This is a genomic window from Cellulosimicrobium cellulans (assembly GCF_001722485.1).
Lineage (GTDB): Bacteria > Actinomycetota > Actinomycetes > Actinomycetales > Cellulomonadaceae > Cellulosimicrobium > Cellulosimicrobium cellulans_A.
Window position 1 is genome coordinate 1 of record NZ_LWGL01000009.1, and the last position, 47,457, is coordinate 47,457.

At 70.8% G+C, this 47,457-nt stretch carries 37 protein-coding genes and 1 pseudogene; 26 read left to right on the top strand and 12 right to left on the bottom strand.

Annotation, left to right across the window (positions count from 1 at the left end):
• Window positions 1-463 precede the first annotated feature (463 nt).
• Complete coding sequence (locus JZ5iCDA_RS02195) at window positions 464-2,455, top strand: FG-GAP-like repeat-containing protein (protein WP_069385632.1); 1,992 nt, start codon at window positions 464-466, stop codon at window positions 2,453-2,455.
• 353 nt (window positions 2,456-2,808) lie between these two features.
• Here JZ5iCDA_RS02195 and JZ5iCDA_RS02200 read toward each other — a convergent pair whose 3' ends face one another.
• Window positions 2,809-4,812, bottom strand: coding sequence for a SpoIID/LytB domain-containing protein (locus JZ5iCDA_RS02200; protein WP_171905269.1), 2,004 nt, complete (start codon window positions 4,810-4,812; stop codon window positions 2,809-2,811).
• Window positions 4,813-4,958: 146 nt separating this feature from the next.
• On the opposite strand from JZ5iCDA_RS02200, the gene JZ5iCDA_RS02205 reads away from it, so the two are divergent.
• From JZ5iCDA_RS02205 to JZ5iCDA_RS02245, 9 genes are all read left to right on the top strand, one after another.
• On the top strand, window positions 4,959-5,411 hold the full coding sequence (locus tag JZ5iCDA_RS02205) for a GtrA family protein (protein WP_171905270.1): 453 nt from the start codon (window positions 4,959-4,961) through the stop codon (window positions 5,409-5,411).
• Between the two features lie 2 nt (window positions 5,412-5,413).
• On the top strand, window positions 5,414-6,376 hold the full coding sequence (locus tag JZ5iCDA_RS02210) for a glycosyltransferase family 2 protein (RefSeq protein ID WP_069385635.1): 963 nt from the start codon (window positions 5,414-5,416) through the stop codon (window positions 6,374-6,376).
• Window positions 6,377-6,384: 8 nt separating this feature from the next.
• The gene (locus JZ5iCDA_RS02215) at window positions 6,385-7,536 is read left to right on the top strand and encodes a glycosyltransferase family 4 protein (protein ID WP_139122919.1); all 1,152 of its coding nucleotides are present in this window, start codon (window positions 6,385-6,387) and stop codon (window positions 7,534-7,536) included.
• A gap of 86 nt (window positions 7,537-7,622) precedes the next feature.
• Window positions 7,623-8,789 (top strand): glycosyltransferase, encoded by a 1,167-nt coding sequence (locus tag JZ5iCDA_RS02220; protein ID WP_139122920.1) that lies wholly within the window; start codon window positions 7,623-7,625, stop codon window positions 8,787-8,789.
• 95 nt (window positions 8,790-8,884) lie between these two features.
• Window positions 8,885-10,060 carry a glycosyltransferase gene (locus JZ5iCDA_RS02225; RefSeq protein WP_139122921.1) on the top strand — a complete coding sequence of 392 codons (1,176 nt, stop codon included), beginning with the start codon at window positions 8,885-8,887 and terminating at the stop codon, window positions 10,058-10,060.
• Window positions 10,061-10,316: 256 nt separating this feature from the next.
• Window positions 10,317-12,122 carry an ABC transporter ATP-binding protein gene (locus JZ5iCDA_RS02230; protein ID WP_069385639.1) on the top strand — a complete coding sequence of 602 codons (1,806 nt, stop codon included), beginning with the start codon at window positions 10,317-10,319 and terminating at the stop codon, window positions 12,120-12,122.
• Window positions 12,119-13,174 carry a glycosyltransferase family 2 protein gene (locus JZ5iCDA_RS02235; RefSeq protein ID WP_069385640.1) on the top strand — a complete coding sequence of 352 codons (1,056 nt, stop codon included), beginning with the start codon at window positions 12,119-12,121 and terminating at the stop codon, window positions 13,172-13,174. The genes JZ5iCDA_RS02230 and JZ5iCDA_RS02235 overlap by 4 nt, the downstream gene beginning before the upstream one ends.
• Window positions 13,175-13,193: 19 nt before the next feature.
• A complete protein-coding gene (locus tag JZ5iCDA_RS02240; protein ID WP_083259568.1) occupies window positions 13,194-14,327 on the top strand; it encodes a glycosyltransferase in 1,134 nt (377 codons plus the stop codon).
• On the top strand, window positions 14,324-15,457 hold the full coding sequence (locus JZ5iCDA_RS02245; RefSeq protein ID WP_069385642.1) for a glycosyltransferase: 1,134 nt from the start codon (window positions 14,324-14,326) through the stop codon (window positions 15,455-15,457). Before JZ5iCDA_RS02240 ends, JZ5iCDA_RS02245 begins: the two co-directional genes overlap by 4 nt.
• 43 nt (window positions 15,458-15,500) lie before the next feature.
• On the opposite strand, the gene wecB is transcribed toward JZ5iCDA_RS02245, so the two are convergent.
• Window positions 15,501-16,565 carry a non-hydrolyzing UDP-N-acetylglucosamine 2-epimerase gene (gene wecB, locus JZ5iCDA_RS02250; RefSeq protein ID WP_069385643.1) on the bottom strand — a complete coding sequence of 355 codons (1,065 nt, stop codon included), beginning with the start codon at window positions 16,563-16,565 and terminating at the stop codon, window positions 15,501-15,503.
• A gap of 40 nt (window positions 16,566-16,605) precedes the next feature.
• Here wecB and JZ5iCDA_RS02255 point away from each other — a divergent pair, with 40 nt between their 5' ends.
• The gene (locus JZ5iCDA_RS02255) at window positions 16,606-17,721 is read left to right on the top strand and encodes a glycosyltransferase (protein ID WP_083259569.1); all 1,116 of its coding nucleotides are present in this window, start codon (window positions 16,606-16,608) and stop codon (window positions 17,719-17,721) included.
• Window positions 17,718-18,833: a glycosyltransferase family A protein gene (locus JZ5iCDA_RS02260; RefSeq protein WP_069385644.1), complete on the top strand. Its 1,116-nt coding sequence runs from the start codon at window positions 17,718-17,720 to the stop codon at window positions 18,831-18,833. Before JZ5iCDA_RS02255 ends, JZ5iCDA_RS02260 begins: the two co-directional genes overlap by 4 nt.
• 34 nt (window positions 18,834-18,867) lie before the next feature.
• Here the strand turns inward: JZ5iCDA_RS02260 and JZ5iCDA_RS18700 are convergent, their stop codons facing one another.
• Window positions 18,868-19,065 carry a hypothetical protein gene (locus tag JZ5iCDA_RS18700; protein WP_069385645.1) on the bottom strand — a complete coding sequence of 66 codons (198 nt, stop codon included), beginning with the start codon at window positions 19,063-19,065 and terminating at the stop codon, window positions 18,868-18,870.
• 902 nt (window positions 19,066-19,967) lie between these two features.
• Between JZ5iCDA_RS18700 and JZ5iCDA_RS02275 the strand changes: the two genes are divergently transcribed.
• From JZ5iCDA_RS02275 to JZ5iCDA_RS02315, 9 genes are all read left to right on the top strand, one after another.
• On the top strand, window positions 19,968-21,269 hold the full coding sequence (locus JZ5iCDA_RS02275) for a nucleotide sugar dehydrogenase (RefSeq protein ID WP_069385647.1): 1,302 nt from the start codon (window positions 19,968-19,970) through the stop codon (window positions 21,267-21,269).
• On the top strand, window positions 21,266-22,246 hold the full coding sequence (locus JZ5iCDA_RS02280; RefSeq protein ID WP_083259570.1) for a glycosyltransferase family 2 protein: 981 nt from the start codon (window positions 21,266-21,268) through the stop codon (window positions 22,244-22,246). Before JZ5iCDA_RS02275 ends, JZ5iCDA_RS02280 begins: the two co-directional genes overlap by 4 nt.
• On the top strand, window positions 22,243-23,088 hold the full coding sequence (locus JZ5iCDA_RS02285) for a glycosyltransferase (RefSeq protein WP_083259571.1): 846 nt from the start codon (window positions 22,243-22,245) through the stop codon (window positions 23,086-23,088). The genes JZ5iCDA_RS02280 and JZ5iCDA_RS02285 overlap by 4 nt, the downstream gene beginning before the upstream one ends.
• Entirely contained in the window at window positions 23,081-25,102 is a 2,022-nt protein-coding gene (locus tag JZ5iCDA_RS02290) for a DUF6541 family protein (protein ID WP_069385649.1), read from the top strand. Before JZ5iCDA_RS02285 ends, JZ5iCDA_RS02290 begins: the two co-directional genes overlap by 8 nt.
• A gap of 121 nt (window positions 25,103-25,223) precedes the next feature.
• Window positions 25,224-26,411 carry a UDP-galactopyranose mutase gene (gene glf, locus JZ5iCDA_RS02295; protein WP_069385650.1) on the top strand — a complete coding sequence of 396 codons (1,188 nt, stop codon included), beginning with the start codon at window positions 25,224-25,226 and terminating at the stop codon, window positions 26,409-26,411.
• The gene (locus JZ5iCDA_RS02300) at window positions 26,408-28,423 is read left to right on the top strand and encodes a glycosyltransferase (RefSeq protein WP_069385651.1); all 2,016 of its coding nucleotides are present in this window, start codon (window positions 26,408-26,410) and stop codon (window positions 28,421-28,423) included. Before glf ends, JZ5iCDA_RS02300 begins: the two co-directional genes overlap by 4 nt.
• A complete protein-coding gene (locus JZ5iCDA_RS02305; RefSeq protein WP_069385652.1) occupies window positions 28,420-29,286 on the top strand; it encodes an ABC transporter permease in 867 nt (288 codons plus the stop codon). Before JZ5iCDA_RS02300 ends, JZ5iCDA_RS02305 begins: the two co-directional genes overlap by 4 nt.
• A gap of 1 nt (window position 29,287) precedes the next feature.
• Complete coding sequence (locus JZ5iCDA_RS02310; RefSeq protein WP_069385653.1) at window positions 29,288-30,019, top strand: ABC transporter ATP-binding protein; 732 nt, start codon at window positions 29,288-29,290, stop codon at window positions 30,017-30,019.
• The gene (locus JZ5iCDA_RS02315) at window positions 30,016-32,232 is read left to right on the top strand and encodes a hypothetical protein (protein WP_069385654.1); all 2,217 of its coding nucleotides are present in this window, start codon (window positions 30,016-30,018) and stop codon (window positions 32,230-32,232) included. The genes JZ5iCDA_RS02310 and JZ5iCDA_RS02315 overlap by 4 nt, the downstream gene beginning before the upstream one ends.
• 159 nt (window positions 32,233-32,391) lie before the next feature.
• On the opposite strand, the pseudogene JZ5iCDA_RS17825 reads toward JZ5iCDA_RS02315, so the two are convergent.
• From JZ5iCDA_RS17825 to JZ5iCDA_RS02330, 3 genes and pseudogenes are all read right to left on the bottom strand, one after another.
• Window positions 32,392-33,272 (bottom strand): annotated as a pseudogene (locus JZ5iCDA_RS17825) (IS481 family transposase); the annotation flags it as partial.
• 100 nt (window positions 33,273-33,372) lie between these two features.
• The gene (locus JZ5iCDA_RS02325; RefSeq protein WP_069385656.1) at window positions 33,373-34,260 is read right to left on the bottom strand and encodes a glycosyltransferase family 2 protein; all 888 of its coding nucleotides are present in this window, start codon (window positions 34,258-34,260) and stop codon (window positions 33,373-33,375) included.
• Window positions 34,257-35,216 (bottom strand): glycosyltransferase family 2 protein, encoded by a 960-nt coding sequence (locus JZ5iCDA_RS02330; RefSeq protein ID WP_069385657.1) that lies wholly within the window; start codon window positions 35,214-35,216, stop codon window positions 34,257-34,259. The genes JZ5iCDA_RS02325 and JZ5iCDA_RS02330 overlap by 4 nt, the downstream gene beginning before the upstream one ends.
• A gap of 121 nt (window positions 35,217-35,337) precedes the next feature.
• Here JZ5iCDA_RS02330 and rfbB point away from each other — a divergent pair, with 121 nt between their 5' ends.
• Both rfbB and JZ5iCDA_RS02340 read left to right on the top strand, forming a co-directional pair.
• Complete coding sequence (gene rfbB / locus JZ5iCDA_RS02335) at window positions 35,338-36,333, top strand: dTDP-glucose 4,6-dehydratase (protein WP_069385658.1); 996 nt, start codon at window positions 35,338-35,340, stop codon at window positions 36,331-36,333.
• 115 nt (window positions 36,334-36,448) lie between these two features.
• The gene (locus JZ5iCDA_RS02340) at window positions 36,449-37,663 is read left to right on the top strand and encodes a polysaccharide biosynthesis protein (protein ID WP_139122922.1); all 1,215 of its coding nucleotides are present in this window, start codon (window positions 36,449-36,451) and stop codon (window positions 37,661-37,663) included.
• 24 nt (window positions 37,664-37,687) lie between these two features.
• Here the strand turns inward: JZ5iCDA_RS02340 and JZ5iCDA_RS02345 are convergent, their stop codons facing one another.
• Both JZ5iCDA_RS02345 and JZ5iCDA_RS02350 read right to left on the bottom strand, forming a co-directional pair.
• The gene (locus tag JZ5iCDA_RS02345) at window positions 37,688-38,305 is read right to left on the bottom strand and encodes a dTDP-4-dehydrorhamnose 3,5-epimerase family protein (RefSeq protein ID WP_069385667.1); all 618 of its coding nucleotides are present in this window, start codon (window positions 38,303-38,305) and stop codon (window positions 37,688-37,690) included.
• Between the two features lie 2 nt (window positions 38,306-38,307).
• A complete protein-coding gene (locus JZ5iCDA_RS02350; RefSeq protein ID WP_069385660.1) occupies window positions 38,308-39,768 on the bottom strand; it encodes a DUF2142 domain-containing protein in 1,461 nt (486 codons plus the stop codon).
• 125 nt (window positions 39,769-39,893) lie between these two features.
• Between JZ5iCDA_RS02350 and rfbD the strand changes: the two genes are divergently transcribed.
• Complete coding sequence (gene rfbD / locus JZ5iCDA_RS02355) at window positions 39,894-40,742, top strand: dTDP-4-dehydrorhamnose reductase (RefSeq protein WP_069385661.1); 849 nt, start codon at window positions 39,894-39,896, stop codon at window positions 40,740-40,742.
• Window positions 40,743-40,749: 7 nt separating this feature from the next.
• Here rfbD and rfbA read toward each other — a convergent pair whose 3' ends face one another.
• From rfbA to JZ5iCDA_RS02370, 3 genes are all read right to left on the bottom strand, one after another.
• Complete coding sequence (gene rfbA / locus JZ5iCDA_RS02360) at window positions 40,750-41,613, bottom strand: glucose-1-phosphate thymidylyltransferase RfbA (protein WP_069385668.1); 864 nt, start codon at window positions 41,611-41,613, stop codon at window positions 40,750-40,752.
• Between the two features lie 75 nt (window positions 41,614-41,688).
• Entirely contained in the window at window positions 41,689-42,366 is a 678-nt protein-coding gene (locus tag JZ5iCDA_RS02365) for a class I SAM-dependent methyltransferase (RefSeq protein ID WP_083259573.1), read from the bottom strand.
• A gap of 77 nt (window positions 42,367-42,443) precedes the next feature.
• Window positions 42,444-43,259, bottom strand: a complete 816-nt coding sequence (locus tag JZ5iCDA_RS02370; protein ID WP_083259574.1) for a TIGR03089 family protein — start codon at window positions 43,257-43,259, stop codon at window positions 42,444-42,446.
• Between the two features lie 257 nt (window positions 43,260-43,516).
• Here JZ5iCDA_RS02370 and JZ5iCDA_RS02375 point away from each other — a divergent pair, with 257 nt between their 5' ends.
• On the top strand, window positions 43,517-43,747 hold the full coding sequence (locus tag JZ5iCDA_RS02375; protein WP_171905272.1) for a WhiB family transcriptional regulator: 231 nt from the start codon (window positions 43,517-43,519) through the stop codon (window positions 43,745-43,747).
• A gap of 100 nt (window positions 43,748-43,847) precedes the next feature.
• On the top strand, window positions 43,848-45,062 hold the full coding sequence (locus tag JZ5iCDA_RS02380; RefSeq protein WP_083259576.1) for a glycosyltransferase family 2 protein: 1,215 nt from the start codon (window positions 43,848-43,850) through the stop codon (window positions 45,060-45,062).
• A 41-nt stretch (window positions 45,063-45,103) separates the two neighbouring features.
• Here the strand turns inward: JZ5iCDA_RS02380 and JZ5iCDA_RS02385 are convergent.
• On the bottom strand, window positions 45,104-47,457 hold a 2,354-nt coding region (locus JZ5iCDA_RS02385), incomplete at its 5' end, for a transglutaminaseTgpA domain-containing protein (RefSeq protein ID WP_069385664.1).

The window sequence follows — 47,457 nt, forward strand, 5'->3', positions numbered from 1 at the left end:
CGGCGACGTGTGGTCGGCGACGGCTCCTGCCTCGGGTGCCGTCACCGTCGCCGGGGTCACTTGGGCGGAAGGCGCCGGGACCGACCGGTTCCGGGTCGAGGTCCGGTCACGAACTGGAGCGACGTGGACGTCGTGGGAGCCCGTCGACACAGACGATGCCGAGACGGCCGGGCCCGGCGAGCAGCGTGCCGGCACCGAGCCGATCCATCTCGGCGAGGTCGACGAGGTGGAGGCGCGGATCCTGACGGCGGGCGGCGATGCGCCGGAGAGTCCCGCTCTCGTGGTGATCGACCCGGGTGAGTCGGGTGACGCACCGAGTGGCGCAGGCGGGACCCGTGGTGCGAGCCGTGCCGTCGCCGCCCGCTCGATCGTCCCGGAGACCGCTCCGTCGGCAACGCTACCCACAGCTGCTGCGCGGCCCGGCATCTACTCCCGCGCGCAGTGGGGAGCGGACGAACGACTGATGACGTGGACTCCGCAGATCGGGAGCGTCACGGGCGTGGTCGTGCACCACACGGCTGGCTCGAACGACTACACCGCCAACCAGGTACCCGCGATCATCCGCGGCATCTACGCGTACCACGCGCAGTCCCGCGGCTGGGGTGACATCGGCTACAACTTCCTCGTCGACAAGTTCGGCCGTGTCTGGGAGGGCCGAGCAGGCGGGGTGGATCGCGCGATAATCGGCGCCCACGCCTCCGGTGTCAACTCGGTGCGGTTCGGCGTCTCGGTCATGGGCAACTACGACACCGCGCAGGTCTCCGGCGCGGCCGTGGACGCGGTGTCCGCGGTCGTCGCGTGGAAGCTCGGGCTGCACGGCGTCCGCGGTGCCGGGGGCGACGTGGTCCTCGGTCACCGCGACGTCGGGCAGACGTCGTGCCCGGGCGTGAGCCTGTACGCAGCCCTTCCGCAGATCCGGACGTCGGTCACTGCGCGCCAGGGTGAGGTGCGCGACCGCTCGCTCGACCGGGACCTGGGACTGGACGGCTATCCGGACCTGCTCGCCCGCTCGTCGTCCGGCGTCTCGCTGCTGACCGCCCCGTCGACCGGCTGGACCGGACCGCGGACGGTCGGGTCGGGCTGGCGGGGAGAACGCGTCGTCGCACCGGGAGACTGGACGGGCGACGGCGTCCCTGACCTGATGCTCGTCGACCCGGCGAGCGGCTATCTCTGGCTCTACCCGGGCACGAAGGCGGGAGGGTGGGCAACCAAGCAGAGGATCGGCCAGGGCTGGGGCATCGCCAACCTCATCATCGGCGGGCACGACTGGGACGGCGACGGACGCACGGACCTCCTTGTCCGCCGTCACGACGGCACGCTCTGGCTCTACGCAGGGAACGGTCGTGGCGGCTTCGGTGCGGTCCGGCAGATCGGATCCGGTTGGAACGGCATGACCACGATCTCCATGGTCGGCGACCTGCCCGACGGCCGTCCCGCGCTCGTGGCTCGCACAGGAGGCAACCTCTTCACGTACACGGGCGACGGTCGCGGCGGCTTCGCCGCCGGCCGCACGCTCGTCGGGCCGGGCTGGGACGTCATGACCAGCATCGTCGGTGCAGGCGACCTCAACGACGACGGTGCCCCTGACGTCGTCGCTCGCGACACGCAGGGGCGGTTGTGGCAGTACGTGGGTGACGAGGCCGGGAAGCTCGTGGGTCGCACTCTCCTCGGTACGGGATGGCAGGTGTTCACCGCGGTGCACCCCGCAGGGCAAGCCGGTCGGGCCGAGGACTTTTTTGCCATCCGCGCGGACGGCGCGCTGCTCCGCTACTCCTATCTCGGCGGCGCCGCGTACACGCGCTCGTTGCCCACGGGGGTCGGGGGCTCCGGCGTGGCCGAGGCGATCGCGCCGGGGGACTGGAACGGAGACGGGCGACCCGACCTGATGACGCGGCGCAGCAACGGTGACCTCTACCTGCACACCGGTACGGGTACCGGATCGTTCGCCGCGACCGGAACACGGGTGGGCAACGGCTGGGAGGTCATGACGCAGGTGGTCGGGGCGGGCGACTGGCTGGGGACGGGCGCTCCCGGTGTCATCGCGCTGCAGCGCAGCACCGGTCAGATCTGGCTGTATCCCGGTGACGGCCGCGGCGGGTTCGGGACACGCGTCCTCCTCGCGCGAGGAGCCCAGAACCTGGACCGCCTCGTGACACCGGGCCACTGGAGCGGAGGTCCGAACCCCGACCTCATCGCCCGCGAGGCCGGTACGGGACGTCTGCTCCTCTACCCGAGCAACGGCGGCGCGCTCCTCGGGGCGTCATCGGTGATCGGCACCGGATGGCAGGTGATGGGCAACGTCGTCGGCACCGGCGACGTGGACGGCGACGGCCGACCCGACCTCGTCGGGGCGAGGTCCGACGGCGCACTGGTCCTGTACACCGGGAACGGCTCCGGCGGTTTCCGGTCGTGGCACAGGATCGCCACCGCTCCCTCCGGCGCGGCCGTCTCCTGATCAGGTCCCACAGCGAGGACGGCAGTGCTGCGCAGGCGCAGCACTGCCGTTCGTCGTGTGCGACCGGAAGCACGGCGGGCATCGGATGGCACGGCCGCGACCACACGACCGGTGGACGACGGTGCCCGTCGGCGGCGTGGTCTCACCGGGACACGAGACGACGCACCCACCCGGGCGGGGCCGGCAGGCCGCCGTCCCGTGGAGCATCGACATCGACGGGTCGGAGGAATGCCGCAGCACGGACGAGGCCTCCGACCGGTTGCGGTCGGAGGCTCTCGTCCGTATCACTGTCCCGGATGGAACCCGTGGTGGTTCTCGGCGGGCCCATGCCACGCCGCCACCGCGCGGTCGGATCAGAATGCCCGCGCCATGACGCTCCAGCCGTGGCCGACTTGGACCGGCGCGGCGAACCGGGTGCCCGTCCACGGGTAGAGGTGGTACCGCCCCGCCGAGTCGGCTGCGAGCAGGTCCGGGATACCGTCGCGTCCGAAGTCGCTCACCGTCGTGAGCAGTCGCATGCTGCGCCAGCCGGAACCGACCTGGACGGCGAAGAAGCTGCCCACCCGGTCGCTGCGGTAGAGGAAGAGCCGACCGCTGCCGTCCACGGCGAGGAAGTCGGCCCACCCGTCGCCGTCCCAGTCGCCGCCGCCGCCGGCCCACGTCATCGTCTGCCAACCGCTGCCCACGAGGTGTCGGCCCGCGAAGGTGCCGTCGCCCAGACCCGGGTACAGCCACAGGAGCCCGTCGTGGTCGACCGCCAGGATGTCCGCGGAGCCGTCCCGTCCTAGGTCCCCGGGCGCGATGAGGAGTCGCATGGCGTTCCAGCCTGAGCCGGCGTTCACGCGCTGACCCAGCGTGCCGTCCGCTGCCGTCGGGTAGCGCCACAGCACACCGTTGCCGTCGGCGGCCAGCACGTCGTCGCGCCCGTCCCCGTCGAGGTCGTTGGCGCGCACGACGAGGCGCATGGACTGCCAGCCGTGCCCGGCGGGGCGCGAGCCTACAAACCGACCCTCCCCGTCGCCGACGTAGGCAGTCAGGCGCCCGTCAGCTGTCTGGCCGAGGACGTCGACGCGTCCGTCGTTCGTGGAGTCGCTGTCGAGGCGGCTGGTCCCGGTGATCTTCCACCAGTCTGACCTCAGTCCGAACGCGGTGCGGAACTGCGAGCCGCTGAGGGAGACGGTGCCCGCGCTGCCGGTGAGGACCACGCGCACCACACGGCCCCCGAACTCACCATCGCCTGTGCGCGACGTCACGTCGATGCTACGGGGCGTGCCGATCGCGGGATACCGCGCGCGGATGTCGTCCGTGCGCAGCTTCGTGGACCAGGCATGGACGGGGTTTCCCTGAGAGTCCCAGGGGTCGGGTCGTGCTGCGAGGTACGGGAACGACCCCGCCGCGCTCCAGCCGCCGTTCGACGACCCGAACTGCGTGAACGCGAGCGCGCCGCCGTAGTGACGCACCTGACCCGCCGTCGCGGCGACCGCCGCGTCCGTCGACGCCGCCTCGTGGTGGCGCGTCTCGACGCCGGCGGAGTTGAAGCTCTTGTGGCCCGCGTACACCTGGCACTGCGTGGTGTCGCACGTCTGCCACGCACCGGTGCGGTGCGCGCGGTCGTAGGAGGCGTAGGTGCGCGCGGCGACCGCCTGAGCGCGCAGCGCGTCGGCCGGCCAGCTCGACGGGGACTCCGCCGGGACGACCGACCTCAGGTAGTCCTCGAGCCCGACGACGTTGACGGTCCGGAGGTTCGGCGACGATCCCTCCGGCACCGCCCGCACAGTCCCGCGATAGTCCGTCTGCGATCCGTTCGGCTGGATGAGCCGGATGAAATTCGACGGTGCCGAGATGCTGAGGTACCCAGGTGACGCGCCCTGCGACCAGCGTTGCCACGTCCCCCCGACGAGCCCGTACAGGATGAAGCCGGCCGGCTCCCGCACGATGCGCCACTGCTGCGGCGTCGTGCCACCGAAGCTGATGGGTGTACCGGTCGAGACGGCGTCGCTCGCCGTCATCCCCGGCACCGCGAGGATGCGGACGTCGTCGTCGGTGTCCCCGCTGATGAGCACGCTGATCGTGCTCGCCGGTTGCGTGACCGACACGGTGCCCGGGTAGTACGCATCCAGGATGCGCTGGTACCCGACGCCCTGAGCGGCGGCGGCTCGTGCGCCCCACTGCGACATGCCCCGGCCGTGGCCGTACCCGCGTCCCGCGACGGTCACCGTCGAGCCTGGGTCGAGAACGACCCGTTCCTGGGTCGTCGTGGCGGCGTCGGCCGCCGGCGCGGTCGAGAGCAGCGAGCTCCCGAGCACGAGAGCCGCGACGGACGCCGCGGCTCCGCCTCGTGCGACCCTCGCGAACATCTTGCGATTCATGACTACTTGCCCCCTTGTTGCGCGTACGACCAGAGTAGGACCGGTTACGGCGCGGGGCGGGGAGGGCAGTACCCTGGTGCGTCGTCGTCGGGCGCGGTGCCCGGCCGGGGGAGGGGTGGATCCTGAGCGGCATCGTGCGAGCAGTGCTCGGGCACTCGGCGTTCCGGTACCTGCTGGTAGGCGGCTTCGCCTTCCTTCTCGACCTCGGACTGCTGACGCTGGCGTACCGGGTGCTCGGGGCACCGCTGTGGCTCGCGACGGCCTTCGGGTTCTGGGGCAGCTTCGCCTTCAACTTCACCCTGCAGCGACGGTTCGCGTTCGGCGGCGCGATGCCGACGGGGCCCGCCCTGTGGAGGTACTGCGTCCTCCTCGGGGTCAACTCCCTGGCGAACATCCTTGTCGTCGGCCTCTTCGAACGGCTCGCGTGGGGATACGCGACCGGGAAGGTCGCCGTGACCGTCGCGCAGACGATCTGGAACTACTTCGCCTACAAGCACTGGGTCTTCGCCGGCCACCGCACCGCTCCTACCCCGGAGCCCGTGAACGGTGCAGCCACGCCCGTCCAGCACCAGCACAAGGAGATCTGAGGATGTACAAGGGTGCGCGGATCGCCGCCGTCGTGCCGGCATACCGCGAGGAGGCGATGATCTCGACGGTCATCACCACGATGCCGGACTTCGTCGACGACATCGTCGTGGTCGACGACTGCAGCCCGGACGCCACGTCCGACGTCGTCAGGTCTCTGGCCGACCCGCGGGTGACCCTGATCCGGCACGAGGTGAACAAGGGAGTCGGCGGCGCGATCATCACCGGGCACCGCAAGGCGATCGAGCTCGGCGCCGACGTCAACGTCATCATGGCGGGTGACGCCCAGATGGACCCCGCGTACCTCCCCGACCTGCTCGACCCGGTGACGTCCGGCGGGTACGGCTTCGCCAAGGCGAACCGGTTCTTCCGCCCCGACTCCTACAAGGGCATGCCTGGCTACCGCGTCTTCGGCAACATCGTCCTGTCCTTCATGACGAAGTTCGCCTCGGGGTACTGGCACCTGTTCGACCCGCAGAACGGGTACACGGCCGTGCGCACCTCGGTGCTCAAGAAGCTGACCCTGGAGCGTGTCGCCGAGCGGTACAGCTTCGAGAACGACCTCCTCATCCACCTCAACGTCGCCGGCACGGCCGCCGTGGACGTCCCGATCCCGGCCGTGTACGGGAGCGAGGTGTCGAGCATCCGGCTCGGCAAGGTCGTGCCCGAGCTCCTGAGTCTGCTCTTCCGGGGCTACTGGTACCGCATCTGGTACCGCTACGTCCTGTGGTCCTTCTCCCCGGTCGCCCTGCTCCTCTTCACCGGGCTGCTGCTCACCGTCGTCGGCATCCTCGCGGGCATCTGGGTCATCGCGGCCACGTGGGACTCCGGTCCGGCGACCGCGGGCACCGTGCTGCTCGCCGTGACCCCGTTCATCCTGGGCGTGCAGATGCTCGTCTCGTCGCTGCAGCTCGACATCCAGGAGAGCCCGGACACACCGACGCTAGCGCCGTTCGACGAGTCGTGAGGCGCGCCGTGAAGGTCACGCTCGTCACGCGGATCTTCCGCCCGGAACCGTCGGCCGCCACCTTTCGTCTCGGAGCGCTCGCGGACGCGCTGCACGTCCAGGGGCACGATGTCGAGGTGCTCACGGCTGCTGCGCCGCGGCGGCTTCGCGCCACTCCCGAGTCGGTGCGCGTACGCCGTTGGCCTGTCTTGCGTGACCGGTCAGGCTACGTCCGCGGCTACGTCCAGTACCTGAGCTTCGACCTCCCCGCACTCGTTCGCACTCTCCTGACGCGGCGGCCCGACGTCGTGGTCTCGGAACCTCCACCGACCACCGGCGCCGCGGTCCGGCTCGCATGCGCGCTGCGGCGGGTGCCGTACGTCTACTACGCGGCGGACATCTGGTCCGACGCGAGCGCGAGCACGGGGGCGCCAGGAGTCGTGGTCCGTGCGCTGCGAGCGGTCGAGCGGTGGGCGCTCGGTGGGGCGGCCCACGTCATCGCGGTGTCGCCCGATGTCGCCGAACGGGCTCGGGCGCTCGGCGCGCGGCGCGTTACCGTCGTGCGGAACGGGATCGACACGACGGTCTTCCATCCTGAGGGGAACGTGGCAGACGGCGTCCCTCCCGGTCCCTACGCCGTGTACGCGGGCACCACGTCCGAGTGGCAGGGCGCCGACGTCTTCGTCCGAGCCATGGCGAAGGTCGCCCCGTCGGTACGTGACGCGAAGCTCGTCTTCCTCGGCAACGGCAGCGCTTGGGACGACATTGCCCGCACCGCCGCGGACCTCCCGGACGGCGGCGCGTGCGTCCGGATGGTCGGTCAGGTCCCGGCGGATGTGGCGGCAGGGTGGTTGCGCGGTGCGCAAGCCGGGCTCGTTAGCTTGCGGCCTGGGCAGGGATACGACTTCGCCTTCCCGACGAAGGTCTTCGCCGCGGTCGGCTCAGGGACGCCGGTCCTGTATGCCGGGCCAGGGCCGGCACGGCCAGTGATCGAGGGCGCGGGCCTGGGGCGTGTCGTGGACCACGACGTCGACGACGTGGCCGATGCACTTGTCGCCATGCTCTCCAGGCCTATCGACCAGGCGGGACGACACCGCCTCGCAGCGTGGGCCGACGCGCACGCATCCATCCGGAGCACGGGCGAGCAGGCGGCTGGCGTGGTGGTGGGAGTCGTCGGATGAGGTCGACACGCGCACGCCTCGCCGCGGCGGTCCTGGGAACGAGTGCGCGGCTGCCCGACGGGATCCGTCGTCCGCTGGAGCGGACCGTGCTCGCCCTCGCCGGCCCGCTCCGGGAGCGGATCGCCTCCGCACTACCGGGTATCGGTGCCGAGCTACCTCTGCCCGTCGAGGTGCCGGAGGCGCCCGTGCGGTTGTACGTAGCCCCGGCGAACTACGCGGGACAGGGGTTCGCGTGGGCCAGGGCGGTGGAGAAGTACGTGCCAGGCGCCGCCGCACGCAACATGGCCGCTCCGGGTGATTCCGCGTACGGCTACCAGACCGATTACCTAGTGCCGCGGCTGGCGTACACCTCGTATCCGGGGTGGTCCGCACGGCAGTGGCGGGCAGTGCGCCGATTCAGCCACGTTCTGGTGGAAGCGGAATTGCTGCTATTCCCCGGACGGGGCGACGGGTCGCTCCTGTCCGAGGTGGCCTCGTTGCGGCGCGCCGGCCTGCAAGTTGCGACCATCTGCCATGGGAGCGATGTGCGCCCGCCTGCTGTCCACGCCCGGTCGACCCGCTGGTCGCCGTTCCTGGATCCGGCGTTTCGCGACGTCGAGGCGCTGGAGAGGTCGACCGCCAGGAACCTGCGCACACTGGAGGCGCTGCGCGACCAAGGTGTGCCCGCTTTCGTCTCAACGCCGGCGCTGCTCGAGTATGTCCCGTGGGCGACATGGTGCCCGGTCGTCGTCGATGTCGAGCAGTGGCGGACGGACGAGGCGCCCTTGCGACGAGACGTCCCGGTGGTCGTACACGCACCGAGCAAGGGCGTGATGAAGGGTACGTCGCTCATCGAGCCCGAGCTCATCCGTCTTCATCAGGCGGGGATCATCGAGTACCGGCGTGCCGAGGGTCTCGATCGGCAGCAGATGGTGGAGCTCTATCGGGGAGCGGACATCGTCCTCGACTCCTTCCGCACTGGGAACTACGGCGCTGCGACTTGCGAGGCACTCGCCGCAGGACGTCTCGTCATCGCGCGCATCGACGCGCAGGTCCGCGCGACGGCCGAGCGCGCGCGGGGGGCGAGCCTCCCCGTCGTGGAAGCGGATCCTGAGTCGTTGGGCGGGGTGCTCCAGCGGATCGTCACGAACAGGGGGTACTTCCGGGAAGTGGCCGCTCAGGGCCCCGAGTTCGTACGCGGACTCCACGACGGCGCCGCGTCCGCACGCGCGCTCGCACCGTTTCTCGCGCGCCCCGCGGGGGATCGACCGTGAGAGTGCTGCTCCGCCGTTTCCGGGACGCGTTGGTCGACGGTGCGAGGCGTCTGTGGAAATCCGCTCCTGCGAGTTGGAGGATGCGCGCAGTCCGGATGGCCGGACGCCTGCCGGAGGCGCTCGACGAACGCCTCGTAGCGGCCGCGGCGGGTCGTCCGGTCAGTCGCGTCCCCGCGGTGCAGGTGCCAAGCGCGCCCGTGCGGTTGTACGTGGCGCCGGCGAACTTCGCGGGGCAGGGGTTCGCATGGGCGCGGGCGGTGGAGGATCACCTGCCGGGAGTCGCGGCGCGGAACATGGCTCCGTTGGGCGGGGGGCGGTTCTCGTACCCGGCCGACTACTCTGTGCCCGAGTACGTCGCGGCCGGCTCCCGACGGTGGCAGCGCGCGCAGCGTGCGGCGGTCGAGCAGTTCACGCACGTGCTCGTGGAAGCGGAGCTGCCGTTGTTCCCGCGTCTGGGTGACGGATCGGTGCTATCGGAGGTCCGCGCGTTGCGTCGGTCCGGTGTCCACGTGGCAACGATCTGCCACGGCAGTGACATCCGGCCGCCGTCGGTCCATGCCGCGTCGAGTCCGTGGTCGCCCTTCCTGGATCCGAAATTCGGCGATGAGACCGCGAAGCTCGAGCAGGCGACGTCCCGGAACTTGCGACTTCTCGAGACGTTGCGCGACGAGGGGACGTTCGCGTTCGTCTCTACCCCGGCGCTGCTCGAGTACGTGCCGTGGGCATCCTGGTGCCCAGTGGTTGTCGACGTCGAGCGGTGGCGGACGGAAGAGGAGCCGCTGCGACGCCCGGTGCCCGTGGTGGTGCACGCCCCGAGTAAAGGCGTGATCAAGGGGACGGCGCTCATCGAGCCTGTTCTCTGGCGTCTTCACGAGGAGAAGATCATCGAGTATCGCCAGGCCAAAGGTCTCGATCATGATCAGATGGTCGACCTGTACCGGAGCGCCGACGTGGTCCTTGACTCGTTCCGAACGGGGAACTACGGAGTCGCGACCTGCGAGGCGCTTGCCGCGGGGCGTGTTGTGGTCGCGCGTCTCGACGACGGTGTGCGGAGCGCGGCCCGACGGGCGCGAGGAATGGAAATTCCGGTCGTCGAGGCCGATCCCAGCACCTTGCGGTCCGTGCTGGAGGACATTCTCCGTGACCGTGATCGGTTTCGTACGCTGGCAGCGCAGGGGCCCGAGTTCGTGCGCGACCTGCACGACGGCGCGGCTTCCGCTCGTGCGCTCGCCAGCTTTCTCGGTGTGCCGGAGACGGGGCGTTCGACGTGAGGCGTTGGCTCGGAATCGTTGGCGGATCTGCGATGTGAAGACACGGGCTGGGCGATGTGGTGACCGGCCGTGCGCGGTGCCGGAAGGTCGAGCCCCGCGCGCTGGCCTCAGTGCGCCCGCTGCGAGGCGGGCTGTGCCGGCTGGGACAGCCCCCGCTTCTCGACCGATCCGCCGCGGGACGTGCACTCTCACTAGGTCGCCGCTCGACGCGTGGCAAGATGACTGCCAGCACCCGTCCGACCACAGGAACCCCTGAGTGACACTCATCTGGCGCATTCTGCGCGACCTCTTTCCGCTGCTGCCGGCCTCGGCGCGCCGCTTCGTGGTGGTGTACGTCGCCGCCACCTCGTGGCTGGCGCTCCTGGACATCGCGGCGCTCGCGCTCCTCGCCGCCGTGCTGGCACCGATGGTGCAGGGCGAGGCGCTCGACCTCCCGCTGGTCGGCCGCGTCGCGGCAAGCGGCTACGTCACGATCCTTGCGGTCGTCACCCTCCTCGTGGTGCTCAAGGGAGTCCTCGCACTCATGCTGCAGCGTGCGGCGACGCAGCGCTTCGCCCGCTATGAGCTGGCGATCGGTGACCAGCTGTTTGACGCCTACATCAGGGCACCGTGGACGGAGCGGCTCCAACGCAGCACGGCGCAGCTCGTCCGCCTCGCGGACGTCGGCATCGGCAACGTGACGACCGGCTTTCTACTCCCCGTGATCGGCCTGCCCGCGCAGATCACCACGTTCGTCGCGGTGCTGGGGGTGCTCGTGGTTGCGGCGCCCCTGACGGCGGCCATCACCCTCGTCTATCTCGGGCTCGTCGGAGCCGCGCTTTACCTGGGGGTCTCTCGGCGTGCCGTCCGAGCCGGGCGCGTCAACCGCGACGTCTCGTTCCGTGTCGCGAGCCTCATGACGGAAATGATGGGAGCGCTCAAGGAGATCACCCTCCGGGACAAGGCGTCTGACGTCGCCCGGGTCGTCCACGACCACCGGACGCACTCCACCGACGCTCGCGCGAACATCGCGTTCCTCGGCACGGTCCCGCGCTACGTTCTCGAGACCGCGCTCGTCCTGGGATTCGTCGTGGTCGGCGGGGTCTCCTACCTCACGGAAGGGCCGGCGGGTGCCTTCGGCGCGATCGCACTCTTCGGCGTCGCCGGCTTCCGCATGATCCCGTCCATCACGGCGTTCCAAGGCGTGATGACGCAGACGTCCGCCAATGCCCCCCACGTCACGGCGGTGATCGCTGACATCCACGCCGCCGAGCGCTACGTAGCCCATGCGGAGGTGCTCGGGCGCGACCCGATCGAGGGCTCGACACGCCTCCTCGAGCTCAAGGACGTGGGGTTCTCCTACCCGGGCACGGAGGTCCGAGCCGTCCATCATGTCGACCTGGCCATCCCGCTCGGGAGCTCGGTTGCGCTGGTGGGGCAGTCGGGAGCGGGGAAGTCGACCCTGGTCGATCTCCTGCTCGGGCTGCTGACGCCGTCGGAAGGGCGCATCGAGCTCGACGGGCGTCCCCTTACCGACGTGCTGAAGGCCTGGCGCTCCCGGGTCGGGTACGTGCCGCAGGAGGTGGCCCTCTTCGACGCGACTGTCGCCCAGAACGTGGCGCTCACCTGGGGCGATGACGTCGACCACGACCGCGTCCGTGAGGCGTTGCGACGCGCGCAGCTGCTCGATGTGGTCGAGTCGCGCGCGGGCGGTCTGGATGCGCGGATCGGTGACCGGGGGCTGGCGCTGTCCGGCGGGCAGCGCCAACGACTCGGCATCGCGCGGGCACTCTACGTCGACCCCCTCGTCCTGGTGCTCGACGAGGCCACGAGCGCGCTGGACACGAAGACGGAGGCCGACGTCGCGGCCGCGATCGCCGAGCTCAAGGGGGAAGTCACGGTGATCTCGGTCGCACATCGTCTCTCGACGATCCGGCACAGTGACATGGTCTGCTTCATGAAAGGCGGGACTGTCGCGGCCCGAGGGACGTTCGACGAGCTGGTGCGGACGGTGCCGGAGTTCGCCACCCAGGCGATGCTCGCCGGTCTAGCGGGCGACCGGTCGAAGGGATTCGTCGCGTGACGCCGGAGATCGATGTCGTCATCGCGCTGCACAACCTGGCCCGCCCGATCGAGAGGGCGGTCGCCTCGGCGCGGTCCGAGGTGTCCCGGGTCACCGTGGTCTGCCACGGCATCTCCGCCGAACCCGTGGCCGAGCGGCTCCATGAGGCCGGTGCGCTGGGTGAGGACGTGCGGCTGGTCGAGTTCGCCGACGGTCACCGGAGCCCGTCGGGGCCTTTCAACCACGGGATGCGGATCGCGACGGCCGACCTCATCACCATCATGGGATCGGACGACTGGTACGAGCCCGGAGCTCTCGCGGCCTGGCTCGCTGCGGCGAAAGACGGGGCTGACGTGGTACTTGGACCGCTGCGTCACCAGTCGGGTGAACCGGTCCGGGCACCCTTGGCGCGCCCTCTCCGGCGGCGCGCGCTCGACCCGGTCCGGGACCGCGTCTCGTACCGGACGGCGCCGCTCGCGCTGTTCCGGCGGAGGTTGCTCGACGACCTGGGGTTGGAGCTTGTCCCCGAGCGTCCGTCCGGCGGCGACCTCGAGTTCGGCATCCGCCTCTGGACGGGCGCGCGTCGCCTCGACCTGGCTCGCAGAGCACCTGCGTACGTCATCGGTGCCGACGCCCGCGACCGTACGACGGGTGCCGTTCGGCCCATCGCGGTCGAGATGGCTCCGCTCGTCCACCTGCTTGGGCGCGACTGGTTCCGGGACTTGCCTGTAGCGACCCGGCGCGCCGTCGCGATCAAACTGCTTCGTGTCCACGTCCTCGATGGCGTGGCTCGACGTCAAGACCACACCTGGACGACCGAGGACGCTGCACGGCTTGCCGCGACGGTCGATCTGCTCTGCAAGACCGCGCCCGATATCGAGGAGCCGTTCTCCGTCGCGGATCGCGCAGTGCTCGATGCCGCACGGAGCGGCGCGCCCGACACGCTTATCGCGGCCGCCCGCGCACGGACCTCTGCCGGGCGCTGGGCGCAGCTCCGCACCCGGCGGTGGCGCGACACGCTGGACCGCGAAAGCACGCTGCGTCGCTACGGCGTCTATGCACTGTCCCGTTGACGACTCCTCGAGGAGCTCGATGGCCACCCGACCTCGCATGTTGATCCTCGCCTTCTCGCCGTTGGCGGGCGACGCTCGCGTGCTCAAGCAAATCCGGCACTTTGCCGCGTCCTACGACGTCACGACGTGTGGTTACGGCCCGCGCCCGCTCAAGGGCGTGGAGCATCTGGAGCTGCCTGCGCACGCGCGCAACCGCCTCGACGGGCGGCTGGTCACAACGCGCGTGTACCCGCTCGTCCATCGCGCCATCCCGGCCGTGCGGGCGGCGCGCACCCTCTTGGCCGGGCGGCGCTTCGACGTCGTGATCGCGAACGACCTGGAAACCGCGCCCATCGCGTTCGACGTCGCCGCGCCTGAACGCGTCCTCGTCGACCTGCACGAGTACTTCCCGCGCCTTCATGAAGACGACGCAGCCTGGATGCGGCGTATCGCGCCCTATCAGCGGTGGCTCACACGCCGTTTTGCAGCGCGGGCCGGCGCGGTCACCACGGTGAGCCATGGACTCGCCGACTCCTACCGGGATGAGCTCGGGCTCGAGTGCAGGGTGGTGACCAACGCTGCGCCCTACGCCGACCTGTCGCCCCGGCCGGTCGAGCGTCCCGTACGGCTCGTGCATAGCGGAGCGTGCCTTCGGAGCCGGAACCTCATGCTCATGCTCGACGCCGTCGAGTCGGCGTCAACCGACGTCACGCTGGACCTCTACCTCACGCCGAACCATCCGGACTACCTCGAGGAGCTGCGGTCGCGCGCGGCGACAATCCCTGGGGTCACGGTCCGGGAACCCGTCCCATACGATTCCCTCGTCCGGAGGCTCAACGAGTACGACGTCGGGGTGTTCGTGCTTCCGCCGGTGACCGCCAGCTACGCGTCTGCGCTCCCGAACAAGTTCTTCGACTTCGTGCAGGCCCGTCTTGGTTTGGTCGTCGGCCCCACTCCAGAGATGGCCTCACTCGTGCGCGACCTTGCCCTGGGAGTCGTTACGGACGACTTCTCTGCGGTTGCCCTGAGCGACGCGATCGACCGCCTCGACCCCGACTCAGTCGCCACGTTCAAGGCGCGGTCGAATGCGTCCGCGCGTCCACTGGCTGCTGACGCTCAGATTGCAGTCTGGGACGAGATCGTCGGACGACTGGCCGGACCTAGCGCCGCATGAGCGAGCGTCCCTCCGTCCTCGTCCTGTCCTTCTCGCGTATCGCGTCGGACGCGCGCGTGCTCAAGCAGGTCCGCCTGCTCGCGGAGCGGTACGCCGTCACCACCTGCGGCTACGGGCCTGCCCCGGAGGGTGTGGCCGAGCACGTCGAGGTCCCCGAGGACCGGCAGGCCTGGGTCAAGGACCCGAGATGGTTGATGCTCCGTCGCTACCGCCGCGTCTACGCCGCCAACCTCGCGGTCTCCTGGACCCGTGACCGGCTCCCCGTCGGGGCCTACGACGTGGTCGTCGCGAACGACATCGAGGCCGTGCCGCTGGCGTTGGAGCTCCGTCCGCGTGGCGGGGTGCACGCAGACCTCCACGAGTACGCCCCTGGACAGAACACCGAGCTGCGACGATGGCGATGGTTCGTCGCACCGTACCTGCGGTGGCTCGTCCGCACGTCCGTGCCGCGTGCCGACTCCGTGACCACCGTGGGGCCGGTGCTCGCGCGGCGGTATGCCGCTGAGCTGGGCATCGAGGTGGGGGTCGTCGTGAACGCGACGCCTCTTGCGTCCCTGGCGCCGCGCGCGACGTCCGCGCCGATACGGCTGGTCCACAGCGGCATCGCCCAGCGCAACCGGTCGCTGGAGATCACGATCGACGCGGTGGAGGCGAGCACCTCGGACGTCCGGCTGGACCTGTACCTCGTCCCAAACGACCCGGCGTACACGCGCGAGCTCGAGGAGCGGGCAGCGGGCTCAGCGCGCGTCCGGGTTCTTCCTCCCGTCCCGTACGACGAACTCGTCACGACGCTCCACGACTACGACGTCGGCGTCTTCGTCTTGCCCCCGGTGAACGCGAACTATGCGGCCGCGCTCCCCAACAAGCTCTTCGACTTCGTGCAGGCACGCCTCGGTGTGGTCGTAGGCCCGTCTCCCGAGATGGCCTCGGTGGTTCGCGAGCACGCGCTTGGGGTTGTCACCGAGGACTTCACGGTCGCCTCCCTGACGGCCGCCCTCGACGCGCTGACGACGGAGCGTGTCGACTCATGGCGCCACGCGGCCGACCACGCCGCGAACGAGCTGTCGGCAGAGGTCCAGTCCCGTCCCTGGCTCGACGCGGTCGACCGTCTCTCCGCGCGAGCGCGCTGACCCTCCGGCGACCCGACCGGCCGGGCGCTTCGCGTCGCGGGCATCAGCCGGCGTCGACGAGCGTGGCGATCACGCGGGTGGCAGCGTTGCCGTCCCCGTAGGGTGCCTCGTCGGTCGGCACGGGAGCCGGCCGGCCGACGACGGCAGGGATCGTGGCGGCGTCAGGCGCGAGCGCGTTCCACCCCAGTTCCACGGTCTCGACCCACTCCGTCTCGGTGCGCAGGGTCGTGCACGGCACGCGCAGCAGGAATGCTTCTTTCTGGAGGCCACCCGAGTCGGTCACGACGCCGGCGCTCGCCAGCGCTGCGGCGACGAGGTCCGGGTAGGCGAGCGGTGCCCGTGGCTGCAGCGCGCCCTGCGCGAGATCGATGCCGTGCTCGGCCGCACGCGCGGCGACACGGGGGTGCGTAAGCAGCAGGACCGGCCGGTCGAGCCCGGCAAGCCCGGCGACGACGTCTCGCAGACGGCCCGGATCGTCCGTGTTCTCCGCCCGATGGATCGTGGCGAGGTAGTAGCCGCCCGGTTCGACGCCTGCTTCCGCGAGCACTGCGGCAGGGGTGCTCGCGGCCACGTCGCGCACCTGCAGGAGGACGTCCGTCATCACGTCCCCGACGAGGACCGACCGTCCTCCGAGCCCCTCGGCGGCGAGGTGCTCCATCGCGACCTGGGTGGGTGCGAGGCAGAGGTCGGCCGCGTGGTCCGTCAGGACGCGGTTGTGTTCCTCGGGCATCCGCCGGTTGAACGACCGCAGGCCGGCCTCGAGGTGCGCGACCCGGCGGTGCAGCTTCACGGCGCTCACCGCAGCCGCGAGCGTCGAGTTCGTGTCTCCGTAGGCGAGGACCCAGTCGGGACGGTGCGCGTCGAGCACGGCGTCGAGCGCGCCGAGGATGGCACCGGTCTGCACACCGTGTGAACCCGACCCGACGCCGAGGTGGACGTCCGGTTCGGGGATGCTGAGATCGCGGAAGAAGACGTCGGACAACATTGGGTCGTAGTGCTGCCCGGTGTGCACGATGACGTGCTCGACGTCGGCCTCCGCCGCCGCCCTCGCGATCGGTGCAAGCTTGACGAACTGGGGGCGCGCGCCCACCACGCTGAGGACCTTCACGGGCGACGAGCCTAGTCGTCCGCGCTGGTAGGTTGCCGGGGTGGACGTCCTGGTCGTGAGCACGTGGTACCCCAATGAGGTCGCGCCCGTGTCCGGCACGTTCGTGGAGAAGGACGTTCACGTCCTCGCGCGGGACCACTCGGTCGAGGTCGTCCACCTGGTCTCTCCCCACCTGCACGACGGCGGTCCGCCGACAGTCCTGCGCGATGGCGTCACAGTCCACCGGGTGGTCATGTCCACGCAGCGACCCGGCGACGTGGTCCGTGCGCGGCTGGAGCTCCAACCGCTGCTGGACCGTGCAGAGCTGGTCCACAGCATGGCGTTCTCGACGCTCCTCCCCCTCGGGCTGCGCCGACCCTCGGCGCCGTGGGTGCACACCGAGCACTGGTCAGGCTTGTCGAATCCCACGTCCCTCCCGATCGCATGGCGCACGGCTCTTCCCGCCCTGCGGAGGCTGCTCGCCCGGCCGGACGCCGTGACGGCTGTCTGCGAGTATCTCGCCCGGCCAGTGCGTGCGGTTCGTCCCGGTCCCACGTCGGTCGTGCCCTGTCTCGTGCCGTCGCCTGACGTCGTCCCGCCGCGCCCACCGAGAGAGGACGTGCTGCGGCTCGTCGCCGTGGGCGGGCTCGTCGAGCGCAAGGGGCCGGACGTCGCGGTGGAGGCGCTCGCCGTACTTCGTGACCGGGGGCGCCTGGCTGAGCTCACGTGGGTGGGCAGCGGCCCGCTGCGTGACAGTGTGCTGGCCCGTGCCGAGCGCCTCGAGGTGGCCGACCGGGTGCACCTGGTCGGCAACCTCGATGCCGCAGGCGTGAGCGAGGCGCTCGCTCGGGCAGACCTCTTCGTCCTGCCGACCCAGGCTGAGAACTTTTGCGTAGCCGCAGCAGAGGCACTCGTCCACGGGCGCCCTGTCGTCGTGGGATCGAACGGTGGGCAAGGCGAGTACATCGATCCGCGGGTGGGGCAGCTCGTTCGCCGCCACGACCCGGAGGCGTACGCCGACGCTGTTCTCGGCGTGGACGAACGAACGATGGATCTTCCCGCGTCGAGCATCGCTGCGACGGTCGGCGACCGCTTCAGCGCGCGGACGCTGAGCGAGGGCTATGCGCGGGCCTATGAGGTCGCTCGGCAGGACCGCCTCCAGCGGAGCAGTCGGTGACCGCGCTAGACGTCGACGTCGTGATCGCCGTGCACTCGCCGGAGCGCTGTGTCGAGCGCGCCGTGGGCTCCGTGCTCTACGGGACGTCCAGCCCGGTCCGGGTCACCGTCGTGGCCCACGATCTTGACCCCGCGGTCGTCGTCGGCCGGTTGGGAGGGCTCGCCCGAGACGCGAGGGTGCGGGTGGTGGGGTTCGTCGACGGCGTGCGTTCCCCCGCGGGGCCGTTCAACCACGGGCTCGATCTCGCGAGCGCCGCGTATACGAGCGTCCTCGGTTCGGACGACCTGCTGGAACCCGGCGCTGTCGACTCGTGGTTGGCCCGGGCACGACGCGACGACGCCGATGTCGTCGTCGCGAGGCAGAGGCACGGGGGTGGGCGGCCGATCCGCACCCCTGTGACGCGGCCGTGGCGCACACGCTCGCTCGATGCCGTCCGGGACCGGCTGGCCTACCGCAGCGCGCCTCTCGGCCTTGTCTCGCGATCGCGATTCGGTGGCCTCCGTTTCACGTCCGGCGTGGCGGTGGGGGAAGACGTCGCCTACGTCGCAGAGCTGTGGTTTGGCGGCGCGCGGGTCAGCCTGGATCGCGGGCCGGCGTACGTCGTGATGGACGATGCGGCAGACCGGACGACCATGGAGGCGCGGTCCGTCGACGCTGAGCTGGCCTATCTCGACGTGGCCCTCGACGTCGCCTCCGGTCTGGACGCCGCGCAGCGCACCGCTCTCGCGACGAAGCTATTGCGCGTGCACGTGTTCGGCGTCGTCCACAACCGGCCGGAACCCTCCTTCTGGCAGATGGACGCGCGCCGGGACCTTGCTATCGCGGCCGCCAAGATCCTCGAGGCCGCTCCAGACGCGGCGGCACCGCTGTCGAGGGCGGACCACGAGCTGCTCCGGGCGATCACCGATGCCGCCGTTCCCGTCGGCACTCTGCTCCAGGCAGCGTCCGCACGACGCCGGTTCGGTCGTCCGGCCACTCTCGTGCCGGCAGACCTCCGGCGTCTGTTCCACCGTGAGGCACCGCCCCGGTTCATGGCTGCGTCGGTGCTCGCGGGTCGGCCGGCGCGACGCCGGTCGTCGACGGAGCGCCCGGCTCGACCTGCACGCGGCTGACGGCGGAACGTCGGGGCAACCCACCAGCGACGCATCACCCGTCCGAGGGCTTGTCTACGAGAACGTGGACCGCGGCCGCTAGGACCTTGTGGCACGCCGAGCGCGAGGCGTACCGGAGCATGCTCGCCCACGCGGTCGGGAGACCGCCGAAGGTTGCGCGGAGCGCGTAGATGATCGTCGCGTGGACGAGGTAGAACGCGTAGGGCAGTTCGTTCAGGGATGCAAGACCCATGACATGACCAGGTCGACCTGTCCGGTCCTGGACCGAGAGATCGCGACGACGACCCACAGGCCAGCGCCGAAGCCACCAGGTACCTGAGCCACGGCGGAGCGCTCGGCCGCCAGCAGTTGCCCATCGCCCAGGCAAGGCACATGCCGAGCGTGAACTCCGCGAGCCGAACGATCGGCCACGGTACGGCTGCGGACCACCATGCCTCCGGTGACCGGCCGCGATCGTCCGGTAGGCGAACGCGAAACTCAGGACGGACGCGGCACCCACGAGCGCGCCCCGAGACCTTGATGCGGAGCACCTGCTGCAGTAGTAGGTGCGTCACAGAGAAGAACGCCTCGCAGCTGAGCGTCCAGGCGGCTGGGGTGCCCGAGAAGAGCATCACCGGGTCACGCGACCACCCTTGGAACAACAGCAAGGAGAGGATCAGAACGGCAGAGAGGGGCTTCGGCAACTACTCGTTGGGTGCAGGTGCGATCGCGTAGAAGACCGGGACTGCGATGACGAGCGCGACGAAGTGGACGGAGTAGATTTGCGCGAACCGGCGCCAGACGAAGGTGGACGGCGGTGCGCGGTCCGACCAGGACCACGTGAGCCCGAAGCCGGACAGTACGAAGGAGCAGGACAGTACAAAGAAGTAGGTCGCTCCGAGGTGCCCGAGCGCAAGGACCGGCTGGACGGGGATCGGCCGGGGTTCGCCTTGGGGTACCGAAGACACCGAAAGCTGCCCACCAGCGCCGTAAGCGAGTTGAGGCGGATCGGGCGCACGGGGACCGGCACCGTGGTCGTGACGCGTGAGACTCCGTCGGCACCCGTCGTTCGGGTCCCCTTGTACCACGTCCGTCGGGTCGGGCCCGGAAGGTAGTCTTGCGTGCGCGTCCGCCGACCTGAACCTGAGGAGATCCATGCGTATCGCCGTCGTCGCGCTCGGCAAGATCGGTCTGCCTCTGGCGGTCCAGTTTGCTGACAAGGGGCACGACGTGGTCGGGGTCGACGTCAACCCCGGCCTCGTCGCGACGGTCAACGAAGCGCGCGAGCCCTTCCCGGGTGAGGCCCATCTCGCGGAGAAGCTCGCCGATGTCGTGCCCGCGGGGCGGCTTCGAGCCACCACCGACTACGGCGACGCGATCCCTGGTGCGGATGCGGTCGTGGTGGTGGTCCCCCTCTTCGTCGACGAACGCACGGCGCAGCCCGACTTCGGCTGGATGGACTCCGCCACCCGCTCCCTGGCGGAGCACCTGACGCCCGGGACCCTGGTCTCGTACGAGACCACGCTTCCCGTGGGCATCACCCGCGGGCGCTGGAAGCCGCTCATCGAAGAGGTGTCCGGTCTGACAGAGGGGGAGGACTTCCACGTCGTCTTCTCACCGGAGCGTGTGCTGACGGGACGGGTCTTCTCAGATCTGCGCCGCTACCCCAAGCTCGTCGGCGGCCTGTCCGACGAGGGGGCTCGCCGGGCACGCGAGTTCTACGAGGCGGTGCTCGAGTTCGACGATCGGGACGATCTCGCGCGTCCGAACGGTGTGTGGGACCTCGGCTCCGCGGAGGCAGCGGAGCTGGCGAAGCTGGCCGAGACGACGTACCGCGACGTGAACATCGGGCTCGCCAACCAGTTCGCCCTGTTCGCCGACTCGCAGGGCATCGACGTGCACGCGGTGATCGAGGCGTGCAACTCCCAGCCGTACAGCCACATCCACCGGCCCGGCATCGCCGTGGGCGGACACTGCATCCCCGTCTACCCACGGCTGTATCTCTCCGTCGACCCCGACGCCAGCATCGTGCGCGACGCACGTGCGGTGAACGCTGCCATGCCGGCGCGCGTGGTCGAGCGGGCGCGCGAGCTGCTCGGCGACCTCCGCGGCCGTCACGTCGTCGTCCTCGGCGCGGCGTACCGGGGAGGAGTGAAGGAGACGGCGTTCTCGGGCGTCTTCGCCACCTCGGAGGCGCTGGAGGGCTTGGGCGCGACGGTGTCCGTCCACGACCCGCTCTTCGAGGACGGCGAGCTCAAGAAGCTGGGGTTCACCCCCTACCGTCTCGGCTCGCCGGTCGACGTCGCAATCGTCCACACCGACCACGCCGACTACCGCACCCTCGGCCCCGCGGACCTCCCGGGGCTCAAGCTGCTCGTGGACGGACGACGGGTCACCGATGCCTCGCGGTGGGCCGGCACGCCGCGCGTCGTGCTCGGTGAGGGATCGGCAGCGTGAGCGGAGCGTCGGCGCCGGTCGCGGTCGTCGCGGTCGTCGTCGCCTACGACCGGCGCGACCTGCTCGTCGAGTCGCTGGACGCCCTGGGATCCCAGAGCCGGCCGCCGGACGCGGTCGTCGTCGTCGACAACGCGTCCCACGACGACTCGGCGGTCGTCGCAGCGGAGCATCCCGTCGAGGCGACCGTGCTCGAGCTGCCGCGCAACACCGGCGGCGCGGGCGGCTTCGCCGTCGGCATCGCCCACGCCGTGGAAGCCCTGGGCGCGGACCTCGTCTGGCTCATGGACGACGACACGATCCCCAGCCCCACCGCGCTCGCCGAGCTCCTCGCCGCCCGCGAGGCATATCCCGGCCCGGTGGCGCTGCTGGGGAGCCGCGTCGTCTGGCACGACGGGCGCGAGCACCCGATGAACACCCCCCGACGTCGACCGGGCGCCTCCGGCGAGCAGGTCACCCGTGCGGAGCGTGCGGGCGCGGTCCCGGTCCGGTCGTCGTCGTTCGTCTCGATGCTCGTGGACGCGCGCGCCGTCCGGCACCACGGCCTGCCCGTCGCCGACTACTTCATCTGGAACGACGACTTCGAGTACTCCGCGCGGCTCCTGCGTCGAGGCACCGGGCTCCACGTGCCGGGATCTGTGGTCGAGCACCGGACCAAGACGTTCGGCGCCACGGACGCCGACCCGGGCGAGCGCTTCTACTTCGAGGTGCGCAACAAGCTCTGGATGCTGCTGCACTCGGCCTCCCTCTCGCCCGAGGAACGCCTGCTCTACCTGGGTGCGTCGGTGCGTCGGTGGTGGCGGACCTTCCGTCGTTCGCAGGATCCAGCGGTGCTCAGGGCCGCCGGGACGCGCGGACTGCGAGACGGCCTGCTTCGGCGGCCGCGACCGAACGCGACCGTCCTGGCGGCGATGGGATCGCGTACGGCAGAGGTCGCGGTCTTCGACCGTGCGGGTCGAGGCGCCGGGCCCGCCGCATGAGCTCCGGCGCGATCCCGCCGTTCTCCCTCCTCCTGCCGGTCTACCACGGGGACGACGCCGCACACCTGCGGCGGGCGTTCACCTCGGCGACCTCCGAGCAGCTTCTTGCTCCGGACGAGGTCGTGATCGTCCAGGACGGCCCGGTCGGGCCGGCCCTCGACGCGGTGCTCCGCGAGATCGAAGCAGCGAGCGCGAACGTCACGGTGCTGCGGCTCGATCGCAACGTCGGGCTCGCCCTCGCCCTCGAGGCCGGTCTCGCCCGGTGCAGCCACGAGATCGTCGCGCGCACCGACGCGGACGACATCTGTCGTCCCGAGCGCTTCGCCCGCCAGGTCCCGCTGCTGGCGGACGGATTCGACATCGTGGGCACGGCGATCCAGGAGTTCGCCTCCGAGGACGAGCCCGGCCTGGTCCGCGTGCCACCGCTCGCGCCGGAGGACATCGCCGCGGGAGCGCGGTTCCACTCGCCGTTCAACCACCCGTCGGTCGTGTACCGCCGCTCCGCCGTCGAGGCCGCGGGTGGCTACCAGGACCTGCCGCTCCTCGAGGACTACTGGCTGTTCGCCCGGATGATCGCGGGGGGCGCGCGCGGCTGCAACGTCGCCGACCCGCTACTCCTCTACCGCGTGGGTGCGGGCGCGTACGCCCGCCGCGGAGGCCTCCGGCTCCTGCGGTCGGAGATCGAGCTCCAGCGGCGCATGCGCGGCATCGGTTTCACGACGACGCGGCAGGCGATACGCAACGTCGCGGTCCGGGGCGGATATCGCCTCGTCCCCGAGGGGATCCGGAAGCTGCTGTACCGCAGGTTCCTGTCGGACCGGGGAGGTGCCCCCCGTGGCTGAGTGGCTCGTGACCTGGCCGGTCGCGCTCGTTGCCCTGGCGGTGCTCGTGCTGCCCGGGCTGGCACCTGCGTACGCCCTCGGGTTCCGGGGGATCGCCGCGTGGGGTGCGGTGCCGGCGTTCTCCGGCGCGGTGGTCGCGACGACGGCGATCGTGCTCGGCGAGCTGGGGCTGCCCTGGCACGTCGCCTGGGCGCTCGTCGGCTCCCTGCTCCTCGCCGTGCCCTGCGCCGTCGTCTGGCGGCTCTCCGGGCGCCGTCGCTCACCGAGCCTGCGGCGTGGACGGCAACGGGTCGCGGTCACCGTGGCGGTCGGCGTCACCTCTGTCGTCGCCGTCGCGCTCCACCTGCGCCGGACCGCGGAGGCGATCGGCGGACCCGAGCACGTCGCCCAGACGTTCGACACGCCGTACCACCTGAACGCGGTGCGGCTCATGCTCGAGAGCGGCGACGCGTCGTCGATGCACATGACTCTGACGCAGCCAGAGGCCTCCACGGCCTTCTACCCCGGGCTGTGGCACGCACTGGCGACTTCCGTGGTGCAGCTCACGGGGACGAGCATCCCGATCGCGGCGAACTGGGTGTCCGTCGTCGCCACGTGCGTGGCATGGCCGCTCGGCATGCTCGGTCTCTCACGCGTGCTCTTCGGCCCCCGTCCGTTGCTCCTCGGCGTTGTGGTCCCGCTGTCCTTCGCCATGACGCAGTTCCCCAACCGCCTGCTGTCGTTCGGGCTGCTCTACCCGAACGTGCTGTCGTACGCACTCCTCCCGGCAGCGCTCTCCCTGTTCGTCGTCGCGCTGATCCGGACGCACGGCCGGGGGCGCCTGACGGCGCTGGCCGGCGGTCTGCTGGGCCTCGTGGCGCTCGCTTTCGCCCAGCCGAACGGCGTGTTCGCGATCGCGTTCGTCGTCCTGCCGCTCTTGGTGCACGCGCTCGTGCAGGGCTCGGTCCGGCTCCGGCATCGTGGTCGGTCGTGGCCGGTCGTCGCGCTGCCATGGGCACTCACGGGGACTGTTGCGGTCGCGCTGTACTGGCTCCTGGGCGTGCTCCCCATGGTCCGGGACTTCCGGGGAAAGGTCGTCTGGACGGTGACCGCCGGCCCCGAGCAGGCAGCCACCGAGGTGTTCCGTCTGACGGCGATGCACCCCTCGATCACCCCGAACTTCCCCGAGCCAGAGGTGCTGGGGCCGGGGACGGCCAACCTCGTCGTCGGCGTCCTGGTCGTCGTGGGTGCCGTGTGCGCGCTGCTCGTCGCGCGATGGCGCTGGCTGACGTTCTCGTACGGGATCCTCGCGGGGCTGTACGTGCTGGTCCGTGCGGTCGACGTCCCGCTGCGCGGGACGCTGACCGGCTACTGGTACGCCGACCCGCAGCGCATCGCGGCCCTCCTGCCGCTCGTCGGCATACCGCTCACCGTCGTCGCCGTCGGTGGCGTCGCCGGGCTGGGTGTCCGGCTCGCCCGAGGGTCCCGCAGTGCCGGCACGCGCTTGTCTCCCTGGGCCGGCGCGAGCGCCGCGATCGTCCTCGGACTGCTCGTGTCCGTCGCCCTGCCCCGGAGCGCCACGTTCCGTGAGTCGTTCGGGTACGTCGCCCACGCGTACCGGCTGGACCCGGAGGCAGCGGCCTCCACGGGCCTGCTGGACGCGCGGGAGCTGCGCTTCCTCGAACGGGTCGGCGACATCGTGCCCGAGGACGTGGCCGTCGCCGGAGACCCGTGGGACGGCAGCGCCCTGGTCTGGGCGCTCGCGGACCGCGAGGCGATCTACCCGCACATGGGGATCGTCCTGGACGAGGACCGCGCGCTCGTGGCCACGGCCCTCAACCAGGCGCTGGACGACCCGCAGGTCTGCAAGGCGGTCGAGCGGCTGGACGTCGGCTACGTCCTCGACCTCGGGCGTCATCTCTCCGACGGCGGGCAGGGCGGGTACCCCGGGCTCGACGGGCTCGAGGAGGCAGACGTCGCCCGGCTCGTCGCCCGGGACGGTGACGCGCGTCTCTACGAGGTCACCGCCTGCTGAGCCGCGCACACGACTCAGGGTGAAGGTGTTGTGGTGATGTGTACCTACCAGTCGCGAGAGGAAGGCGGCAGTCGCCGACCTTGTAGGCTTTAGCGGCCGTTCGTCGAACCTAGGAGTGTGTGTGGACGCGGATCTTGTCGTCGTGGGATCGGGCTTCTTCGGCCTGACCGTCGCTGAGCGGATCGCCGAGGAGTACGGCCGGAAGGTCCTCGTGATCGACAGGCGACCCCACATCGGGGGCAACGCCTACAGCGAGGCGGAGCAGACGACCGGTATCGAGGTGCACCGCTACGGCGCCCACCTCTTCCACACGTCGAACGAGCGGGTGTGGGAGTACGTCAACCGGTTCACGGCCTTCACGAGCTACGTCCACCGCGTGTACACCACGCACAAGGGCGAGGTCTTCCCGATGCCGATCAACCTCGGCACCATCAACCAGTTCTTCCGGTCCGCGCACGGCCCCGACGCCGCGCGCGCCCTCGTGCGCGAGCAGGCCGCCGAGCTGGGGGACAAGAAGCCGGAGAACCTCGACGAGCAGGGCGTGTCGCTCATCGGGCGCCCGCTGTACGAGGCGTTCATCCGCGAGTACACCGCGAAGCAGTGGCAGACCGACCCGCGCGAGCTGCCGGCGTCGATCATCTCGCGCCTCCCGGTGCGCTACACGTACGACAACCGCTACTTCAACGACACGTACGAGGGCCTGCCCGTCGACGGGTACACCGCGTGGCTCGAGCGCATGGCGGACCACCCGAACATCGAGGTGCGGCTCGGCGTCGACTTCTTCGACGAGAGCCAGCCGGTGAGCAAGGGCAACGTCGTCGGCAACGTGCCGGTCGTCTACACGGGCCCGGTCGACCGCTACTTCGACTACGCCGAGGGCGACCTGTCGTGGCGGACCCTCGACTTCGAGGAGGAGGTGCTCGCGGTCGGCGACTTCCAGGGCACCCCGGTGATGAACTACGCGGACGCCGACGTGCCGTTCACGCGCATCCACGAGTTCCGCCACTTCCACCCCGAGCGCGACTACCCGACCGACAAGACGGTCATCATGCGCGAGTTCTCCCGGTTCGCGGAGCGCGCGGACGAGCCGTACTACCCGGTCAACACCTCCGCGGACCGCGACCGGCTGCTCAAGTACCGCGACCTCGCGGCGGGGGAGAAGGACGTCCTCTTCGGCGGGCGCCTCGGCACGTACAAGTACCTGGACATGCACATGGCCATCGGAGCCGCGCTGTCGATGGTGGACAACAAGCTCGCGCCGCACTTCGGCGGCGGGGCGGGCATCGAGAGCGGGGGAGTGGACGCATGAGCACTCAGGCTGTCGCCGGGGTCGCACGCACGGGTGAGAAGGCGGAAGGCCCGTACCGGGTCGTTCAGCGCGTCATCCTGCCGCTCGACCCGAACTCGGACTCCCTGCCTCTGTACGTCGAGGCAGGAGAGCTCCGCGCCCAGCAGATCCGGACGGACCTCGAGTCGCTCTGGGGGGCCAAGTCGCTCCCCGACCTGGCCCGGCAGTCCGGAGAGTCCGTCCGGTCGCAGGACATCTCGGGACGCTTCACGATGGCGGTGCGCCCCGGCCGCCGCATCTCGTTCGCCACCTACTTCAACGCCTTCCCGGCGAGCTACTGGCGTCGGTGGACCGTCGTCGACACCGTCCGCCTGACCGTGCGCACGCGGGGCACCGGCTCGGTGACCGTCTACCGGTCCAACGCGCGGGGTGTCCAGCAGCGCGTCGAGTCGTTCGCGGTCGAGGGCGAGGCGACGACGGTCACCGACCTGTCGCTGTCCCAGTTCGGCGACGGCGGCTGGTACTGGTTCGACCTCATCGGCGGGGTCGACGACCTGGAGCTCGTCGAGGCGGCGTGGTCCGTTCCCGAGTCCGGGCGCGCTCAAGGGCGGACGAGCATCGGCATCACGACGTTCAACCGCGCCGACTACTGCCTCGAGACCATCCGCACGGTCGCGCAGAGCGCGGAGGTCCGCGAGGTGCTCGACGAGCTCATCGTCGTCGATCAGGGCACGAAGCGGGTCCGCGACGAGGACGGGTTCGACGCCGTCGCCTCCGAGCTGGGGGACCAGCTGCGGATCGTCGAGCAGGGCAACATCGGTGGCTCCGGCGGGTTCTCCCGCGGCATGTACGAGACCGTCCAGGCGGGGCGCAGCGACTACGTCATCCTCCTGGACGACGACATCGTGCTCGAGCCCGAGAGCGTCGTGCGCCTGGTCACGTTCGCCGACTTCACGCGTGTCCCGACGCTCGTCGGGGGCCACATGTTCGACATGTACAACCGGTCGACGCTGCACACGTTCGGCGAGATCGTCGAGCCGTGGCGCATCCAGCCGGGCGTCCCGCACAGCGACATGGAGAACGGCCACGACTTCCGCGGCGCCGGCCTGCGCGCCACCCCGTGGCTCCACCGCCGCGTGGATGTGGACTACAACGGCTGGTGGATGTGCCTCATCCCCACGGCCGTGATCCGCGAGATCGGTCTCTCCTTGCCGATCTTCATCAAGTGGGACGACGCCGAGTACGGCCTGCGGGCGCGCGCCCACGGTTTCCCGACCGTCTCTCTCCCGGGCGCTGCAGTGTGGCACGTGTCGTGGGCCGACAAGGACGACCTCATCGGATGGCAGGCCTACTTCCACGAGCGCAACCGGCTCATCACGACGCTGCTCTACTCGCTCTACGAGCGAGGTGGACGGGTGCTGCGCGAGTCCAGCTACATGGACGTCAAGCACCTCATCTCCATGCAGTACTACTCGGAGCGCGGGCGACTCATGGCCATGCGGGACGTGCTCAACGGACCCGACGCGCTGCACGGGATCATCGGGACGAAGCTCCCCGAGATCCGCGGGATGGTGTCCGACTTCTCCGACGCCCAGTACAAGCCGGACGTCGACGCCTTCCCCCCGCCCGCGCCGAGCAAGCCGCGCAACAAGGGGCGTGGTGTGCAGATGCCGAGCCGGGTCACCCTCGTGCCGTGGGCTGCCAAGACGGTGATCCGTCAGGTGGCCAAGCCGGTGGACGAGAAGCTCGTCGAGCGTCCCCAGAGCCTCGTCCCGCACCAGGACGCGCGCTGGTGGAGGTTGTCGCAGTACGACAGCGCCATCGTCTCCAACGCCGAGGGCACCGGGGCGTCGTGGCATCGTCGTGACCCGCGGATGGTCCGGACGATGCTCGCCGAGAGCGCCCGGCTGCACGCGGAGCTCTTCGCCCGCTGGTCGGAGCTGCGCTCCGCCTACCGCGAGTCCCTGCCGCGCATCACGTCCTTCGAGGCCTGGAAGAGGACCTTCGACGAGAACCCCGCGCAGCCCCGATGAGCCAGACGGTCGTGGCCGAGCGGCCGATGGTCGAGCCGGGGCGTGGTCAGGGACTCGTCGACGTCGTGCGGAACCGCTTCCTCCTCCGGCTGATCGTCAAGAAGGAGGTCCGGGTCCGGTACCGCGGCTCGGTCCTCGGGATGCTGTGGTCGTACGTCAAGCCGGCGGTCCAGTTCGTCGTCTTCTTCGTGGCGCTGGGGCTCTTCCTGGGCCTGAACCACGGCGTCGAGGACTACGCGGTCTACCTGTTCTCCGGCATCGTCGTCATCAACTTCTTCGGCGAGGGCTTCTCGAACGCGACACGCTCGATCGTCGGGAACGCCGCGCTGATCCGGAAGATCTACCTGCCGCGGGAGCTCTTCCCCGTCTCGTCGCTCTGGGTCTCGGCGGTGCACTTCCTCCCGCAGCTCCTCGTCCTGCTCGTCGGCGCGCTCATCTTCGGGTGGCGGCCGAACGTGGCCGAGCTCGGTGCCGGCCTGCTCGGGTTCGTCATCGTGGCGGTCCTCTCCCTGGGACTGGGACTGCTCTTCGGTGCGGTGAACGTGCTCTACCGGGACGCCGAGAACTTCGTCGACCTCATCGTGATGGTGGCGACGTGGCTGTCACCGGTGCTGTATCCCTGGGAGCGGGTCGCCGAGGTCCTGCCGTCGTGGCTCTTCGTCGTCTACCAGCTCAACCCGCTCACCGCTGCCGTGGAGCTGTTCCACTACGCCTTCTGGTACCCGGCCACGACGTCCGCGGTCGCGCTCCCGCCGTCGATGTGGGCGTTCGGCTGGGCCGGCCTCGGCATCGCCGCGCTGCTGCTCGTGCTCGGGCAGTCCGTGTTCATGCGCCTCGAGGGGCGCTTCGCCCAGGAGCTGTGAGATGACGACGAGCATCGAGATCCAGGACGTCCGCAAGAGCTTCACCCTCCGGCACAACCGTTCGCTGAAGGAGCTGGCGATGTCGGCGGTGCGGCGGCAGCGTCTCGCCGACGACTTCGTCGCGCTCGACTCCATCGACCTCACGATCGAGGAGGGCGAGACCGTCGCGCTGCTCGGGTTCAACGGGTCAGGGAAGTCCACCCTTCTCAAGCTGATCTCCGGCGTCCTGCGACCGGACCGCGGCACGGTTCGCACCCGTGGCCGCGTCGCAGGTCTCATCGAGGTCGGGGCCGGTTTCCACCCCGACCTGACGGGCCGGGAGAACGTCTTCCTCAACGGTGCGATCCTGGGCATGCGCGAGCGGGATATCGAGCGCAGGTTCGACGAGATCGTCGCCTTCAGCGAGATCGAGCGGTTCATCGACACCGAGGTGAAGTTCTACTCCTCGGGCATGTTCCTCCGTCTTGCCTTCGCGGTCGCGGTGCACTCCGACCCGGAGGTGTTCCTCATCGACGAGATCCTCGCGGTGGGGGACGAGCCGTTCCAGGCCAAGTGCCTCGATCGTGTCCGTGCGCTGCGGGACGAGGGGCGCACGCTCGTGATCGTCAGCCACGACCTCGACATGGTCGCCCGGCTGTGCGACCGCGGCGTCCTCCTCGAAGGAGGGCACGTCGTCATGGACGGGCAGTGCACCGCCGTCGTGTCGCGCATGCGCGGTGAGGAGGCGGCGTGACGGCGACGGTCAGCGACCCCCGCCCGGTCGGCCGGGTCGAGCAGCATGAGACGCCCCCGGACCGCAGAGGCCTGTGGTGGGGGCTCGCGACGGTGGTGGCGGTGGGCGTCGCGTCGCTCCTCCCGCTGCTCTTCAACCCGTCGTACTACTACGCGGCCGACACGTCTCAGGGCGCGTACGGCAACTGGTTCCACCTGGGCAGCGAGCTGAGGGCCGGTCGGTGGCCGATGCTCAACCTCGGCGTGTGGGGGAGCGGCAACTACATCGCCGAGGGGCAGATGGGGCTGTACAACCCCCTCGCCTGGCTGATCGGACTCGGGGCCAGCGTGGCGTCGGACGTGGTGGTGTTCGCCTCCGTCGTCAAGATCTCGTTCCTCATGGTCGCCGCGCTCGGGACGTACCTCCTGGCCCGCTCGTACCGGGTCCCGCCTGCGCTCAGCGCACTTGCCGGGACGCTCGCCCCGTTGGGCGGCTTCACCCTCTACATGGACGCGCCGTCGTGGGTGACCAACCTGATGGTCTGGGCGCTCCTCCCGTGGGCGTGGTGGGCGCTGAGGCGAGCGCTCGCCGGCCGGACGCCGGCGCTCGTGCTGTGCTTCGCGTTCCTGATCGTGACCATCGGGTACGTCCATGGGACGATCATGCTGCTCGTCGTCCTCGCCGGATCTCTCCTCGAAGCGGCGCTCCGACGATCCGTCCGCCAGGCCGTGACGGTGGTGGTCGTCGGCGTCTTCACGGGTCTGGTCGCCCTCACCGTCTTCCTGCCAGGAGTCCTCTCTGCCGGCGTGACGAGCCGTGACTCCGACGAGATCCTCAACACGGGGTTCCTCGTCCTGGACGGTACGGGCCTCGCGTCGTCGATCATCCCGACCGTCCAGGCCCAAGTGACGGGCTGGTGGGGGACGTTCGCCCCGGGGCCGATCACGTATGTCGCGTGGGCGCTGCCGCTCTTCCTGCTCGCGGACCCGCGCAGGCTGCGCCAGCTCTGGCCGGACGCCGTCCCCGTCTTCACCCTGCTCGCCGTCGTGCTCGTCTTCGTCCTCGGACCGAGCGACGTAGGCCCGCTGCGCTACCCGATGCGCCTGATGCCCTTCCTCACGACGGGGCTCGTCCTCCTCCTCGTGCTGGTCCTGGCTCGCGCCCGGCGGGAGGTGACCCCGCGATGGGTGACTCCGGTCGTCGCCGCCACGGGCCTCGCCGCCACGTACCTCGCGATGGCGCAGTTCCCGACGCACTGGCGGATCAACGCCGTCGCAGGCGTGGCGGTCGTCGTCGCTCTCGTCGTGATGGTGCGCTTCCTGCGCGGTACGGGCCGCGTTCCTCGCGCGCTCGGACCCGTCAGCTCTGCCGCGGTCTTCGGTATCGCGGCCTCCGTGGCCCTCGTCGGCATCCAGCACCACTACTTCGACGGCCGCGAGACGAGCGGAGCCAACGACTACCCGCGGGCGCTGTCGGACTACCAGTCGCCTCTCGCGGCGGGCATCAACGACGGCATCGTCGTCGGCGACCCCTCCGCCATCGGCGCCTCCTCGGAGGTCTTCGAGGAGACGCTCGTCGCCAACACGTGGTACCTCAACCCGAACGTCCGGATGCAGAACGTGTACACGACGATCTTCTTCGAGGCGCTCGCGGAGAAGACGTGCATGAATCATGTCGGGGCAACCTGTCCTGAGCTCCTCGACACGCTCTTCGAGCGCGTCGACGGCACCGACGCCGACCTCGTCGACCTCTTGTCGATCGACACGATCCAGCTGATCAAGCCTTCCCTCGACGACGCGGTGTGGGAGGACCCGCCCGCCGGGTGGCACGTGGCCGAGGACGCACGCTCGACGGCGACGTGGGTGCGCGACGATCCCGTCGGGGAGGCGGGCGGCGTGGCATGGAGCGAGCCGGGCGTGAAGGTCGACGTGGTCGGCCGCTCGTCGACCGATCTCGAGCTGAGGGTCGTCGACGCGCCCACTGACGGCGGTCGCGTGGTGATGAGCCGGCTGGCGTGGCCGGGCTACCGGGTGTCCGGGGCCGACCTCGCGGAACCGGTCGACGGCTTCCTGCTGGCCGTCGACGTCCCGGGTGGCTCGGAAGGCGACACGATCACCGTCTCGTACCGACCGCCCCTGTGGGAGGCACAGGTCGCGACGCTGGCTGCCGCCCTGTTTCTCGGCGCGGCGTTCTCGGCCTGGTCGCTGTGGGCGAGGGGCCGCCGTCAGGAGTGACCGGTGTGCACCGCGCTCCCGCGGGGCCGGCGAGGGGTCGGCCCCGCGGGGGCGGAGCTGGGCTCCCGCCAGAGCGCGATGCGCTAACCGCACCCGGCCGGGACGTTGGTACAGCCGGCTGGTCGGGGGACGACGGCGGGTGTAGTAGTGCTCGATCTACGGTGCCAGTGCCGCGGCACGTTCGGCGTTCGAGGTGAAAACCTGCCGGTAGGCCCTCTCCGTGGCCAGGGTGCGGTTGAGACGCTCGACCTCGCCGTTCTACCAGGGGCAGTGTGGCTTGATGAACCTCTGCCGGATGCTGTGCTCGGCGCAGACAGGGCGCAGCGACCAGCGGTAGGACCAAGCGCTGTCGATCCGCAGGCGTTCGATGCGGGTAACCCGTGGGTGGTGACGTAGTCGATCGCGCGGGTCAGGAACCTGCGCAGGTGGCACCTTTCTCGTCGGGCAGGATCTCGGCGTAGGCCAGGCGGAGTGGTCGTCCACGAGCGAGTGAACGTAGTCGTAGCCGGTGCCGTGCTTGCAGTCTCTCGGTTGTCACCGGGGCCGCGCCCCGTGGGCGCGCCGGCCGCCGCCGTCGGGGAAGCGGCCCAGCTTCTTGACGTCCATGTGGACCAGCTCGCCAGGCCGGTCACGTTGCAGCGCATGGCGGTCGTCTCCGACGCGCGCAGTCGTTCGCCGGTCATCGGGTCCAGCACTGCCAGCTGCGACATCGTGTGGCGGGCCAGGATCCGCGAGACCGTCCGGGCAGGCACGCCGAGTTCGGCCGCGATCTGGTCCCGCCCGCGTCGCTCGACCCGGCGCAGGGCAACGACCTGTGCTTCGACCTCGGCCGATGTCCTGGTCGGGCACCGGTGCGGGCGCGAGGACCGGTCGGCCAGGCCGGCCTCGCCCTCGGCCGCGAACCGGTGCAGCCAGTACCCAACGCACTTGCGCGAGATGCCCATCGCCGCAGCGATATGACCCTGCTTCCAACCATCACGACGTCGCTCGACGATCAGCATCCTGCCGCGAACGGCCAAGCGGGCATCGGCGTGGGACACGACGACCTCCGGATCCGTGAAGACGCCAGACATCTTCACTAAGTCAGAAGGTCCTCCCTGCGTCTACCGGAACTGTCACCAGCCTCGTGGCCGGGTACAGCTAGCGGGGAGTCGTTGCCGACGTCTCGGTCGGCTGCATCCGGCGCCCGAGCAGCAGGTACACGACACGGCGCTGGAAGGCGGCGAGCGCCGCGCGCCGGTCGCCCTGACGGACGTCGGTGTCGCGGACCGCGTCGGGGGCCATCCCCTGGGCGAGCCGGTGGAACTCGGCCGCCTCCTGCGCCTGCTGGCGCGCAAGACGTACGGACCACTGCGAGGCGCTGACGCGGAAGGCCGCGAGGGACTCGCGAACCGCCACCATGTCGCCCTGGACGAGCACGTGCGCGTACGAGCCCGCGTCGATGAAGTAACGCAGGTCCTGCCACCAGCCCGCCCGCTCGAGCGCGTCGCGGCGCATCAGCACGCAGGCCGGCTCGCCGAAGATGTTCCCGCCCGCGCGTACGGTCTCACGCAGCGCGCGCTTCCCGTCGACGACCCCGTCGAGCCGGGCCAGACCGCGGGCGCGGATGAAGGGCTTCCCGCGCGCGTCGACGATGTCCCGCTGCGAGGCGACGAGGACGACGTCGGATCCCCCCTCGTCGAAGGCGCGCACCTGGCGCTCCAGACAGGTAGGCGCCAGGAGGTCGTCGCCGCAAACGAGCTTCACCAGCTCGCCGCGGGCGAGCTGGCTCACGCGGTTCCAGTTCCGCCGCGCGCCACCGCCGGCCTCGGTCCGGACGAGCCGCGTGCGCGGTTCGTCGCGGTACCTCTGCAGCACGTCCCACGTGCCGTCCGTCGACGAGTGGTCCGAGACGACGAGCTCGAAGTCCTCGAACGTCTGGGCGAGGATCGAGTCGATCGTCTTCTCGATGTAGGCGGCGTTGTTGTAGGCGGGGACGACGACCGACACCCGGGGTGCGGGAGACCTCGTCGTGCTGTCGGCCGTCACGGTCGCACCGCCCGTCGCGACTTGTTCTGGACGAGATAGAGCGGTCGCCTCTGGGTCTCGATGTAGGTGCGGCCGACGTAGGACCCCACCACGCCGAGCATGATCATCTGGACGCCGCTCGTGAGCAGCACGACGATCATGAGGAAGGTCCAGCCCTCGACGACCGTCGACGGCTGGATGAGCCGTGCGAGGAAGACCCAGAGCATGAGCGCGAAGCTCGCCGCCGCGAAGAGGTAGCCGACGCGGGAGATGAGTCGAAGCGGTGCCGTCGAGAAGCTCATGACGCCGTCCGCGGCGAACTTGAGCATCTTTCTCAGGGGGTAGCCGGTCTCACCGGCGTGACGCTCGTCGCGGTCGAACGGGACGGCGACCTGCCGGAAGCCGACGTAGCTGACCATCCCTCGGAGGAACCGCGAGTGCTCGCGCATCCTGACGATCTGGTCGACGACCTGGCGGTCGACGAGGCGGAAGTCCCCCGTGTTGCGGGGGATGTCGATGTCGGTCACGACGTGCAGGAACCGGTAGTAGAGGTTCGCGGTGAGCTTCTTGAACGCCGTGTCCTTACGGCTCCGGCGCTGGGCGTAGACGACGTCGTAGCCCTCGCGCCACTTGGCCAGCAGCTCGAAGCTGACGGCGGGCGGGTCCTGCATATCGCTGTCCATGATGATCACGGCGTCGCCCTTGGCGACGTCGAGCCCGGCGGTCACCGCCATCTGGTGACCGAAGTTGCGGGACAGGTCGACGACGACGACGCGGCTGTCCTGGTCCTCGAGGCGGAACAGCATCGCGAGCGAATCGTCGCGGCTGCCGTCGTTGACGAAGACGATCTCGTACTCGTACTCGGGATGCTCGTCCAGCAGCTTGGACAGCGTCGAGTAGAGCAGATCGAGGTTCCCGGCCTCGTTGTAGATCGGGAACACGTACGAGACGAGCGGACGAGCCGCGGACTCTGGCATCGGATATGACCACGCTTGCGACGAGGAGCGGGAATGGACCGGTGTGTACGCTACCAAACTGCGCAGCGCGCTCCGTGCGCCGTCGCGCGCCCCTCGACGCTCTCATCCGGAGGAGATCCCCGTGCAGCTCTTGGTGACCGGCGGGGCCGGGTTCATCGGCTCCAACTTCGTCCACCAGACGGTGCGCGAGCACCCCGAGACGCGCGTCGTCGTGCTCGACGCCCTGACGTACGCGGGGGACCGGGCATCCCTCGCGCCGGTGGCCGACGCGGTCCGGCTCGTCGAGGGCAGCATCACCGACGCGGCGCTCGTCGACGACCTGGTGCGGGACTCCGACGTCGTCGTCCACTTCGCCGCCGAGTCGCACAACGACAACTCGCTGGACGACCCGACGCCGTTCGTCCAGACGAACGTCGTCGGGACCTTCACCCTGCTGGAGGCGGTCCGCCGGCACGGCACGCGCTTCCACCACGTGTCGACGGACGAGGTCTACGGCGATCTGGAGCTCGACGACCCGGCGAAGTTCACGCCGACGACGCCGTACAACCCGTCGAGCCCGTACTCGTCCACGAAGGCTGCGAGCGACCTGCTCGTGCGGGCATGGGTGCGGTCCTTCGGCGTCGAGGCAACCATCTCGAACTGCTCCAACAACTACGGCCCGTACCAGCACATCGAGAAGTTCATCCCGCGGCAGATCACCAACCTGGTCGACGGCGTGCGCCCCAAGCTCTACGGCGCAGGTCGGAACGTCCGGGACTGGATCCACGTCGACGACCACAACGCCGCCGTGTGGGAGATCCTGCAGCACGGCACGCCCGGCGAGACGTACCTGATCGGCGCCGACGGGGAACGCAGCAACCTCCAGGTCGTCCAGGAGCTCCTCGACATCTTCGGACGGCCGTCGGACGACTTCGACCACGTGGCCGACCGCCCGGGGCACGACATGAGGTACGCGATCGACGCGTCGAAGCTGCGGGACGAGCTCGGGTGGGAGCCGCGCTACACGGACTTCCGTTCCGGCCTCGAGGCGACCGTGCGGTGGTACCGGGAGAACGAGGCGTGGTGGCGACCCCGCAAGGCGTCCGTGGAGTCCCGCTACGCCGCGGCCGGGCAGTGACCCGTCCTGCGGGGCAGGCGAAGGGCTGCTCGTGGGCCGGGACGCGATGACCTCGGCGCCCGGTGGGCCGGAGACCGAGCCGATGCCCGCTCGGCGCCTCGGACGCGCCTCGAGCATGCGCATCACCGCGGCGTCCCTTGCGGGCGCGGTCGCGGGCTACGTCGTGCTCGCCATCGCGGCGCGCACGCTGACCCTCGAGGACAACGCGCTGTTCGTGACCTTCTGGGCGGCGCTGCTCACCTCGTACGGCATCCTCACGGGCCTCAACACCGAGACCTCGCGCGCGGTCGCGCAGTCGGCTGTCGGGACCGGGACAGGGGTCAGGGCGCCGCGTGCCGGGACGGTCGCCGCGGTCGTCGCCGCCGGCGTGGCCGCCGTCTGCCTGGGCACCGCGCCGCTCTGGGGTGGTCTGGTCTTCGGCGAGGACTCCCAGGTCCTCGCGACGGTCGTCGCCGCATCCGCAGCGGCCTACGCCGTCCAGGCGACGCTGCTCGGTGCCCTCTCCGGTCGCGGAAGCTGGGACCCCTACGCCGCCGTCATCGCGGTCGAGGCGCTCGGCAGGGTGCTGATCGTGACGCTCGTCGCCCTCTGGGCCTCCGACGTCGTCCCCCTCGCCTGGGCCGCAGGTGCGGCCGCTGCGGCCTGGACGATCATGCTCGTCGTCTCGCCGGCCTCTCGCGCCGCCCTCGCGTCGCGCGTGGACGCGCCCCTGCGTGCGTTCCTCGCCCGCTCCGCTGTCGCGGCCGTGGCGGCCGGGGCGAGCGCCGTGCTCCTCGTAGGCTTCCCCGTGCTGACGTCCTTGACCACACCGGCGGCCGTCTATGCGGGCGCAGCGCCGCTCATGCTCGCGATCACGCTCACGCGGGCACCGATCATGGTCCCGCTGACGTCGTTCCAGAGCGTCATTGTCTCCCAGTTCGTGCACAACCAGGAAGGGGCCGGCCGCGCCTTCCTGAAGTTCTCGGGCGTGGTCCTGGCCGTGGGCGTCGTCGGGGCCGCTCTCGCGTACCCGGTCGGCCCTCCCCTCATGGCGCTCCTGTTCGGGGAGGGATACCGCGTCGACGGGATCGTGCTCTCCGCCATGACCTTCGCCTCGGCCGGGACCGCCCTCCTGACCATCAGCGGTGCGTTCTGCCAGGCACGGAACAGGCACGGGGCCTTCGTCACCGGATGGCTCGTCGCGCTCGTGGTGTCGGTGGCGATCCTCGCTGTCGACGCCGACGTGACGGCGCGCGTCGTCGGAGCCCTCGTCGTCGGCCCGTACTGCGGTCTCGCGGTGCATCTCGCCGCACTGCGCCGCGAGCTCGTCCGGCGTCGTCCCACCGGCTGACCGGCCGGGCCGCGCCCAGGCCGGTCAGCCGGCGAGCGTGGCGAGGTGGTCCTGCACGGCGTCCCACGTGGGGAGGAGTCCGCGCTCCTCCGCCTCCGCCAGCGTGGGTGCAGCCGAGTCCTTGTCCGACAGGGCTGGCGAGATCGGCTTGCCGGAGCGGTCCGTCGTCGGCCACGCGATGCCGACGGCCGGATCGAGCGGGTGGACGCCGTGCTCGCGCCCCGGAGCGTACGGTGCCGAGCAGAGGTACGTGACGGTGGATCCGTCCTCGAGCGAGCAGAAGGCGTGACCGAGGCCCTCGCTGAGGTAGATCGCGCGGCGGTCGACGTCGTCGAGCAGCACGGAGTCCCACTGGCCGAACGTCGGGGACCCGACCCGGATGTCGACGACGACGTCCAGTACCGCCCCGCGGACGCACGTCACGTACTTGGCCTGGCTCGGCGGGACGTCGGCGAAGTGCACCCCGCGGATCACTCCCGCGGCTGAGACGGACAGGTTCGCCTGGCGCAGGTCCAGGTCGTGGCCCGCCGTCGCGGCGAAGTCGGACGCGCGGAACCACTCGAGGAACACGCCCCGGTCGTCGCCGAACTGCCGTGGCGTGAGCTCCCACGCCCCGGCGATGCTGAGTTCTCGAATCTCCACGGTCACCTCTCCGGGACGTGCGGTTGTGGTAGCGGAAGGTCGTCGGGAAGGGGTTCTGCCCGACGTGCGAGCCGGTCGGCGAGCACCAGCGCGGACACGGAAGCGAGAGACCCCACGACGAGCACCGTCACGGGGGTTGGGGCTAGGACGCCCCACCACCATCTCGGGTCCCCGTCGAGGTTCCACACCGGTGTGTCGATGCCCACCGTGAACCGCCGGATCGTCGTGTGCAGCGACACCGCCGCACCGAGGCCGACCGCGAAGGCAGCCGTCATTCCCTGCGCCCGCGTCCATCGGACCGGTCCTCTGGGCGTCGTGACCACGAGCACGCCGACGAGGATCACGAGGAGCGGCAAGATGTAACGCGGCTGGACGTACGCGCCCACGAGTACGCCGGTCTGCTGGTGCATGAGCGCCGGCACACCCCACGACGCAGCAAGCACGACTCCGGCGGCCAACAGCGATCGACCAGTCGCCCTACCGAGACCGAGGAAGCACACGGCGGCGAGCACGGCCCACCCGAGCACGGGCACGACCCGGGGGAGGGGGACGTCGAACCAGCCGAGCCCCCAGCCACCGATCGCTCCTATCCAGAGGTCGGGCACCGAGAGGACGGTCTGGACGCTGTCCCAGAGCCCGAGCGGCGGTCCTCCTGGTCCGTCCGAGAAGCCGCCGCTGAGCTGGCCGCCCTGCGAGGAGGAGAGATAGGCGCCGGCACCGACGACGACAACCGATACACCCGCGAGCGCGGGGATCATGAGCTTTCGGTCGCGCCGCAACGACATGATCGCGACGACGAATACAGCGAGACAGGCGTAGATGCCGGCGTCGCCCCTCGCGCCGGCGCCGAGCACCGCGCCGAGCACCGACATCCCCGCGAGCGCAAGCTGGCGGCGGCGTTCCGCGACGACCGTGCTCGCGTAGAGAGCGAGCCATGTGACCCCCGCAGAGAGGTACGCCCAGGAGCTCGGGTTCGTCGACGGCACGACGAAGGCACCGAGGGGCACGATCGTGACGGCGAACGGGAGGACGAGTGTGCGGCGCAGGGAAGCGGGCACGAGAGCGGCCGTCGCGGTGACGAGCCCGACGAACAGGACCGCATTGAATCCGCGCATGAGCAGCACGGAGGTCTCCACGTCGCTGGAGGCGAAGACGGACATCACCGCGTAGAACAACGGCGGGTACAGGTTCTGCGTGTTGACGCGCTCGGTCTCCACAAGCTCGGCCGACGACGTCCAGCACGACGCGTCCCGTGCCCCGTCCCTGGCGTAGCACGGTTCGCCGGCCACGGCCGCGGGTACCTCGCGCGCGAGAAGGTCCGACGCCGGCTCGCAGAGGCCCTCGCGCTCTCCGAGACCGCACCAGACGGACGGCAGATGGAAGTCGTCGTCAGGGCTTGAGCCGACCGGGGAGGCGAATCCCCAGGAGAGGAGCGCGAGGAAAGCAAGAAGCGGCAAGGTCACCCAGGCAACCGTTCCGCGCGTGCGCGCATGCCTGCGAGTTCCTGGGGTCATGGTTGGCCATCATACGAGCCGGCCGGGCTCGGATAGGCTCGTGGGCCTGTCATCATCGATCGGGAGGACCTCACGTGCGCTGGCTGATCACCGGGGGCGGCGGCATGCTCGGCTCGGACGTCGCCGAAGTCGTCGGTAGGGGGGACGCGCACGTCGCTGCGCCGGGGTCTGCCGAGCTCGACATCTGCGACGCCGACGCGGTCGACGCGGCGGTCGCACGGGCGGACGTCGTGGTCAACTGCGCCGCCTGGACGGACGTCGACGGCGCCGAGACTCGTGAACGCGACGCGTTCGCCGTCAACGCGCTCGGTCCGGGCATCCTCGCTCGCGCCTGCGCCCGGGCCGACGTACGGCTTGTGCACATCTCAACCGACTACGTGTTCTCCGGGCGTGCGAGCGTCCCGTACACGGTCGACGCCGAGCCGGCCCCGGTCTCCGCCTACGGGAGGACAAAGCTCGCGGGGGAGTGGGCGGTTCGTGCCGCGGACCCGCGCCACGTCGTGGTGCGTACGGCGTGGCTCTACGGAGCGCGCGGTTCGTGCTTCCCGAGAACCATCTCGCGCCTCGTCCGCGAGCGCGGCGCGGTCGACGTCGTGGCGGACCAGGTCGGCCAACCGACATGGACACGGGATGTCGCCGAGGTCGTCGACCGTCTCGTCGCGGTCTCGGCGCCGGGCGGTGTGTACCACGCGACCTCGGGCGGGCAGTGCTCGTGGTTCGACTTCGCGCGGCAGGTCGCCGCTGCCGTCGGTGGTGACGAGGAGGCTGTGCGCCCCACCACGAGCGAGGCGTTCACGAGACCAGCGCCGCGCCCTGCCTATTCGGTCCTCGACCACGACCCACTGCTCGCCGTCGGGGTGCAGCCGATCCCGCACTGGCGGGCGCGGTGGCAGGAGGCGGCGCCCGTCGTTCTGCCGGCCTGACCGCAGATCAGTCGGCGAGCAGGCCCAGCAGGTATGAACCGTAGCCGGACTTCCGGAGAGCCTCTGCGCGGATGCGCAGGTCCTCGTCGGTGAGGAAGCCCTTGCGCCAGGCCACTTCCTCGGGCGCGCCGATCTTCAAGCCCTGGCGGTTCTCGATCGTGCGGACGAAGTCCGACGCCTCGAGCAGCGAGTCGAACGTCCCCGTGTCGAGCCAGGCCGTGCCGCGGGGGAGCACCTCGACCTGCAGCTTCCCCTGGCGCAGGTACTCGTTGTTCACGTCGGTGATCTCGTACTCGCCACGGGCGGACGGCTCGAGGCCTCGCGCGATCGAGACGACGTCGTTGTCGTAGAAGTACAGCCCGGGTACGGCGTAGCTGGACCGCGGCTGCGCCGGCTTCTCCTCGAGGGACAGCGCGGTCCCGCGGTCGTCGAACTCGACGACGCCGTACGCCGTCGGGTCGGACACCCTGTACGCGAACACGGCTCCGCCGTCGATCTCCTCGAAGCGGGCCAGCTGGGTGCCCAGGCCAGGGCCGTAGAAGATGTTGTCGCCGAGGACGAGCGCGACGGCGTCCGAGCCGATGAACCCCTCACCGAGGACAAAGGCCTGCGCCAGCCCGTCCGGCCGCTCCTGGACGGTGTACTGGATGGAGATGCCGAACTGCGACCCGTCGCCGAGGAGCCTCTGGAACTGGTCGGCGTCGTGCGGGGTCGTGATGACGAGCACGTCGCGGATTCCGGCGAGGATCAGCGTCGACAACGGGTAGTAGATCATCGGCTTGTCGTAGACGGGCACGAGCTGCTTGCTCACGCCGAGCGTGATCGGGTGCAGTCGGGTTCCGGATCCACCGGCGAGGATGATGCCACGCATGCCGGACATCATCCCATGGGCGTGCTGTCGGACCGGGAGGGCACCGGTTGCGCTCGTCGACGCGTTCGACGCGGGTCAGGAGTGTCGGTGCGCCACCAGGCGTCCGTGGACGACGAACTCGTTGTAGACGAAGAGCCTGCCTGCCCAGCGGGGCAGGGGGAACGACCTCGCTCTCTCGGCCTGCACGCCGACGGTGCGCAGTACCTGCACGATCCGGTCCGCGTCGACGAGCTCGGTGTGCGACGGGTCGGACGCGAACCCTCGCTCCTGGGGGCAGATCACGAGCACGTGGGCGCCAGGCAGTAGCGCGTCGAGGTACGGCCGGAGGAAGCGCTCCTGGGATCCGGGTTCCAGGTGCTCGAGCACGTGCGCGACCAGGAGCGCCTCGTACCGCGCGACCTGACCCCTCGACAAGGCGTCGAAGAAGTCGGTCGGCGTGTAGGCCTCCATCCCGAGACTCCGGCAGAACGCGACGGATGACGCGTTGTGGTCGACCCCCGCACTCCCAGGCGGCAGGTGCAGGAGGTTGCGGCCGATGCCGCACCCCAGGTCGAGCGTCCGCCGAGCGCCGAGGTGGCGCCGGACGTTCCACCGGTAGGGCGCCTGCACGTGCAGCGCGCGCTTCCACCACGCGCCCTGGAGCTCGCGCAACCGCCTCGTGTACTCGGGCGCCGTGGTGCTGGTCGCGTCGACATCGGGCGACCCGCCGACGTCTCGCCGGTCCTGCGCGCCGGGCTCGAGGGCATCCCCCACGGGTCACCTCGTTCGGTCGGCTCTGGGAAGTTGCCTCACCGTACCGGCGAGGCCTTCGTGTGGCGAGACGTCTGCGGTCAGCCGGTGACGTTCTCCTGTGCCGCCAACCGTTCCCGTCGCGTCGCGTCCGAGGCGATGGCATCGGAGAGCAGCACGACCGAGCCGTCGTGGGCGAGGACCCGTGCGGTGTGCACGACGACGTCGGACGCCCTGCGGACGTCGTCGTGCAGCGGCGGGACGGACGTCGCAGACGCCGCGAGGAGGACGCGTCCGCCCGCGACCGGACGTACGAGGTCTGCATGGAGGAGCGTCTCCGCGCCGGCGACGACGGCGATGTCGGAGGTGCGCGGGGACGGCGCCCAACCGACCTGGTCCCCGTACGTCATGACCGCCGACGCCGCGTCGACGGCTCCGGGCGGCAGCTCCCCGTCGAACCGGCGGGCGAGCGCGGGGAGCGCGACCGCGACGATCTCGCCGTCCACCCCGTCCCAGAGCTCAGGACGTGTCGTGATCACGACGTCCGCTTTGCCCCCGACGTGTTCTTTCACGGTATCTGCACCCTCCGTGTCATCCGTCCGGGTGAAGATGGTGGTCGCCCCGACGCGCCAGGTGGCCAATGCCCAAATGACGGTGCGCCAATGCGCCGGAAGGTCGATGACGACACGTGCCCCCGGTCCCGCGTCGAATTCCTCGACAAGGAGGTTCGTGACCTTGTTCACCCAGTTCTCCAGCACGGCGCCGGACAGCTCGACGCGCTCGCCGTCGTCGCCGTACCAGGTCAGACGCGGCTGTCCGGGGTCCCGCGTAACCAGTCGCAGCACCGCGGAGACGTCCGTCGGCGCCGGTGTGGAAAGGCTTCCATGAGAGTTCGGGCGGTCGTGGCTATTCGGCATGCGCCCGAGTCTATGCAGTGCGACAATCCGTCAGCCTGCGCGGAAAAGTTTCACCCTCGCGCCGCTCCGGGCTATCACAATCCGGCTTGACTCTCCTGGACGACACGCGTGTAATTTCCCCATTGCAGTTTCTCGCGAACGGCATAAAGGGGCGCACGATGTGGAACATGCTGGACGGAACGGGCGGGGACTTCCCGACCGACGCAGGACGTGGGGCGGAGCGGGTGGCACCCGTGCTGCCGCTCTTCGGCGAGCCGATGGAGGACTCGTTCATGGGGTGGCAGGAGCGCGCGCTGTGCGCTCAGACCGACCCCGAGGCCTTCTTCCCGGAGAAGGGCGGGTCGACCCGTGAGGCGAAGAAGGTCTGCACGGGCTGCGACGTCCGGGCGGAGTGCCTGGAGTACGCCCTCGCGAACGACGAGCGCTTCGGCATCTGGGGCGGGCTGTCCGAGCGTGAGCGCCGCAAGCTCAAGCGCCAGGTCGTCTGACCGAGCGCTCGTGCCGACGTGACGTGACCCGGGCGGCGCGCCACACCGGGGGACGCAAATCCCGGGTCTCGCGGGATCCGGGGCGCATCATCGACAGGCCATGACTTCTTCGGACCTGAGCACCACGCGCGCGACTTCTGCCTGGGAGACGCGGGCTCCCGCGCGTCCGGGCGCGGCGACGGCGGGGCCCGTGCCTCGGCCGGCGGCCGGCCCTGCGGCGACGCCCGACGTCGTCTCCTCCGTCACGGGCGCGCTGCCCGTCGTCGTGAGCGTGACGGCGGTCGTCGTCACCCGTGGTGGCTCACCGTACCTGCGTCGCACGCTCGCCGCCGTGCGTGCGCAGACCTCCGCGCCGGACGCCGTCGTCGTCGTCGACGCGGACAGCGGCGTGTCGGGGCAGTACCCCGACCTGCAGCTCGGCGACGCCCGGTTCCTCGCGGCGCCGCGCGCCCGGTCGTTCGGCGAGGCCGTGGACGCCGCCCTCGCGCACGTCGAGGCCGGAACCTGGTTGTGGCTCCTCCACGACGACTCCGCCCCCGCGCCGGACGCGCTGGCCGAGCTGCTGCGCGCCGTCGAGCACTCGAGCGCCGTGGCCGTGGCCGGGCCGAAGCAGGAGCGCTGGGAGCCGGGCCCCGACCCGGAGCCGCGCGACCCGTTCGAGCCCGGCACCGCCGGGCGGCTGATCGAGGTCGGCGTCACCACGACGCCGCTCGGCCGCCGCATGACCGGCATCGACGACGACGAGATCGACCAGGGTCAGCACGACGCGCGCGAGGACGTCCTCGGCGTCGGGCTCGCGGGCGCGCTCGTCCGCCGCTCCGTCTGGGAGGAGCTCGGCGGGACGGACCCGGAGTACGGACCCTTCGGCGACGGTCTCGACCTGTGCCGCCGTGCGCGGCTCGCGGGGCACCGCGTCATCGTCGTGCCGACGGCGGTCGTGCGGCACGTCCAGGCCTCCCTCCTCGGGCTGCGCGACCGTCAGGGCCGGCGGAGGACAGAGGCGCGTCCCGACGTCGAGGCCTCCTACGCGGCCCGCCGGCACGCGCAGCTCCATGCACGCCTCGCCGGCGTCGCCGCCCCGTCGCTGCTTTTCGTCGGGCTCGCGATGCTCGTCGGCGCCCCCTTCCACGCGATGTTCCGCCTGCTCGTCAAGCAGCCGCGGCTCGCGCGCGACGAGATCGTCGTGCCCCTGTGGACGCTAGCCCGGGTCGGTCCGGTGCTCCGCGCCCGCCGGGCCGCGCGCCGGCTCGGCCACGGGGCGCCCGGTGCGGGGGAACGGGTGCCCGCACACCGCGCAGAACGCCGAGCCCGCTGACTGCGCGGACCCGCACGCCGTGCACGTCACGTCCGTCATCGTCATGCTCCCCGCGTCGTCGCGTCGCGCCGGGGCCACGGCACCCGGCGCCACCACCGCGTCGCCGGTCCGCCGGACCGCGCGGACCGCGCGGACCGCACCGAGCGCAGGGACAGCGCCGCACGGACCCGGGCGCGTCTGTTCACGGAGGAGCGTAGCCCGCCGACGAGCGCGTCGACGTCGGCCCAGAACGCCTCGATCTCCTGGTCGGTCGGCTCGCCGGCGCCGAAGACCGTCGCGTCGGCGCGGTGCGCGAGCGGGATCGTCGACGTGGCACCGTATGTCGTCGCGATGACGCCCGCGCCCTCGCGCCGGGTCGCGCCGGCGGGGACGGGTGTGCCGAGGTCCGTCGCGGTGTCGAGCACCTCGCGCCAGCCGCCGCTCACGCGGTCGACCGGGCGCTCGGCCGCCCTGCGGCGCGCGCGGCGCCGGGCCTTGTACGCGAGGACGAGGACCACCGGGAGGGCGAGCAGCGCGAGCGGGATGACGACCGCGGCGCCGACGAGGACGACGGTCCCCCAGTCGAAGCCCTCGCTGTCGGCCTTCTCCTTGTCCTCGTCGTCGATCTTGCCGGCCTCGGCCTCCGCGGGCTCCTCCGGCGGCTCGGGGTCCTCGAGGATCGGCGGCTTGGGCACCTGCAGGCTCTTGGGCTCCGGCTGGATCTTGTTGTCCTCGTCCGGGATGGCGGTGATCGGCACCCAGCCGTGCCCGACGAACGGCACCTCGGCCCACGCGTGGACGTCCGCGCCCGTGGCGGTGAAGGGCTCACCGGGCTCCAGCGGGTTCTCCTCGTCGGGGTAGAAGCCCATGACGACGCGCGCCGGGATCCCCGCCTGGTTGGCCATGAGCGCGAGCGCGACGGCGAACTGCTCGTCGTCGCCGACCATCTCCTCGTCGGCGAGGAGCGTGTCGATGCGCTCCGCCGAGTGTCCGGGACGCGACGGCGGCTGGTTCTCGAGGCCGCTCGAGAACACGCCGCTCGCGACGAGCCCGTCGCGCAGCGCGAAGAGCTGCTTCACGGGGTCGGTCTCCTCCCCCATGAACTGCGCGGCCTTGCCCGCGAGGGAGGCCGGCAGCACGCCCTTGGGCGTCTCGGGCAGCGCGACCTCCTCGATCGCGCCGGCCCGCAGGTCCTCCTCCGTGGGCTCGGGCGTCACGCGGGCCTCGAGCGTGTACGTGTCCCCCGGGCGCAGGCCGGCCGCGGCCAGGGCCGTGCCCGTCGTCGCGTTGTAGTACGTGCTGTCCGCAAGCTCGCGCGCGCGGTCCCCGGTGTAGGTGATGCCGGCGAGCGACCCCGCGTCGGGCACCCACACGCCCGCGTAGTCGCCGACCTGGACGTCGAGCGTCACCGACGAGCCGGGCGCGACCGTCGCGATCTCCTCGCCCGCGCGCGTGTAGACGCCCGAGCCGGTGAGTCCGCTCGAGGCGTCGTAGACGACGCCGTTGTACGAGTCGAGCGTGGCGAGACGCACCTTCGCGCCGGGCGGCAGTCCGCGGACCGTGAACAGCTCGGCGTCCTTCATGTCCTTCGCGTACTTGCGGAAGGCGGTGAGCGGGCTCACGTACTCGTGCAGGTCGAGCGGCGGCACGACGGTCTCGCGCAGCACCGTGCGCGGCTCGTCGGGCAGCAGCGCGGGGCCGCCGAAGGCCGCGGCGACGCCGCCGACCGCGAGCATCGCCGCGCCCGCGCGCACCCGGTGCCACCACAGGCGCCTCGTCGCCGCGCGGCTCGCCTCGGTCGTGACCTGGTGCGCGCCCAGCCGCGCGGCGGTGACGCGCCAGCTCGCCCACAGCAGGCCGACGGCCGCGAGCACGAGGCCCTGCACCACCGGGTAGGCCGCGATGACGGTGCCGAGGAGGATGACGCCGACGAACGCGACGACGACGGGCAGCAGCGCCCACGCGCCGCGCCGCGCGCGCCATGCGATCGACCCGGCGACGAGCGCCGTCACGAGCATGAGCAGGTACGGCACCACGGCGAGGTCGGGGAACGAGTGCAGCGGCGGGACGGTGGTGACGAACGCCTTCCAGCCCGTCACGGCGCCGAGGAGCAGGTCCTGGATCGTCGCCAGCGACGGCAGCACGCCGCCGATCGCGTCGGCCGGGAGGGCGAGCACCCCGCCGAGCAGGACGTAGGCGACGACCGCGACGGCGAGGACCGTGACCGCGGGCCACCGGCGCCAGGCGCCGAGCCACGCGACGCCGAGCCCGACGACGGCCCCGCCGACGGCGGGCACGAGGTAGCCGGCGGAGCCCCAGACCGGGCCGAGCCCGACGATCGTCGCGCCGAGCAGCACGACGAGGGCGAACGCGTCGACCGCGCCGAGCGCGGTGAGGGCGCGGGGCGTGTCCGCGC

What these genes read in the sequence shown, in the direction of transcription:
- JZ5iCDA_RS02195 (WP_069385632.1), top strand. Translation starts at nt 464, where the DNA reads ATGACGTGGACTCCGCAGATCGGGAGCGTCACGGGCGTGGTCGTGCAC.
- JZ5iCDA_RS02200 (WP_171905269.1), bottom strand. Translation starts at nt 4,812, where the DNA reads ATGTTCGCGAGGGTCGCACGAGGCGGAGCCGCGGCGTCCGTCGCGGCT.
- JZ5iCDA_RS02210 (WP_069385635.1), top strand. Translation starts at nt 5,414, where the DNA reads ATGTACAAGGGTGCGCGGATCGCCGCCGTCGTGCCGGCATACCGCGAG.
- JZ5iCDA_RS02225 (WP_139122921.1), top strand. Translation starts at nt 8,885, where the DNA reads ATGGCCGGACGCCTGCCGGAGGCGCTCGACGAACGCCTCGTAGCGGCC.
- JZ5iCDA_RS02240 (WP_083259568.1), top strand. Translation starts at nt 13,194, where the DNA reads ATGGCCACCCGACCTCGCATGTTGATCCTCGCCTTCTCGCCGTTGGCG.
- JZ5iCDA_RS02245 (WP_069385642.1), top strand. Translation starts at nt 14,324, where the DNA reads ATGAGCGAGCGTCCCTCCGTCCTCGTCCTGTCCTTCTCGCGTATCGCG.
- JZ5iCDA_RS18700 (WP_069385645.1), bottom strand. Translation starts at nt 19,065, where the DNA reads ATGGGTCTTGCATCCCTGAACGAACTGCCCTACGCGTTCTACCTCGTC.
- JZ5iCDA_RS02275 (WP_069385647.1), top strand. Translation starts at nt 19,968, where the DNA reads ATGCGTATCGCCGTCGTCGCGCTCGGCAAGATCGGTCTGCCTCTGGCG.
- JZ5iCDA_RS02285 (WP_083259571.1), top strand. Translation starts at nt 22,243, where the DNA reads ATGAGCTCCGGCGCGATCCCGCCGTTCTCCCTCCTCCTGCCGGTCTAC.
- JZ5iCDA_RS02300 (WP_069385651.1), top strand. Translation starts at nt 26,408, where the DNA reads ATGAGCACTCAGGCTGTCGCCGGGGTCGCACGCACGGGTGAGAAGGCG.
- JZ5iCDA_RS02305 (WP_069385652.1), top strand. Translation starts at nt 28,420, where the DNA reads ATGAGCCAGACGGTCGTGGCCGAGCGGCCGATGGTCGAGCCGGGGCGT.
- JZ5iCDA_RS02310 (WP_069385653.1), top strand. Translation starts at nt 29,288, where the DNA reads ATGACGACGAGCATCGAGATCCAGGACGTCCGCAAGAGCTTCACCCTC.
- JZ5iCDA_RS02330 (WP_069385657.1), bottom strand. Translation starts at nt 35,216, where the DNA reads ATGCCAGAGTCCGCGGCTCGTCCGCTCGTCTCGTACGTGTTCCCGATC.
- JZ5iCDA_RS02340 (WP_139122922.1), top strand. Translation starts at nt 36,449, where the DNA reads ATGCGCATCACCGCGGCGTCCCTTGCGGGCGCGGTCGCGGGCTACGTC.
- rfbA (WP_069385668.1), bottom strand. Translation starts at nt 41,613, where the DNA reads ATGCGTGGCATCATCCTCGCCGGTGGATCCGGAACCCGACTGCACCCG.
- JZ5iCDA_RS02370 (WP_083259574.1), bottom strand. Translation starts at nt 43,259, where the DNA reads ATGCCGAATAGCCACGACCGCCCGAACTCTCATGGAAGCCTTTCCACA.
- JZ5iCDA_RS02375 (WP_171905272.1), top strand. Translation starts at nt 43,517, where the DNA reads ATGGAGGACTCGTTCATGGGGTGGCAGGAGCGCGCGCTGTGCGCTCAG.
- JZ5iCDA_RS02380 (WP_083259576.1), top strand. Translation starts at nt 43,848, where the DNA reads ATGACTTCTTCGGACCTGAGCACCACGCGCGCGACTTCTGCCTGGGAG.